Consider the following 57,671-nt stretch of genomic DNA (forward strand, 5'->3'; position numbering starts at 1 on the left):
GGTCGCCGGCAAGGAGGCCGAGCTGACGTTCACGATCAGCCGGGGCGGCAAGCCCGTCAAGGACCTGCAGCCGTACCTGGGCGCCTTCGGGCACCTGGTCTCGCTGCGCAGCGGGGACCTCGCCTACCTGCACACCCATCCGGCGCAGGAAGCGACGGCGGGGATGAAGGGCGGACCGGGGATCACGTTCGCCACCACCTTCCCGACCGCCAGTACGTACAGCCTGTTCCTGGACTTCCAGCACGCGGGCAAGGTCCACACCGCCGAGTTCACCGTCAAGGTGAGCTCCACCGGGACCGCGATCGTCCCGCCGACCGCCCTACCGACCGCAACTGCCGCGCCCCAGACCCCTGGGCACGCCGAAACGCCCCACGGCCACTGAGAGGAGGCACTTCATCATGACCAGCACCGAGCCCGGTCAGTCCGTCGAACTCATCATCGGTGGTATGACGTGCGCCTCGTGCGCCGCCCGGGTGGAGAAGAAGCTGAACCGGATGGACGGTGTCACCGCGACCGTCAACTACGCCACCGAGAAGGCGAAGGTGACGTACGCGGACGGCATCTCCACCGACGACCTGGTCGCGACCGTCGAGAAGACCGGCTACACCGCCTCGCTCCCGACGCCCGCCGTCGAGACCGAGGACGATGCACCGGACGAGCTGAAACCCCTGCGGGAGCGGCTGATCGCGAGCATCGTGCTCGCGGTGCCGGTGATCGCGTTCGGGATGATCCCGGCGCTGCAGTTCGAGTCGTGGCAGTGGGCGTCGCTGACGCTGGCGTTCCCGGTGGTGACGTGGGCGGCCTGGCCGTTCCATAAGGCCGCCTGGACCAACCTGCGGCACGGCGCCGCCACGATGGACACGCTGATCTCGCTGGGCGTGGTGAGCGCGTTCTTCTGGTCGCTGTACGCACTGTTCTTCGGTTCCGCGGGTGAGCCCGGCATGAAGATGCCGTTCACCCTGATCCCGTCCCGCGGCAGTGGTGCGGAGGAGATCTACCTCGAGGTCGCGGCCGGCGTCACCACGTTCATCCTGGCCGGCCGGTACTTCGAGGCGCGGGCGAAGCGCCGCTCGGGGGCCGCGTTGCGGGCCCTGCTCGAACTCGGCGCGAAGGACGTCGCCGTACTGCGGAACGGAACGGAAACCCGCATTCCGGCCGACCAGCTCGTCGTGGGTGACGAGTTCGTCGTCCGGCCGGGCGAGAAGATCGCGACCGACGGCGTGGTCGTCACGGGCAGCAGCGCGGTCGACGCGTCGATGCTGACCGGCGAGTCCGTGCCGGTCGAGGTGGCTCCTGGTGACGCGGTCGTTGGCGCGACCGTCAATGCCGGCGGCCGGCTGGTGGTGCGGGCGACGCGGGTCGGTGCGGACACGCAGCTGGCGCAGATGGCGCGGCTCGTCGAGGACGCCCAGAACGGGAAGGCCGCCGTACAACGCCTGGCCGACAAGGTGTCCGGGATCTTCGTGCCGATCGTGATCGGGCTGGCGCTGGCGACGCTCGGTTTCTGGCTGGGCAACGGTTCGCCGCTCGAGGTCGCGTTCACGGCCGCGGTCGCCGTACTGATCATCGCCTGCCCCTGTGCGTTGGGTCTGGCCACGCCGACCGCGTTGATGGTCGGGACCGGTCGCGGCGCGCAGTTGGGCATCCTGATCAAGGGGCCGGAGGTGCTCGAGTCCACGCGGCGGGTCGACACCGTCGTACTCGACAAGACAGGCACCGTCACCACGGGCCGGATGGAGTTGGTCGACGTACTGCTCGCTCCTGATCAGGACCGGGCCGAGGTACTGCGGTTGGCCGGGGCGCTCGAGCACTCGAGCGAGCACCCGATCGCGCAGGCCGTCGCCCGGGCCGCGGCTGCCGAAGGACAGCTGCCGGAGGTCGAGGACTTCGGGAACGTCGAGGGCCTCGGCGTGCAGGGGATCGTCGACGGGCACGCCGTACTCGTCGGACGGACGCGGCTGCTGGAGGAGTGGAGCCAGTACCTGCCTTCGGAACTGGCACACGCGAAGGAACATGCCGAGGCCGAGGGCAGTACGGCGGTTGCGGTCGGCTGGGACGGGCAGGCACGAGCTGTGCTGGTCGTCGCGGACACCGTGAAGCCCACGTCCGTGGAGGCGATCGCTCAACTCAAGTCGTTGGGTCTGCGGCCGGTGCTGCTGACTGGCGACAACGAAGCGGTGGCGACGAAGGTGGCCGGTGAGGTCGGTATCGACGAGGTGATCGCCGAGGTCCTGCCGGCCGGCAAGGTCGACGCGGTGAAGAAGCTGCAGGACGAGGGTCGTGTGGTCGCGATGGTCGGCGACGGCGTCAACGACGCGGCAGCTCTCGCTCAGGCCGACCTCGGGCTGAGCATGGGCACCGGCACCGACGTGGCGATCGAGGCGAGTGACCTGACGCTGGTGCGTGGTGATCTGCGCGCGGCCGCGGACGCCATCCGGCTCTCCCGGAGCACGCTCCGTACGATCAAGGGCAACCTGTTCTGGGCCTTCGCGTACAACGTGGCCGCCCTCCCGCTGGCCGCCGCAGGCCTACTGAACCCGATGCTCGCCGGAGCCGCGATGGCCTTCAGCTCGGTGTTCGTGGTGTCGAACAGCCTGCGACTGCGACGGTTCCGCCCGCTGAGCTGATCCAAAGAACGAGAGTTGACTTCTCAGCGACGGGGCTGACAGGCGGCTGCCAGCAGCTCACCCACGAGGTCGAAATCGTCTGTGGCGAAAGAGTTTCCAGCCACGGCCGCCAATCGGTCCAGCGACCAAGGGCGTTTCCGCTGGAACCAGAGATCGACATGCTGGAGGGCATCGGCTGCGAGTTGAGGGCCGGCGCCCTCCAGTTGATTCAGCACAGCACGCCGACAGACAGGATCCAGAGTCAGCCGGCAGATGTCCCACAGGTCGGTTCCGGCCTTGGCGCTGCCACGATTCATGATGGATTGCAGCTTCATCGTCACCAACGGGCCTGGTTCGGCGATTGTGGTTGCTACGCGCACCAGTTCCCGGCGCTCCGAGCCCAACACCGAGATGGTCACGTCCGTCGCCGAGTCCGCTGCCCAGGCATGCGAGCCAACGTGCAAGCGATCACCGGCATCGTCGCTGGGCCTGTCCAGCTCGTACTGATTCACCTCCAGCACATCGACACGGACCTCACCGAATCGCGTCGGCAAGGTGACAGCAGCCGGCTCGGCAGGACTGGTCTCCTCGCTCTTGCGGAGAATCTCCAATTGGCCGGCCTGGCCCTCTGCTCGTCGATCCACAATGTCGAGGTCCAGCGTTGCTCGATGTGCACTGCTGAGTCGTGCCAAGACGGCAAGGCCGCCGACAACGATCGGCCTGCTGCCAGTCAGTTTCCCCACGGCGGTCACAGCATCCACGACCGCAGCCATCGTTTCGCCGACCAGTACGACACTGTTACCAGACACGGGGCCAGTCCCTCGGGGTCCAGTCGCCGAGGATCTCCTGTCCCCGACCGACGTCCTGGGCCAAGTCCAGAGCCACGAACAGCGGATGCGTTGTCGGCCACTCGAAATAGTTGTCCGGCGGTTCGGTGCGAGACGTGCACGCCGCGGGCACCGGCGCAACCGCAACCGTGCAGCGCGCCAGATCGGCCGAGGGCGCCGTTCCCAGCAGCCTTCGCGCCCGATGGACGGTCGTTGCGTCCGGGACATAGAAGTCGAGTGGCTGGTCCGCCCGGACAGCAACCGGGGCGCCCAGAGCAGAAGCCGCCGCGGTGCCGCGCAGCGCCCAGCCCGGGCCGTCGCCGACCTGGTCGAGTCCCAATCCGAGAGGTGCCACCAGTGGACCTTGGCCAGGAGACGGCGGCTCGAGGAGATACTCGATATCGGCAGACCAGCGGTCCGCCAAAGCCCAGAACAAGCGCTGCCCAGAAACGGCGTCCCCCTCGATGTATCGACTTTCCCGAAAGGCGCTCAACACCTCCGACACGGTGCTCACCGACCTGTTCAGTTCGCGCGACAGCGTCCGGACGGCCGGCTTCCGCTCTGGATCCATGAGCAAGGCGGCGGCCAGTTCGCGTCCCGCCTTTCCGTTCAATGGATCACGTCTGCCGGCACGCCGTTCTCGAGGATCAACGTCTGCCTCGATGATCAGACCAGGAGCATGCAGACTAAGTCGCCCCCGGAGGTCCAGATATCCGACGTTCGCCCGCGCCAACTCCGTCCGCGCCGTCCGCGTCACCTGATCCGCCACTACAAAGACGATCGAGGACGTTCCCGTCTGCATGCTCTGCTTGAGCAACCTCTGACCGTCGACCACGAAACGGTGGGCGACCTGGTCATTGACGAAGGCAGCCCGCTTGATCTGCAGGCTGACAGCGGCTCCGTCCGGCTCAATGACCAGATCCACGCCCCGATCAGGTTCGCCGTGCACCATCTCGGGCGGCATGACGTCGACGTCGACATGCGCGAAGGCGTCTCGAACGACCATCTCGAGTTCGTCCATGAATCGAGATTAACCGAGTGTTCGGTGTTCGGCAAACGGCGAACACCGAACACTCTCACCTAACCCAAGCGGTCGCGTCGCTCGGGAGCCGGTCGCCGTCGAGTGGAGTGCTGGCGATCAGTAGTTCCTCGTGTGGCGGCAGGTCTACCGGGGCGGCCCTCAGGTTGGTGATGCAGGTTAGCGTTTCACGGCGGAACGTGAGTACGTCGGCGGGCGCGGCCAGCCACGTCAGCGTTCCGTCGCCGAGCAGACGGCGGCGGAGCTTCAGGCCGGTGCGGTACAAGGACAGCATTGAGTTCTGGTCGTCGTACTGGGACTCGACGGTGAGGTTCTTCCAGTCGCGGGGTTGTGGGAGCCACGGCGTACCGGTGCCGAAGCCGAACGGGGGCTCCTTGCCCGACCACGGTAGGGGCACGCGGCAACCATCTCGTCCGCGGTCGGCGCCCTTCGAGCGGGTGAAGATCGGGTCCTGGAGGAGTTCGTCGGGCAGATCCTCCACCTCGGGCAGGCCGAGTTCTTCGCCCTGGTACACGTAGAGGCCGCCGGGAAGGGCCATGGCGAGCAGGGCCGCGGCGCGGGCGCGGCGTTCGCCCAGGACCAGGTCGGTCTGCATGCCGTGCTTGCGGTCCTGGTGCGAGAAGGACGTGTCCGGTCGGCCGTACTTCGTGACCGGGCGGGTCACGTCGTGGTTCGACAGTACCCAGGTCGGCGGTGCGCCGATCGGGACGTGGGTGGCGAGCGTGAGGTCGATCGACGCCTTCAGTTCCGCGGCTTCCCACGGGCGGGACAGGAAGTCGAAGTTGAACGCGGTCTGCATCTCGTCCGGCCTCAGGTACAGCGCGAACCGCTCCTGGTCCGGCATCCACATCTCACCGACGAAGAACCGGTCGGCGTACGCGTCGGAGATCCGCCGCCACCCGCGGTACACCTCGTGCACCTCGTCGTGATCGGTGTACGACTCCTCGACGCTGTCCAGGTCCTTGAACAGTACGGCGGCGCTGTCGATCCGGATGCCGTCGACGCCGCGATCCAGCCAGAACCGGAGGATGTCGTGGAACTCCTCGACGACCTCCGGATTACGCCAGTTGAAGTCGGGCTGCTCGGGGGCGAACAGGTGCAGGTACCACTCGCCGTCCTCGACCTGGGACCAGGCGGGGCCGTTGAAGATCGACTGCCACTCGTTGGGCGGTGCGTCACCGCGGCCCGGGCGGAACAGGAACCGTTCCCGCTCGGGTGATCCCGGGCCTGCCCGCAGCGCCTGGACGAACCAGTCCTGTTGGTCGGACCCATGATTCGGCACGATGTCGATGATCGTGCGGATGTTCAGGGCGTGCGCCTCCGCGATGTACGCCTCCGCCTCCGCGAGGGTGCCGAACGCCGGGTCGATCGCGCGGTAGTCGGCGACGTCGTACCCGCCGTCGGCCATCGGCGACGGGTACCACGGGTTCAGCCAGATCGCGTCGATGCCGAGCTCCGCCAGGTACGGCAGCTTCGCGCGCAGCCCGGCCAGGTCACCGATGCCGTCGTCGTTGCCGTCCGCGAAGCTCCGCAGATACACCTGGTAGATCGCGGCTCCGCGCCACCATTCGTCAGCCATCGAATCTCCTTACCCTTTCAGGCTTCCGGCCGTGAGGCCCGCCATGATGCTGCGCTGGAACACGAAGAACACGAGAATGGTCGGCAGGCTGGCGATCACCAGCGAGGCGATCAGGACGTTCTGCGGCATCTGCGCGGACAGCGACGCGATGCCGACGCTGATCGACATCTTGTCCGTCTCCGGCAATACCAGCAGCGGCCAGACGAAGTCCTTCCAGACCGTGACCACGGACAGGATCGACACCACGCCGATGATCGGCCGCGACACCGGCAGCACGATCGACCAGAGGATCCGGACCGGCGAGGCGCCGTCGATCTCCGCGGCTTCGAGCAGCTCGCGCGGGATCGAGTCGAAGAACCGCTTCAGCAGGAACACGAAGAAACCGTTCGCTGCCGCCGGCAACCAGATCGCCCACGGGGTGTTCAGCAGGTCCAGGTGCAGGATCGGCAGGTCCTTCGCCACCAGGTACGTCGGCAGCAGCAGGACCATCGGCGGGATCATCAACGTCGCCAGCATCGCCCCGAGGACGAGCTTCCCGAGAACGGGCCGCAGCTTCGACAGCGCGTACGCCGCCGACACGTCGACCGCCAGCGTGAACAGCCAGGCGCCACCGGCGTACAGCGCGGTGTTCTTGAGGAACACGCCCAGCTGGAGCTGGTCCCAGGCCTCCTTGTAGACGCGGAAGTCGGCCGACTTCGGGAAGAAGCTCGGCGGGATCTGCGCCAGCTCGTCGGGCGACTTCAGTGCGCCGCTCACCATCCAGTAGAACGGGAACACGAACGCGCCGGTGAAGCCGACGACCGTCAGCGTCAGGATCGTCCAGTAGAGGATCCGGCCGTGCCGCGTGCGGAGCGCGAGGGGTGACACCAGGGTTCTCATCGCTCGGCCTCCTCGCGGGACACGCGCAGGTAGATCGTGGAGAAGACCAGCAGGACGATCATCAGCATCAGACCGAGTGCGGAGCCGCCGCCGAAGTCACCGAAGTTGAACGCGTACTGGTACATCAGGTACGCGACGGTGACGGTCGCGTTCTCCGGGCCGCCGCCGGTCAGCAGGTACGGCTCGATGAAGACCTGCATGGTGGCGACGACCTGCAGCAGCAGCATCACCAGCAGGATCAGCTTGGTCTGCGGGATCGTCACGTGCCGGACCCGCTTGAACAGGCCGGCTCCGTCGAGCTCCGCCGATTCGTACAGTTCGCCGGGGATGCTCTGCAGCGCGGCGAGGTAGATCAGGGTGCCGGTGCCGAGATTCATCCAGGTCGACACGATCACCAGGCTGACAAGCGCCGTACTCGTGGAGTCCAGCCAGCTCAGCGGCGGCAGATGGACGGCGTCGAGTGCCTGGTTGAAGAGGCCTGCTCCGGGGTCGTAGAACCATTTGAACAGCAGTACGGCGACTGCGGGCGGGAGCATCACGGGCAGGTAGACGACGAAGCGCAGGTACGCCTTCGCGTGCTTGAGTTCGTTGAGCACCACAGCCAGGACGAACGGTACGGCGTACCCGATCACGAGGGCGAGGCCGCTGAACGCGGCGGTGTTCAGCCACGCGGAGCGGAACGCCGGGTCCGCGATCACCGTGCGGAAGTTGTCGAAGCCGACCCACTCCCCCGGGTCGACGAAGTTGTTCTGCTGGAAGCTCAGCACGATCTCCCGGACCATCGGATACCAGGAGAAGAAGGCGAAACAGATCAGGGCGGCACACAAGAACCCGTACGCGGTGAGATTACGTCCAACCGCCCTCCGCAGGGCACCCGTGGTGTGGTGAAGAGGGAGCTCGTCGCCTCCAGGTGGTCGTCGGGAGCCCATCGCACCACCCGCCGTCCCCGCGGAACGGGGACGGCGGGTGCTCGTTGTGCTGACCATCAGGTGTTCTTCGCGAGGATCTTGTTGGCCTTCGACTCGGCGTCCGAGAGGAGCTTGTCGATGTCGGCGTCCTTGCGGGTCAGGACCGCGGACATCGCCACGTCGAGGACGGCGTACAGCTCCTGTGCCTTCGGGGGTTCGAGTTTGTTGGTGATGTCGCCCTGCGCGGCGACGTACGGCGTGAAGTTGTCGATCGGGACCGTCGCATACTGCTTGCGCAACGCGTTGATCTCATTGCCCGGGGCACTGTTCCCGTAGAGGTCCGGGATCGGCAGACCCACCGGCCGGCCCTGCTCCTTCGACCGCGCGTAGTTGAACTGCCCCTGGCCGGGCGTCAGCTCGTGGAACTCGAGCCACAGCAGACCGGCCTTGATCTTCTCCGGCGACGCCTTCGGGTTGAACATGTACCCGTCGCCGCCGCTCAGCGACGAGTTCCCGGTCGACTCCGGTACGGCGGTGACGCCGTAGTCCTCGAACTTGCCCTTGAAGTCATTGTTCACCGACTGCACGACGTCCGGCGCACCGATCATCATGCCGAGCTTGCCCCCGCCCATCATGCGCATCAGGTCCTCCCACTGCAGCAACTGCTTGCTGCCCATGGAGTTGTCGTCCCAGCGCATCTTCTTCAGGTTCTCCAGGACCGCCTTGCCCTCGTCGCTCTTGAAGGCGGCGGTCTTCCCGTCGTCGCTGACCATCGACCCGCCGCGGGCGTACAGCTCCGCGGCGAAGTGCCAGCCGCCGGTGTTGCCGGCCGAGTACTCACCGAAGCCGACGTACCCCGGGCCGAGCGCGGCGATCTTCTTCGCGGCCGCACGGACCTCTTCCCAGGTCTTCGGCGGGTTGGCCGGGTCGAGACCGGCCTGGCTGAACAGCTTCCGGTTGTAGACCAGGCCCATGTTGTAGTTGTTCCGCGGCAGGCCGTACGTCTTGTCGCCGTCCTTGAAGACGCTCATCACGTCCTTGCGCAGGTCGTTCAGCGGCTTCACGCTGCCGACGTACTGGCTGATGTCCGCGGCCTGCTTCTTCTCGATGATCTTCCGGACGTCGGTGTAGTAGACGTAGAAGACGTCCTCCTGCGTCCCGCCGGCCAGCTTCGCCTGGAAGGTGTCCGGGTTGATGCAGGGGAACGCGTCCTTCCCCTCGACCGTGATGTTCGGGTGCGCCTTCTGGAACGCCGCGACATCGGCCTCCCAGGCCTCGCGTTCCTTCGGGTTGCTCTTCGGCGGCTCGCAGCCGACGGTGATCGTGACCGGACCATCCGCTGCCGGTTTCTTGTCGTCCGATCCGCAGGACGCGGCCACCAGCCCGAGCCCCATCACCAGCAGCAGGCTGAGCCCGCGGCGCGTTGTGGTCATCTCCACCCTCTCCCTTGACTCGTGCCGACACCGTAGGGAACTGGACGCGCGAACGCAATACTTCGATCTCAGCTTGCAAAAACGTGACTTCACATGGGAGATTGCCAGCCGCAGGGCAAACGACAGCAGCCGCCGACCCCGGTGGGTCAGCGGCTGCCTCGTGGCCGGGTCTAGATGCGGGCTCGCGCGGTGGAGGCGCGGACGACGAGCTCGGGCTCGAAGAGGAGTTCGTCGGCGGGGACGGCGGCGCGTTCGATCAGCGCGACCAGCATGTCGACGGCGGCGCGGCCCATCGCGTCGATCGGCTGCCGGACGGTGGTCAGCGGCGGGTCGGTGCAGTTCATCATCGCGGAGTCGTCGTACCCGATCACCGAGACCTCGTCGGGGACGCTCAGGCCGGCCCGGCGAACGGCGCGGATGGCGCCGAGGGCCAGGATGTCGCTGGCGCAGACGATGCCGGTGACACCGGAGTTCACCAGTTTGGTCGCGGCCGCGTGCCCGCCCTCGAGCGAGAACATCGTGTGCTCGACCAGCTTCGGATCCGCTTCCTCCGCGGCCAGGAACGCCTCCAGTTTCCGCCGCGACGGGATGTGGTCGCGCGGGCCGAGAACCATCCCGATCCGCCGGTGGCCAAGGGCGCGCAGGTGCCCGATGGCCATCTCCGCGGCCACGTAGTCGTCCGACGAGACCTGCGGGAAGCCGAGGTGGTCGACGGCCGCGTTGACCAGGACGGTCGGCAGCTTGCGCTCCTGGATCAGCTCGTAGTGCTGATGCGGCGCGTCCGCCTGCGCGTAGAACCCGCCGGCGAACACGACCCCCGACACCTGCTGCTGCAGGAGCAGGTCCACGTAGTCGGCCTCGGACACACCGCCGACCGTCCGGGTGCAGAGCAACGACGTGAAACCTTGCTGCGCGAGGGCTCCGCCGACGACCTCGGCGAACGCCGGGAAGATCGGGTTCTGCAACTCGGGCAGGACCAGCCCGACCAGCCGGGCCCGGTCACCTCGGAGCTGCGTGGGCCGCTCGTACCCGAGCACGTCGAGCGCGGTCAGGACGGCTTCCCGGGTCGCTTCGGACACACCGGGCTTCCCGTTCAGGACCCGGCTCACGGTGGCTTCACTGACGCCGACCTTCTTGGCCACCTCTGCAAGTCGTCGTGTCATGACGCAAACTCTACGCCTATTCACGCAAGAATTTGCAAGCACTTGCGTACCTCGCTGAACGCTCAGGATTCCTGACACACTGGGAGCCGTGCCTCGATTCGTCGCCACCCGCCCGGACACCGGTCTGCTGTCGCTCCCGTGGGACGTCCCGCTGGAGGACTGGCCCGAGGACCAACTGGTCGCGCTGCCGCGCGGTATCTCGCGCCACGTGGTCCGCTTCGTCCGGGTCAACGGCAGTGTGTACGCGATCAAGGAGGTCCTCGAGCACCTGGCGATGCACGAGTACCGCCTGCTCCGCGACCTCGAACGGCTGGAGGCGCCGTCCGTCGAGCCCGTCGGCGTGATCACCGACCGGGTCGACCGCGACGGTGAGCCGATCGACTCGATCCTGATCACCCGGCACCTGCAGTTCTCGCTGCCGTACCGCGCGCTGTTCTCCAGCACCCTGCGCCCCGACACCGTGAACCGGCTGATCGACGCCCTGGTCGCGCTGATCGTGCGGCTGCACCTGCTCGGCTTTTTCTGGGGCGACTGCTCGCTGTCCAACACCCTGTTCCGTCGCGACGCCGGCGCGTTCGCGGCGTACCTGGTGGACGCCGAGACCGGTGAGCTGCACCAGGACATCTCCGACGGGCAGCGCGCGCACGACCTCTACACCGCGGAGATCAACCTGTTCGGCGAGCTCCTCGACCTGCAGGAAGGCGGTCTGCTCGACGAGTCGATCGACCCGCAGGAGACGGTCGAGTCGATCCAGAAGCGGTACGAGGCGCTGTGGGCCGAGCTCACCGCGCCCGAGGAGTTCGCGAACGACGAGATGCACCGGCTGGACTCGCGGATCCGGCGGCTGAACGAACTCGGCTTCGACGTCGCCGAGATCGACATCATCACCGACTGGGACGGCAGCCAGGTCCGCATCCAGCCGAAGGTCGTGGACGCCGGCCACCACTCGCGGCGGCTGCTCCGGCTCACCGGCCTGGACGTGGAAGAGAACCAGGCCCGCCGGCTGCTGAACGACCTGGACTCGTACGCCGCCTCGACCGACCAGCAGAACGAGGACGAGGAGATCGTCGCCCACCAGTGGCTGACCGAGGTCTTCGAGCCGGTCGTCCGGTCCGTCCCGCGCGACCTGCGCAGGAAGCTCGAGCCCGCCGAGGTGTTCCACGAGGTACTCGAGCACCGCTGGTTCCTGTCCGAACAGGCCGGCCACGAGGTCGACACGATGGAGGCGGCCCGCTCGTACGTGAACGACGTACTCTCCGCGAAGCCGGACGAGAAACTGGCACTCCCGACACCGACGCTTCCCGAACCTGACTAGGCCCTGCAACGTTCCGGGCTCCACCGGCGTGAGTTGGGTGGGAGGTGGCGGATGGAGACGCCGGAGTTCGACGAGTGGGTGGGGCAGCGGGGGGCCGCGCTGTTGCGGTTCGCCTACCTGCTCACCCGCGACCACACGCGCGCCGAGGAGGCCGTGCAGGACGCGCTGATCGCCGCGTACTCACGGTGGACCCGGATCTGCCGTGGCCAGGATCCGGAGGCATACATCCGGCGCTCGATCGTGAACGCCGACATCTCCCGCTGGCGCCGGTTCCTTCGGCGCGAGACACCGACGGCCGAGCCGGTGCAGACATCGTCCCGTCCGGATCACGCCGACGCGCAGGCCGAGCACGACGCCGTCTGGGCGCTGTGCGCGACCTTGCCGACCAAGCAGCGCGCGGCCGTCGTGCTGCGGTACTACGAGGACCTCCCGGATGCCGAGATCGCGGAGATCCTCGGCTGCTCACCGGCCACGGTCCGCTCGCAGATCCATCGTGCGCTGGCATCGCTGCGCACCACCATCGGAACCGAGGAGGTCAAGGGCTGATGGACGCATCCGAGAAGCTGATCGCGGACACTCTGTCGAGGCACGCGGCCGACGCACCTGCCGACGACCACCTCCTGTCCGTGGTCCACGCGCGCCTGCGTCGTCGCCGTACCGGTCGCTCGATCGGTGCTGTCGTGGTCGCCGCGGCGGTCGTCGCCACGGCCGTCACCGCGTCGCAGAACCTCAGCACCGAACTGCACACCGACCCGCCGGCTGCTCTGGACCCGGCTCCGGGGTGGCATTGGGAGTCCTTCAAAACGGTCCAGGTACAGGTGCCTTCGAGCTGGACCCAGTACGTGTCCGGCTCGGCGCCGTGTCCCTCCTCTCTCGGCAGCCCGGTGATCGGGCGGTTCAACGACTGGCTCGGCGGCCGGCGGCTGCCGTGTGCGGCGGCGGTGCTACCGCTGTCGGAGCGGCAGGACTACCTGTGGTTCAACGACGTCCAGGCCCCGGGGATCAAGCGGTACGACGGTGGCTGGACGGAGGAGACGCGCCTGGTCGGAGGCGTGAAGCTGAGCGTCCTCACCCGAGACGACGCGCTCCGCGAACGCATCCTCGACTCGGCCCGCCCGATCACCGGCACCGACTTCTACGGCTGCACCCCACGCGACCCAGGCGACCAACCCGGCAAACTAGGCGAAGACGCGGTGACTTCGGTCAACGTGTGCGAGTACTACAAGCACTCCCTGGTTGCCGGTTCGGCCATGACAGCGGACCAGGTCACCACGTTCACGAGCCAACTGCGCAGGGTAGGTCCCGGATTGCAGATCCCGGCAACCTCTTGCGTGAACCCGGCGGCTCTCCGCACCTTCGTCATCACCGTGCACACCCGCACCACGTCCTGGCCACTCCGCCTCTTCGTCTGCGGCACGAGCTCGGCGTACGACCTGTTCCGTCAGGGCCCACACCGCCAGGCCCAGCCCAGCGACCTCGCCATCCCACCATCAGGCGTCACACCGTCACCGCGCTGAGTAGACCCGGACGTAGTCGACGTCGAACGAGTTGGGGAACCGGGTCGTGGCGTCCGGTGGGCCGCCGCGGTCGGCGTTGGCCCAGGTGCCGCTGTTGAGGACGACGTACATCGGCTTGTCGGGGACCTGGGCGCCGGTGATGCTCGAGGTGGGTTTGCCGTCGACGGTGAAGGTGATGCGGCCGGGCGACCACAGCACGCCGTACGTGTGCCAGCCGGTCGTGGGATCGAGCCCGGTCGCCCAATGGCTGTCCCAGCGAACATCCGGCCAGGTGCCAGATGCCAGCCCGCTGTGCATGCTCTCGATGCTCCCGAACCACTCGGCGACATCGATCTCCGGCGGCCAGCTGCGGTCCTGCGGAATCAGCCAGAACGCGGGCCACAACCCCTTGCCAGCTGGGAACTTCGCGCAGATCTCCCAGTACCCGTAGGTCTGGGAGAACTTGTCGTGCGAGGAGATGAAACCCTCGGTGTACTGGTACGTCCCGGCCGGATCCGTACCCACCACCGGCTTGTTGTCGGTCACCAGCCGCAACTTCCCACCGGACAGTACGACGTTCTCGTCGACGGCGTAGCTTCCGTACGACGTGTTGTGGTAGTGCCCGCCCGCGCGTCCGGGGAAGTCCATCACCGTGCTCCAGGACCGCTGGTCCAACGATCGCCCGCCGAACTCGTCGTGCCAACTCAACCGCATCCCAGCAGGAAGCTGCTGCGCGGAGGTACAGGTGGGACTCGTCGCTTGGGCGGGGGTGCTGGTAAGAGTTGCCGCGAGCAACAACAGGGTGCCACCGAGGATTCGTAGTCTCATCATTTGATCCCTGACGTCGAGAAGCCGCTGACGAAGCGGCGCTGCATGAAGAGGAAGAGGATCAGGACGGGGAGGACGTACATCACGGCGCCGGCGGCGACGAGGTTGTTCAGCGGCAGACCCTTGTCGTTGACGTACCCGGTCGCCATCGCGACGGCCAGGGTCGTGCTGTCCTGGCTGAGGAACATGGCGGGACCGACGAAGTCGCCCCAGGCGTGTGTGAAGGAGAGGATCACGCTGGCCGCGATCACCGGCCAGGACTGCGGCAGGAAGATCCGCCAGAAGATCCCGACGTACCCGCAGCCGTCGATGATCGCGGCCTCCTCCATCTCCCGCGGGATGCCCGCGAAGAACTGCCGGAACAGGAAGATCAGGAACGCGCTGCCGCCCAGCCCCCAGGCGACCCACGGCCAGTAGGTGTTGACCATGTGCAGCTTCGCGAAGATCAGGTACGTCGGAACCAGCGTCACGATCCCCGGCAGCATCATCGTCGCGAGCAGCACGACGAACAGCTGCTTCTTCCCGGGCGCCGTCAGCCGGGCGAACCCGAATCCGACCCATGCCGAGCTCAGCGTGGTCAGCGTCGTACTGATGAACGCGATGGTCAGCGAGTTCTGCGCGGCGCCGAGGAAGTTCACCTGGCTGATCGCGTCGGTGTAGTTCGCCAGGCGGGGCGCCTGCGGCCACCAGCTCGGCGGGAACGACGCCATCTCGGCCGGCGACTTCAGCGAGGTCGACACCAGCCACAGGATCGGGCTGAGCATCGTCAGGACGACGGCCAGCAGCACGATGTAGAGCGCCCACCGGTAGGTCCGCGTCATTTCGACCCCTCCGGCTCGACGGTGTAGAAGACGGTCCGGGCGCTCACCTTGATGATCAGCAGGGTGACGAGCAGGATCACCGCGAACAGCAGCCACAACATCGCCGACGCGTAGCCGAAGCGGGAGGCGCTGAAGTACTGCGCGAACACGTGGATCATGTACAGGTAGTTGCCCTGAGGCACCGCCCCGGCGCCGCTCAGCGAGCCCGACGACAACAGCAACGGCGCGAACGACTGCAGCGATCCGATCATGCCGGTGATCACCTGGAACAGGATCACCGGCGACAGCAGCGGGATGGTGATCCTGGTGAACGACTGCCAGTACGACGCCCCGTCGACCTGCGCCGCCTCGAGCAGCTCCCGTGGGATGTCCTGCAACCCCGCCAGCGAGATGATCATCGATCCTCCGCAGGCCCACAGCACCAAGGCGTACAGCACGTAGCGGGCGTTCGGATCCACGAGCCAGGTGATCGGGTTCGCGCCGAGGGTGCTCAGGATGCCGTTCGCCGCACCGGCGTCGCGGTCGAAGATCAACCGGAACGTCAGCGCCGCCCCGACCGGCGGGACCACGGCCGGCAGATAGATCAACGCCCGGAACAACCCTCTGGCCCGGATCGGCTGGTTCACCATCACCGCCAGCAACAGCCCGGCGAGGATCGACAACGGCACGGTGACGAGCGCGAACATGCCGGTCTTGGCGAGCGAGCTCAGGGTCAGCGGGTCGTGGAAGATGTCGATGTAGTTCTGGAAGCCGACGAAGTGCGTCCTGGGCGACAGGCCGTCGGAGTCGGTCAGGCTGAGCCAGAACGCGTACCCGAGCGGGAACACGGTCAGGCCGATGAACCCGAGGACCCACGGCGCGACGAACAGGTAGAAGGTGCGCGCCTTGCGCAGCGTCGGCGGCTTTTTCTTCCGGCCCGGGCGTTCCACCGCGGCCTCCGCGACGGTGGAACGCCGTACGTCGGTCAGTGCGGAGCTCACCGCAACCGCTTCTTTCCGTCCGCGAGCTGCGCGTTGATCTGCGAGTTCAGCGTGTCGGCGAACTGGCCGGCCGTCATCGTGCCCTTGATGGCCTTCGGCAACTCACGGGTGATGATCGCGTTGATCGCGTCCTGCCGGACGTACGGCGTGAACGACGTCACCGAGAAGTGCTGCTGCTCCGCCATCTGCACCTCGTAGGCCTGCTTCTGGTACGGCAGCTTCTGCGGCATCAGCTTCTGCAGCGACTTGAGCGGTGGAATGCCCCAGCCGCCGGTCGCCCGGGCCTTCGCGGGGTCACCGGCGAGGAACCACTCCATCACCGCCCAGGCGGCGTCCTTGTTCTTGCTCGCTTTGGGCATCCATAGGCCGGTCGCGCCGAAGCACGGGCTGACCCGCCGGCTCGTGTCGAACTGCGGCGCCGGCGCGAAGCCCGCGACCTTGGCGGACTTGGGGTCGCCGGCGAACAGGCCGCCGAGCCAGTAGCCGCTGAGCGTGGTCGCCATCCGGCCGGCCTGGAACGTCGGTCCGTCCCAGCCGTTCGGGTCGGGGTTGAGCACCGTCGGCCCGATCCCCGCCTTCGCGTAGTCCAGATACCAGGTGAGCGCACGCTGCGCCTCCGAGCTGCTGAAGTCGACCGAGGCCAGGTCGTCGGACGTCAGCTTCCCGCCGGCCAGATCGGTCAGCCAGGTCAGCTGCGTGAACAGGCCTAGCCCGTTCGGGTTGAGGCCGTAGACGCTGACCTTGGCGCCTTGCCGCTTCACCAGCCGCTTGCCCTCGTCGAGCAGGGCGTCGAGCAACAGCGGCGTCGTCGCACTCGGATGGGTCACCTTCGACGCGTCGTACAGCGCGCTGTTGAACCAGAGCGTGCAGTCCTGCGAGTAGTCCTTCGCGAACCCGTACCGCGGACCGCTGCCCTGCTTCTCACCGTCGTACCGCCAGAGGTCGTTGACGGGGTCGATGTCGTCGGCCTTGATCAGCGTGCTCTTCGCGAAGTACGGGTCCAGGTTCTCCGCGACCTGCCGGGCCACCAGGTACGGCGTGTCCGTCGCGCCCATGCCCCGGACCACGTCCGGCGGGTTGCCGCTGGCAAGCATCGCGGTCAGTTTGGTCAGGTCGTACTCGACGGTCTTCACGGTCACGCCGAGCGCCTGGGACGCCGCCTTGGCCTCCTTCGGGCCGAACTCGCCCGACTGCGACATGACAGTCACAGTGCCTTTGACGGCCGAGCCGCTGCCAGGAGCGGCGGCCGGGGTGTTCGTGGAGGACGCGGGTGAGCAGCCCACCGCCAGCGCACCGCCGGCGGCCGCGCCGCCGAGCGCCAGGAACCGGCGGCGGGAGAGCCCTGCGTTCGTTGTGGTCATGGCCAGCCTCTCAATCGGATGTCTCTGGGTCGAACAGCCGGCAGACCGGGCCGGAGGAGGGGCCGGCCCGGTCCGCCAGGGCTTCGCTGTCGTCTTCGGGTCGGTAGCCCAGCTGGTGGCGGGCGGAGGTGATGTCCCAGTAGTTGCGGGTGTTCGCGGACACGCCGAAGTGCACGCCGTACCGCTCACGCGCTTGCAGGGCGGAGAGGATCAGCCGGCCCGCGTCGTCGTCGGACAGCCACTGCCCGAGGTAGCGGCGTTCGGACGGCGGCCAACCGGTCAGCCCGAGACGCAGGCAGGTGACCGACGCACCGGTGCGCTCGGCATGCGTCCGGCCGAGCGCCTCCAGGACGACCTTGCCCAGCCCGTACGGGCAGCAGGGGCGCGGGTCGAGCCGTGGATCGACACGCCGGTACTGCGGCCGGTTGTACTCACCCAACGCATGCAGCGAACTGGCCAGCACCAGCTTCGGTACGGCGTGCGCGGCGGCCGCCTCGAGTACTACCTGAGTCGTCCACACGTTGGCGGCGTACACGCTGTCCCAGGTCTGCCAGGGGCTGCTGTTCCCCGCCAGGTGCAGGACCGCGTCCGCTCCGGCCAGCGCGTCACGGGCCTCCTCGGGATCACCCAGGTCGGCCTGCACCAGCCCGGCGGTGCGCTGCGCCGGGACCGCGCTGTCGATCAGCCGCACGCGGTAGTGCTTGCGCAGCCACGGCAGCACCACCGTGGCGACGCGCCCCAGTCCGCCGGTCACCACCACCAGCGGCGCGTTGCTCAGCTCAGCGTCCATGTCGTTCATCCGGTCGCCGGGCCCGGGGCGATCCCCGAGCTGTGGCAGGAATTGTTCGAGCACTTCGCCGTTTGTGTCAAGAGTGTGAACGCAGTTTGTCAGTTTTGTTGACGGCGGTTCGGAGTTCGTCAATACTTTTCGTCGTGGCTGCCAAGGACACCGGATCTCTGCGAGCGCTGCGGCGCACCAACTCCGAACGGATGCTGTCCGCGCTGATGGAGCACGGAGCACTGCACCGGGCGGAGCTGGCGCGGATCTGCGGCGTGTCCCGGACGACGGTGTCGACGATCGTGGCCGACCTGATCACCGGCGGCGTGGTGATCGAAGTGGTCGGCGAGCAGGTCGCCCGGGCCGGGATCGACGCATCCGAGGTCGACGGCCGGGCCCGCGGCTTCCTGCGGGCCAACCCCTCGGCCGGTGCGGCCGCCGGCCTCGACTTCACGCTCGAGCGCGTCTGGTGCCACCTGACCGACCTCTCCGGCGGGACGCTGGCCAGCGACGGGGTTCGCGTGGGCCGCGACACCCCGTGGCAGGAGCGGCTCGCGGCCGGGCTCGCGCTGCTCGATGACCTCCTGGAGCAGACCGGTCGCGGCCGCGACAACGTGGTCGGTGTCGCGATCGGCGTACCTGGTCCGATCGACCTGCAGACCGGTGTGGTCGGCCCGTCGCTCCCGGGGCAGGCCTGGGCCGGGGTGAACGTCGCGGCGGAGTTCGGGCGGCGTATCGACGTACCGGTGCTGGTGGAGAACAACACCCGGCTGGAGGCGGTGGCCGAGTTCACGTGGGGCGCGGGGCGGGACGTCCGCGACGTGCTGTATCTCGGGTTGTCGACCGGGATTGGGTCCGGGCTGCTTGTCGACGGCAACCTTCACCACGGCGGCGCGCGTGGTGGCGGCGGAGAGATCGGCCACCTGTCCGCCGACTCGAACGGTGCGCCCTGTCCGTGCGGGAACCGCGGCTGCCTGGTGCAGTACGCGTCGCTCCAGGCCGTCCTCGCCGCTCTCGCGCCAGTGCTCGGTGCGGACGCCGGCCTCGACGAATTGCTGGCAGCCGCCGCCGACGGTCAGCCGGACACCCTGCGGGTGCTGCGAGAAGCCGGTGAGCTGACCGGGCGCGTGCTCGCGAACATCTGCAACCTGCTGAACCCGGAGCGGATCATCGTCGGCGGCGAACTCGCGCGCGCGGGCGACCTGATCCTGGACCCGATCCGCGCCACCCTGCGCCGTACGGCGATGTCACTGACCCGCGACGTCGACGTCGTCGCGGCCGAGCTCGACCTCGGCGCCCGCGCCGGCGCGTCCGGCGCCGCCGCCCTGGTCCTCCGCCAGACCGACCAACTGGTCGCCGCGCTCCTGTCCACTCCCGACCGGCAACCGAATGAGGCAGTGTGAAGATCGTCGGATACGAGACGTTCCTGGTGGCGCCGCGGTGGCAGTTCCTGCGGATCGACACCGACGAAGGGATCAGCGGCTGGGGTGAGCCGATCGTCGAGGGACGGGCCGAGGCCGTCCAAGGTGCGGTCGCGGCCCTGATGGAGTACCTCGTCGGCGCGGATCCGTTGCGGATCGAGGAGCACTGGCAGGTGATGGCGAAAGGCGGCTTCTACCGCGGCGGTCCGGTGCTGTCGAGTGCGCTGGCCGGGATCGACCAGGCGCTCTGGGACATCAAGGGGCGCTACCACGAGATCCCGGTGCACGAGCTGCTCGGCGGGCCGGTCCGGGAGCGGGTGCGCGTCTACACCTGGGTCCACGGGCGCGACAACACGCAGCTCGTCGACGAGGCCCAGGCCAAGGTGGAGAAGGGCTTCACGGCACTCAAGCTCAACCTGTCGGAGGCGCTGCCGCCGATCCCGTCGGCCGCTCAGCTCCGGGCTTCGGTGAGTCGCGTCGAAGCATTGCGCGACGCACTCGGCGACGGGGTGGACATCGCGCTCGATTTCCACGGCCGGTTCAGTACGGCGGCCACGCGGCAGATCCTGCCGTTGCTCGAGCCGCTGCTGCCGATGTTCGTCGAGGAGCCGGTGCTGCCCGAGTTCGCCCGCGACCTGCGCCGGATCACCGAATCGACCAGCATCCCTATCGCGACCGGCGAACGGCTGTTCTCCCGGTGGGACTTCCGGGACGTGCTGACCACCGGCATCGCGGTCGCGCAGCCGGACATCTCGCACGCCGGCGGCATCTCCGAAGTACGCCGGATCGCCGCGATGGCCGAGGCGTACGACGTCAGCGTCGCGCCGCACTGCCCGCTCGGGCCGATCACGCTCGCCGCGAGCCTGCAACTCGACTTCGCGATCCCGAACTTCCTGATCCAGGAGCAGAGCCTCGGCATCGAGTACGGCGGCGGCAACGCACTGCTCGACTACCTGGTGGATCCGGGCGTGTTCGCCTTCACCGACGGGCATGTGCAACGCCCGACCGGTCCCGGCCTGGGCATCCAGGTCGACGAGGACGTCGTACGGGCCGCGGCCGCGGAGCCGCACCGCTGGCGATCGCCCGTGCTGCGGCACGACGACGGTTCGTTCGCGGAATGGTGAGCGCGCCGACCCCGCCGATGGGGTGGAACAGCTGGGACTGCTTCGGTACGACGGTCACCGAAGCCGAGGTACTGGCGAACGCGCAGGTGATGCACGACCAGTTGCTGCCGTTCGGGTGGGACACCGTGGTCGTGGACATCGCCTGGTACGACCCGACCGCCCGATCCCACGGCTACAACGAGAACGCGCCGATCGTCCTGGACGACTACGGCCGCCAACTGCCGGCGCCGCTGCGGTTCCCCTCCTCCGCGAGCGGCGCCGGCTTCAAGCCGTTGGCCGCGAACGTGCACGAACTCGGGCTGAAGTTCGGGCTGCACATCATGCGCGGCATCCCGCGGCGGGCCGTCGAGCTCGACCTGCCGGTGTACGGGACGGAGTGGACGGCGCGGGAGATCGCGGACCCCGATCACGTCTGCGCGTGGAACCCGGACAATCTCGGGCTGAACCACGACCATCCCGGCGCGCAGGCTTACTACGACGCGCAGGTCGCACAGTTCGCCGAGTGGGGCGTGGACTTCGTGAAGGCGGACGACATGCTCGCGCCGTACCACGATCGCGAAATCGCGGCGTACCGGCAGGCGATCGTACGGAGCGGGCGGGACATCGTGCTGTCCTTGTCACCCGGCACGCACCTGTCGACGCATCACGTCCAGCATCTGCGGGCGAACGCGCAGCTGTGGCGGATCTCCGACGATCTGTGGGATCGGTGGGAGGACGTGCATGCGCAGTTCGCGCGACTGGCGCGGTGGGCGCCGTTCCAGCAGGCCGGCGGCTGGGCGGACGCGGACATGCTGCCACTCGGCCACATCGGCATCCGCGCCGAACGCGGCGACGACCGCGACAGCCGCCTCACCGTCGACGAGCAGAAGACGCTGCTCACGCTGTGGGTGATGGGCCGCTCGCCGCTGATGATGGGCGGCGACCTCCCGACCACGTCCCCGGAAACCCTGGCCCTGCTGAAGAATCCGGCACTCGCCGAGCTCCTCACCACTTCGTACGACGGCCGCGAAATCATCCGCGAACCACTCGACGACGGCGAACTGATCGTCTGGACCGCCCAAGGCGACAGCTGCTCCTACGCAGCGCTGTTCTGGACCGGCGCCGCACCCCGAGTGGTCCAGCTCCCTGCCGATCTCCCCACACCGACCCACGACCTGTGGACCGGGACACAGACAACCGTGCGCGAGCACACCATCCCCGCGCACGGCGTCTGCTGGCTCAAGCTCAGTTACTTGTAGACAACCCACAGCTCGTAGTCGTCGCCCGGGAACGCTGACCCGTCGACGCACTTGTACTTGGTCCACTTGGTGCCGGCGGCACCCGCGGCGTGGCAGTCCGACTGCCAGAAGAAGTCACCGACGTACTCCCAGTTGTCGGCAGCAACAACCGTCGCCGGCACCTCAACGGCCTGAGCCGCCGGCACCGCAACTGCACCCGCCGCAATCGCCCCACCGGCCAGAACGCTGTACAAAACCCTACGAATATTCATCATCCATACCCTCCGTGGTCGAACCGAACACTCCGAGAGTGCCGGTAGAACCACGACGCCACACCTCGTTTCGGGCCATCCCGAAAGGGCCGGAGGACTACTGGACGGGGGCCAGAAGCAACTATCTGGAAATCGACAGATCCCTCAGTTCCCGACCTAGCGGGGTGGCATGCGGAGGGCGCCGTCGAGGCGGATTACTTCGCCGTTGAGGAGTTGGTTGTCGAGGATGTGGCGGACCAGGGCGGCGTACTCGGAGGGTTTGCCGAGGCGGGAGGGGTGGGGGACCTGCTGTTCGAGGACGGTGCGGGTTTCCTCGGGGAGGCCGGCGAGCATGGGGGTTTCCATGGTGCCGGGGGCGATCGTGACAACTCGGATGCCCTTGTCGGCGAGGTCACGGGCGGCGGTCAGCGTGAGGGCGACGATGCCGCCCTTGCTGGAGGCGTACGCCGCCTGGCCGACCTGACCGTCGTAGGCCGCGATCGACGCGGTCATCACCACGACGCCGCGATCGCCGTCCGCGCTCGGTTCGGAGGCGATCATCCGCTCGGCGGCCAGCCGGAGCACATTGAAGGTGCCGATCAGGTTGATCTCGATCACCTGCCGGAACGTTGCCAGCGGCAACGGACCCTTCCGGCCGACGACCCGGCCGGGCGTCGCGACACCAGCGCAGTTCACGACGACGCGCAACGTGCCCAATCCGGAGGCCGCGTCCAGCGCCGCGGTCACGGCGGTCTCGTCAGTCACATCGGTCGGCGCAAACACGACACGGTCACCCAGCTCATCCGCGACGGCCTTCCCCGCGGACGACGGCAGGTCGACGATCACCACCCCGAGCCCGTCCGCCGCAAGGCGCCGTACGGTCGCCTCTCCGAGCCCGGAACCACCACCGGTGACCAGGGCGACGTCGGACGGGCTGAACTCCATCAAATGCTCCTCAACACGTCGCGGCTGATCACGAGCCGCTGGATCTGGTTCGTACCTTCGAAGATCTGGGTCACCTTGGCCTCGCGCATGTACCGCTCGGCCGGGAACTCCCGGGTGTAACCGTACCCACCGAGCACTTGGACGGCGTCGGTGGTGACCTTCATCGCCGCGTCCGTGCAGACCAGCTTCGCGATCGCGGCCTCCCGGACGAACGTCCGGCCCAGGTCGCGGCGGCGCGCGGCGTGCAGGTACGTCGCACGCCCGGATTCGACCGCGGCGGCCATGTCGGCGAGCAGGAACTGGATGCCCTGGAAGTCGGCGATCGACTGCCCGAACTGCTGCCGCTCTTTCGCGTACGCCGTGGCGAGGTCGAGCGCCGCCTGGGCCAGGCCGACCGCACAGGCCGCGATCCCGAGCCGGCCGGAGTCGAGCGCGGACAACGCGATCCGCATGCCTTCGCCCTCGGCGCCGATCAGGTTGCCGACCGGGATCCGTACGTCGTCGTAGTTGACGAGCGTGGTCGTCGACCCGGTGAGGCCCATCTTCCGCTCGGGCGCGCCGAAGCTCAGGCCGTCCAGCCCGGCCGGCACGTGGAACGCGGAGATGCCGTGCTTCGGGTCGTCCGAGGTCCGGGCGAAGGTGGTGAAGAAGTCGGCGTGCGGACCGTGGCTGATCCACGCCTTGGTTCCGTTCAGCACGTAGAAGTCACCGGAGCGGACAGCGCGCGTCGTCATCGAGCTGATGTCGGAGCCGGCCTGCGGCTCGGACAGCGCGTACGCACCGAGCATCTCCCCGCCGACCATGTCCGGCAGCAGCCGCTCACGCTGCTCCTCGGTCCCGAACGTCGCCATGGCGTAGCTGGTCATGGTGTGCACCGAGACGCCGACGCCGACCGACATCCAGGCGGCGGCGATCTCCTCGAGCATCTGCAGGTACACCTCGTACGGCTGGTCGGCGCCGCCGTACTGCTCCGGATAAGGCAGGCCGAGCAGGCCCGCCTTTCCCAGGGTCCGGAACGCGTCCCGCGGGAACGTCTCGCTCTCCTCCGCCTGCGCGGCGTGCGGCGCGAGCTCGTGCTCGCACAGGTCGCGGACCAGGGCGAGCAGGTCAATGGATTCGTCAGTGGGCAGGAGTCGGTCGACAGCCATCAGGAGCCCCTCTCAACAACTGCCGAAATGATACTCCAGACGATACTGACGCACATAACTCAGTATCGTTCTATGCTGTCTCGATATGACAACAGTCGTTCCGGGGCGGCGGACCCGCCGGCAGTCCGAGCTGCTCGACCGGCTCCTGTCCCTGTTCCTCGAGCAGGGGTTCAGCCGGTTCACCCTGGACGACCTCGCGGCGGAGCTGCGCTGCAGCAAAACCACCCTGTACGCGCTGGCGCCGAGCAAGGAGCAGCTCGCCGTCGAGGTGGTGAAGCACTACTTCAAGAACGCCACCGCGCAGGTGGAGTCCGCGGTCGCGCGGCAGACCCGGCACGACCGGCGGATCGCGGCGTACCTGAACGCGGTCGCCGACGCCCTGCGGCCGGCCAGCCGGACCTTCCTCGACGACGTGGCGACGTTCGCGCCGGCCCGGTCCGTGTACGAGCGGAACACCCGGATCGCCGCCGAGCGCGTCCGGCAGCTGATCGAGGACGGGATCAACCACAAGACCTTCCGCCAGGTCGACATCGCGTTCGCGGCCGAGATGATCGCGCACACCATGCAGGCGATCCAGCGCGGTGACATCGCCCGCCGGACCGGATTGAACGACGCCGAGGCGTACCGCGAACTGGCCTCGTTCGTCCTGCACTCCCTGCGCCTGGACTGAACCATCCGGCCCTCTAAAGTTAGGCACCGTCCTCTTGCTGCCATACCGCGCATCAGAGCCGAACGCCCCGGAAGGCTGATGGATATGAAAACTCTCCGACGAACTGCGGCCATGGTGGCGGCCGCCGCTCTCGCTCTGACCGCCGCTGTGCCGGCCGGGGCTGATCCGGTGAAGCCGCCCCGGCTGTCCGCCAAGGCGATCACCAACACGCTGAACGACCAGATCCACACCCCGGGTACGGCGTGGATGACGCAGCCGGACGGCACCGTGCTGGTGTCGTACGATCCCACGGTCACCGGCACGAAGCTGAGCAAGCTGACCGGCCTGACCAAGCAGCTCGGGTCGAACGTCAAGCTCGAGAAGCTGCCCGGCAAGCTGCAGAAGTACATCAGCGGCGGCATGGCGACGTACGGCGGCGACTACAAGTGCAGCGTCGGCTTCAACGTGCAGCGGCGCGGCAAGTACTACTTCCTCACGGCCGGTCACTGCGGTGTCGACGCGGCCCGCTGGTACCAGGACCCGGCCCACAAGGTCTTCACCGGCGCGGTGCACCACGCCAGCTACCCGTGGAACGACTACGCCCTGGTCGTGTACCGCACCGACATCCCGCTGAAGGTGCCGGGCGGCAGCGTGTACCTCTACAACGGGCGCTCGCAGGACATCACCCGCGCGATGAACCCGGGCCTCAACCAGCTGGTCTACCGCTCCGGCGCGACCAGCGGACTGCACAGCGGCCGCGTGACCGGGCTGAACTCGGTCGTCAACTACGGCGACGGCCGGGTGGCCGGGCTGATCCGCACCAGCGTGTGCGCGGAGCCGGGCGACTCGGGCGGTCCGCTGTTCTACCGGCAGTGGGCGTTCGGTCTGACGTCGGGTGGTTCGGGCGACTGCACCTCGGGCGGCGTGACCTACTTCCAGCCGGTCGTGGAAGCCCTCAACGCGTACGGGGTCTCCGTCTACTAAGCGCAGGTTTCCCCTACTCTCCGAACTTGTTTGAATACTCAGGGAGAGAGTGGGTAGGACTCGTCACGGTTGAAGTCAAGGACGCCCCGCCCCGAAGGCGTCCTCATCGTGAGGAGGCTGAAACCGTGAACATGTCCCCATTCCGTCGTACCACCGCACTCCTGGCCGCGGCCGGGCTTGCCGCCGCCGGACTTCTGGCAACGCAGGCCTCGGCCGCACCGGTCAATCCGTCCACCCTGTCCGCCGCCGCGATCACGTCCTCCCTGGCCGAGAACGCGACGATCCCGGGTACGGCGTGGCAGACCGATCCGGACGGCCGGATCATCGTGTCGTACGACGAAACCGTCACCGGCGCGAAGCTGTCGAAGCTGACCGGTGTGACCAAGCAGTACGGCGACCGGATCAAGCTCGAGAAGATGTCCGGGAAGCTGACGAAGTTCATCGCCGGCGGCGACGCCATCTACAGCGGGCAGTACCGCTGCTCGCTGGGCTTCAACGTGCGCAGCGGCAGCACGTACTACTTCCTGACCGCTGGTCACTGCACCAACATCGGCTCCAGTTGGTACGCGAACTCGGCCAAAACCACATTGCTCGGCACCCGCTACGGGACGAGTTTCCCGGGCAACGACTACGGGATCGTCAAGTACAGCACGTCGTACACGAACCACCCCGGGACCGTGGATCTCTACAACGGCTCGTCCCAGGACATCACGTCCGCCGGCAACGCCTCGGTGGGGCAGGCGGTCAAGCGCAGCGGTAGCACGACCGGTGTGCACAGCGGCTCGGTCACCGCGACGAACGCCACGGTGAACTACGCCGAAGGCACTGTCACCGGCCTGATCCGCACCAACGTCTGCGCGGAGGGCGGCGACTCCGGCGGCGCGCTGTTCGCCGGCTCGGTGGCCCTCGGCCTCACCTCCGGCGGCTCCGGCAACTGCTCCTCCGGCGGCACCACCTACTTCCAGCCCGTCACCGAAGTACTCTCCCGCTACGGCGTGAGCGTCTACTGATCCAAAAACACTGCGCCCCGGACCACCCGGTCCGGGGCGCAGTGCTGTGATGCGGACGCCCACCACTCACCAACCTCGTCCGGGAGCCGTCGGCGTCCGACTGCTGAGCGTGAATTCGCTGAACCGCGCGTGCTTGGTGAGTGCCACACGTCCGGCACGATCCTCCGCGGTCAGTTGCGTCGTTCGTTGTCGCGGTCCTCGATCAGCAGGGCGGACAGGCTGGCGACGGCGGGCGCCAAGTCAGGCTCCACGTCCGGCAAGCCGTGCTCGGTCGGTGGAGTCACCTCGCCCGAGTTCAGGAGCTGTTGCAGAGACCCAGGGTCCTCAGGCACCGCGATCAACCCTTCCACCCACCACCTGCATCAAGCGCGGCGGCGGGAGATTTCGTAGAGGGTTACGCCGGCGGCGATGCCGGCGTTCAGGGATTCGGTGGCGCTGGTCATGGGGATCGAGACGATCAGGTCGCAGTTCTCGCGGACCAGGCGGGCCAGGCCCTTACCTTCGGAGCCGATCACCAGGACGATCGGCTCGGTGGCGGCCTCGAAGGACGGGAGGTCCACGGCGCCGTCCATGTCGAGGCCGATGACCAGCAGACCGGCGTCCTTGTAGGACTTGAGGGCCCGGTTGAGGTTGCCCGCGCGGGCGACCGGGATCCGGGCCGCGGCGCCGGCCGAGGTCTTCCAGGCCGACGCCGACATCGACGCCGTACGGCGTTCCGGGACGACGACTCCGTGCGCCCCGAAGGCCGCGGCGGACCGGGTGATCGCGCCGAGGTTGCGGGGATCGGTCACGCCGTCGAGCGCGACGATCAGCGGCACCTCGCCGGCGGCGTGGGCCCGGTCGAGCAGGTCGTCCGGGTGCGCATACTCGTACGGCGGGATCTGCAGGGCGACGCCCTGGTGCGAACCGCCCGACGTGACTCGGTCGAGCTCGGTGCGCGACACCTCCAGCACCGAGACACCGGTCTCGACCGCGACCAGCAGCGCCTCGCGCAGCCGGGCGTCCCGTTCGGTGCCCTCGGCAACGTGCAGCGCCGCGGCCGGTACGCCGGCCCGCAGCGCCTCGACCACCGGGTTCCGCCCGTACACCCACTCGACCGTGGAGTCGTTGTCCTTGCGCGCCGGGCGCCGGGTGCGCTGCTCGCGCTCCTTGGCCCGCTCGGCCGCCTTCGCCCGCTTGTGCGCCGGGTGCTTGACCCGGTCCACGGCCTTCGGCGTCGGCCCCTTGCCCTCGAGTCCGCGGCGAACCCGGCCGCCGGACCCGGCCGTCGGGTTCCCCCGCTTCTTCCGGATGGCGCCCTTACGCTGGCTGCTGCCTGGCACGTCAGTTTCCTTCTGTAGATGCGAGGGACCAGCGAGGCCCCTGCGGGGTGTCCTCGACGACGACGCCGAGCGCCTTCAGCCGGTCGCGGACGTCGTCCGCGGCGGCGAAATCCTTGCGAGCGCGGGCGGCCTGCCGCTGCTCGAGCAGTGCCTGCACCAGGCCGTCGACCACCTCGGTGAGCTCGTCGCTGCCGCCGGTCCGCGACACCCACGGCTCGGCCAGCGGGTCCAGCCCGAGCACGCCGAGCATCCCGCGCACCGACGCCAGCACCTCGCGCAGCGCCTCCGAGTCGCCGTCGGCGACCAGCTTGTTGCCGTCGCGCACGGTGTTGTGCAGTACGGCGATCGCGGCCGGCGTACCGAGGTCGTCGTCCATCGCGGCCACGAAGTCCCCCGGCAGCTCGGCGTCCGGCTCGACGCCACCGGTCACCTCGACCGCCCGGGTCACGAAACCCTCGATCCGCTGGAAGCTCTTCGCCGCCTCGTCGAGCGCCTCGAACGAGAACTCGACGACCGAGCGGTAGTGCGACTGCACCAGGTAGTACCGCAGCTCGATCGGGCGCACCCGCTCGACCACGTTCCGCACGACGGCGCTGTTGCCCATCGACTTCGACATCTTCTCGCCGGCCGTGGTGACGAGCGCGTTGTGCATCCAGAACCGGGCGAACTTCTGCCCGACCGCGGTCGACTGGGCCAGCTCGTTCTCGTGGTGCGGGAACCGCAGGTCCAGGCCGCCGCCGTGGATGTCGAACTCGTCGCCGAGGTACTTGCCGGCCATCGCCGAGCACTCGATGTGCCAGCCCGGGCGGCCGCGACCCCACGGGGCCGGCCAGGAGGCGCTCCGCGGCGTGGCGTCGGTCCAGCCCTTCCAGAGCGCGAAGTCACGCGGGTCCCGCTTGCCGCGCGGGTCCGCGTCCCCGGCGGCCTCCATGTCGTCGATCCGCTGGTGCGACAGCGCGCCGTACGCCGGCCAGGACTTCACGTCGAAGTAGACGTCACCGGACCCGTCCGGAGCGACGTACGCGTGCCCGCGCTCGATCAGGTCGGCGATCATCTCGAGCATCTCCGGGATGTGCCCGGTGGCCCGCGGCTCGTACGTCGGCGGGCGGCAGCCGAGCACGTCGTACGCCCAGTGCAGCTCGCGCTCGAACTCGTACGCGTGCGCCCACCACGGGATGCCGCGCTCGGCCGACTTCGTGAGGATCTTGTCCTCGATATCGGTCACGTTCGCGATTACGGTCACCTCGAAGCCGGACCGCTCCAGCCAGCGCCGCAGGACGTCGAAGACCACTTCCTTGTAGATGTGCCCGACATGCGGGGCACCCTGCACCGTCAGCCCACAGTGGTAGATCCCGACCTTGCCCGGATGGACCGGCTCGAAATCACGCACTGCTGCTGTTGCGGTGTCGTACAAGCGAAGTGTCACCGGTCAAGGGTAACGGGAGGTGACGCCGGTAAATAATCACCGAACAAACGACTGTAAGGGTTGGTTCTTGCCGGATCCGGGTATGACCATCGCCGAGCGCTCTGTCCGCCCCTCATCGCTCTGGAGGAAACCGTGAAGTCCGCCCTTTTCACGGGTGCCGCCGTCACCCTCGGCCTGATCTTGGCCACGGTCGGCTCCGCCCAAGCAAGCCCGGTGCCGGAAAGCAGCACCGCGTCCCACCAGCCCACCGCCCAGGCCCGTCAGCACGGTATCGACCGCGCCGGCGACGCCTACATGGGCTGGACGCAGAACACCACGACCACCGCGGCTCCGGCCGTGATGGCGCCCACCGCCTCCGTCGAAGGTATCGACGTGTCGAGTCACCAGGGGAACGTCAACTGGGCCTCGTACTGGAGTGCCGGCAAGCGGTTCGCCTACGTGAAGGCGACCGAGGGCAACTACTACACGAACCCGTACTTCGCCCAGCAGTACAACGGGTCCTACAACGTCGGGATGATCCGCGGCGCCTACCACTTCGCCACCCCGAACGACTCCAGCGGCGCCAACCAGGCCAACTACTTCCTGGCCCACGGCGGCGGCTGGTCCCGCGACGGCAAGACGCTGCCGGGTGCGCTCGACATCGAGTACAACCCGTACGGCGCCACCTGCTACGGGCTGAGCGCGTCCGCGATGGTGAGCTGGATCCGCGACTTCGCCAACACCTACAAGGCCGCGACCGGCCGGGACGTCCCGATCTACACGAACCTGGACTGGTGGAGCCGCTGCACCGGGAACAGCACCGCGTTCAACTCCACGAACCCGCTGTGGGTGGCGAAGTACGCCTCCTCGCCGGGCACCCTGCCCGGCGGCTGGCCGTTCCACACCATCTGGCAGTACAGCTCCTCGCCGATCGACCAGGACCGCTTCAACGGCGACATGTCCCGGCTGCAGGCACTGGCGAACGGATAAATCCGTTGCCGGGGTCGCATAGTCTCGATCGGTGAGCTATTCACTGCCGATCGAGACTGACCGCCTGACCCTTCGACGCTACGTCGAGACCGACTACGACGACCTGCTGAAGCTGCAGTCGAACCCTGACGTCACACGTTTTCTGCTGTACGACGTGCGCACGCCGGAGCAGGTCAAGGAGGCTCTCACCGGCCGGCTGGCCGATGTCCCGATGGACCGTGACGGTCAAGCGCTCACCGTCGCGGTGGTCCTGCGGGACACCGGTCAGCACCTGGGTGAGGTGACGCTGTTCATGAACAACGTCGAGCAGCGCACCGGCGAGATCGGGTACGTCTTCCACCCGGAGTCGCACGGCCACGGGTACGCCGCCGAGGCGTCGGTCGAACTGCTCCGCCTCGGGTTCGAGGAGCTCGGCCTGCACCGGATCATCGCGCGGCTGGACGCTCGCAACACCGGCTCGGTGAAGCTGCTGGAGCGGCTCGGCCTGCGGCAGGAAGCGCACTTCGTGCAGAACGAGTACCTGAAGGGCGAGTGGACCGACGAACTGGTTTTCGCCCTGCTCTACAGCGAATGGGACAAACGTTCGTAAGTTTTTTCCACGGCGCGCCGTCTTGATGACAGCAACTGCCGCCGGGTCTACGGTCGTTACATGACTTCCGCCCGTTCCGTCACCGCCCTCATCCTCGGGGTGGTTGTGCTCAGCGCCGGCAGCTTGCCGAGCGAAGCCGTGAAGGTCGCACCGGCACGGCAGATCGCCTATCGCACGTGGACGTCGAACGCCGACTTCCTGGCCGGCCAGCAGTTCGGCACCACGATCGCCGACGGCGCCCTGACGTTCGGTACGGCGACCGGCACCACGTCGTACGTCGACCCGTTCGGCGACGGCACCGCCAAGTCCTACGACCAGACCAGCTGGGTCTCGCCGCATGTCAGCACCGGCTTCGGGCTGACCGAACTGGTGGCTTCCTGGAACGCGACCACCCCACCGGGCACCTGGGTCGAGGTGTCGATGGCCGGTACGACGAACCTCGGCACGGCCACCAAGTGGTACGTGCTCGGCCGTTGGTCCGGTGGCGACGACACCGCCGCCGGCGACATCCACCGGACCTCGGTGCCCAGCCAGGGCGACGCCAACGGATCCGTTGCCGTCGACACCTTCCAGTCCGCCAGCGGTCAGTGGCTCGACCGCTGGCAGCTCAAGGTCACCCTGTACCGGCTGAGCGGGACGACGCAGTCCCCCGTGGTCCGGTCCGTCGGCGCGATGGCCTCCCGGCTGCCGTCCGACAAGAAGGTTGCCGTCAGCCCTCTCGGCGGCGCGGAGGGCGTCGTCCTCGACGTACCGACGTACTCGCAGGAGACGCACATCGGCCACTACCCGCAGTGGGACGGCGGTGGCGAGGCCTGGTGCTCGGCGACGTCCACCGCGATGGTGCTCGACTACTACGGCGCAGGCCCGACCGCGGCCGAGACCGCGTGGGTCGACCCGTCCGACGCGGACCCACAGGTCGACCACTCGGCCCGGTCTGTCTTCGACTACGCGTACGACGGTGCGGGCAACTGGCCGTTCAACACGGCGTACGCCGGGTCGCGTGGCGTAGACGCCTTCGTCACGCGGCTGCGGTCGCTGACCGAGGCGGAGCAGTTCATCAAGGCGGGGATCCCGCTGATCGCGTCGCTGTCGTTCAAGAAGGGCGATCTGCCCGGTGCGGGCTACGGGACCAACGGGCACCTGATGGTGATCGTCGGGTTCGACCAGGCCGGCAACGTGGTCGTCAACGATCCTGCATCCCACCTGATCGCCAGCAACGACCAGGTACGGACGACGTACGACAGGGCCGCGTTCGAGAACGCCTGGGTGCCGCACTCCGGTGGACTGGTGTACGTCGTGCACCCGGAGGGCCTGCCGTTGCCAGCGCCTTCTGACCCACAGCACAACTGGTAGAGAGACGACAGGGCCCGCCACGCCGGGGCGGCGTGGCGGGCCCTGTTCTTTGCGCTGCTCAGCGGGCGAAGAGTGCGCCCGTCAGGTTGGTGGTGAGGTTGCGGAGCGAGTCCGGCAGGTACTGCAGGTGCCAGCCGTTCGGGCCGCGGTACCAGGTGAAGCCTTCGTCTTCCTGGTCCGGCGTGGAATCGGTCGCGACCAGTGCGTCGATCCAGCGCTCCGAGCCGCCGAGGACCACGGCGTACGGCAGAGCGCGGGAGCAGAGCTCGGCGTGCTGGTCGTTCGGCAGCTCGCTGACGTCCATCTCCAGCAGCTCACCGCGGATCGCGGCGACCTGACCGAGCACACGGCCGGCGGCCGGAGCCTTGGCCGGCATGTAGCGGCCGACCACGAGCAGGCCGACACCGACCGCAGTGATCGCGAGGCCGAGCAGACCCCACGTCGACAGCAGGGCCAGCAGGACGGTCGCGATGACACCGACGACGGTGGTCGCGATGCCGATCGTTGCCCACAGCGACCGCGTGCGGTCCGGACGCTCGGTGAACCAGCCTCGCTTGACGACACCGTCGTACAGGGCGTCCTGGACCTGGGCGAGGTTCGCCCGGACCTGCTTGCCGAGCTCGGAGACCAGCACCGAGTCGGCGTCGCCGAAGATCGCGCGGATCAGCACGTTCTCGTACCGCTGCAGCTCCTCGGCGGGAGCGTTCGAGACCCGGCGCAGCTCCCAGTCGGGCCGCGCGAACTCGGTGCTGTGCTCGAGCTCGACGATCTGGAGGTGACCGCGGACGGCCAGGTCGATGATCGTCGCGGTCACGTCGACCGGGTCGATCCGCTCGTCGATCAGCGTGCCGACCTCACCGGGGCGCAGGTCGGACGGCGGCGTGAAGTCGATCCGGGTGTCGGTACCGAGGCTGAACAGCGACGCCGGTACGACGCGCCGCGGGTCGACCTGGTCCCGGCCGCGCAGCCGGTACAGCGCGAACAGCGCGATCGCGCCGAGCAGCAGCACCGCGAGCGCGGTGATCAGCTGGGCCGCGTCGGTGGAGAAGGCGCGCTTGAAGGTGTGCCGGTACTCGATGATCGAGTTGTCCGCGATCTGGCCCTTCGGGAAGCCGACGGCCATCTTGACCGTGTTGCCCGGTGGCAGCGCGGTCTGCTGGAAGGTCGGGCCGGAGGTCTCGCCGATCTGCGCGAGCGTGCACGGGATGTTGCTGTCGATCGGGCCGGCGAAGCAGGCGACGTGCGAGACCTCGGGGACGCTGAAGACGATGTTCGCGGTCTGGATCGGGAGGTTGATCCCGGTCAGCGGCGCGAACCGCACCTCGGTACCGTCCAGGGTCTTCGCCACCGCGCCCTTCACGGTGTACGTGACGTCGAGTTGCGTCGTAGCGCCGCTGACGTCCGGTACGGCGATCGACGTGACGTCGCCCTCGACCTTCACGTCGGCCTTCTTGTCCTGGCCGCCGGCCTTGACCTGCAGGTCGCCGATCTCCTGGACGTGGTCGATGTCGTCCGGCAGGTGGTCGCGCGTGACGATGAACCGGGTGAAGGTCCCGTTCACGTTGCTGAGCTTCCAGGTCTCGGCGACCCGGAGCAGGCCGTCACGTTCGACGCGGACCTGACTGTCGTAGTTGGTCACCACCGGGTCGGCGGCGGAGCTGGTTGCGTCCGCGCCGGCCGCACCGGCTGGGACAGTGGAGAGGCCGAGCAGGCCGAGGGCACACAGGGATAGCCCGAGGAGACGTAGACGCATCGCCCAATCACACCGTAAAGAGAGGGTCAGGTTGACACGGGGCACGATAGCGTCTGGGGAGTGTCAGGCAACCAATGGGGACCGGGACCCGGACAATTCGGCCCGCCACCGCAGCAGGGTTACCAGGGTGGTCCTCCTCCGCCGCAGTACGCCGTACCTCCGCAGTACTACGCTCCTCCACCGCAGCCCGGCCCGCAGTTCGGGTGGGGCCCCGTGCCACCTCAGCCGCCACGGAAGAGGTCTGGTGGTACGGCGTTCTTGGTCGTCGCCGTGCTCGCGGTGGTCGCGGCCGGTGGCGTGTTCCTTGCGGTGAAGCTCACACAGGGCGGCGACGGACCTACCACGGCTGCACCGGTCGCCACGAGGTCAGCGACCTCTGAGCCGACTACGGCTCCGAGCAGCGTCCCGCCTCCTCCTCCGAAAACGACTGCTGCTCCGCCGCCCCCGCGGACGACCACGACCACCACCACGACGACGAAGGTCACCCCGCCGAAGCCGGTGCAGACCGTGAACCCGGCGACGTTCAACGCGACCCACCGGCTGTACAAGACCGGCGTGATGCGGACCGTGAACTGCAAGCAGGCCAAGACCGGTCCCGGCAACGGCTCACAGGCGCTCGCGTACTTCAAGGCGATCAAGACCTGCCTGGACCGGGCCTGGCCGAAGCAGGTCGCCGCGTCCGGCGGCCGGTTCCGGTCACCCGGGCTGGTCGTCTGGGGCGGTTCGGTGAACACACCGTGCGGTGGCGGCGTCGGGCGTGCGTTCTACTGCCCGACCACGCACACCATTTATATGGAGTCGCCGTCGATCGTCTCGTTCTCCAGACAGAACCCGACGTTCGGCCGGATGGTCGGCACGTTCACCATGGCCCACGAGTACGCGCACGCGGTGCAGTGGATGACCGGGCTCGGTGAGGCCTACACGAAGCTCCGGTACGACGCCTCTGCCGCTGGGGCCCTCCAGCTGAGCCGCCGGCTCGAGCTGCAGGCCTCCTGTCTCGGCAACGTGTTCCTGGGCGCCAACCGCACCAGCTACGGCATCACCGGGTACGCGTACCAGATGTGGCTGTACGACGTGAACAACAGCGGCGACCGTCCGCCGTACCCGCGGGACCACGGCAGCACCACCAACCACGGCGCCTGGAGTCGCGCGGCCTTCCAGAGCCGTAATCCTGCCAGCTGCAACACCTGGTCGGTGTCACCTGCCCGGGTAAGTTGAGCCCGGGCTCCGGTAGCGTCCAGGGTGTGTCAGGCAACCAATGGGGTCCTCCGCCCGGGCAGCAGTACCCGCCGCAGCAGCCACCTCCGCCCTGGCAACAGGGACCGGGCTACGGCGGCCAGCAACCTCCCGGACGCCCGCCTGGACCACCGCAGGGCCCACCCACCGGACCGCCCTCGGGACCGCCTTCAGGTCCGCCTGGTGGTCCGCCGTTTCAGGGGCCTCCTTTTCAGGGGCCTCCGGGGCCGGGGCAGCCTTTCCACGGGCACTCGTTCCAGGGCCAGCCGATGCCGGGTCCTGGGCAGCCGCAGTTCGGGTGGGGCGCTCCACCTGGTGGACCGAAGCCGCCGAAGAAGGGCCGTGGCGGCCTCATCGCCGTCCTGGTCCTGGTCGGCGTACTGCTGGTCGGCGTCACCGCGCTGAAGATCGTCTCGGCGGCGCTCAAGGGTGACGGCGACCCGTCGTACGCGAGTCCGACGACCACCACGTCGTACAGCCCGACGCCCGAGCCGAGCGAAGAGCCGTCCCCCAGTCCGACCAGCAGCGCGCCGACGGTCCAGCCGACCACCACCCGGCCGACGACGCAGGCGCCGCGGCCGACCGCGAGCCGGACGACCACGACCGCCAAGCCGACGACCAAGCCTGGCCCGACCGACACCGACCTGGTGGTGCGGAACCGGCTGTACAAGGCCGGTGCCATGGCGTCGGTGAACTGCAAGGAGTCCAAGGCGCGGCAGAGCACAGTGGCCGGCGCGCGAGCGAACTACAAGAACCTGCTCGGCTGCCTGAACCGGGCCTGGGCACCGCTCGTGACCAAGGCCGGCGGGCGGTTCCGCGGGCCGAACGTGCGGGTCTTCAGCGGTTCGGTCTCGACGCCGTGCGGGACCAACAGCGACTCCGGCCCGCCGTTCTTCTGCGGCACCAACGACACCATCTACATGAACCTCACCGAGGACATCGGCAACTACAACCGCTACCCGCAGGCCTACCAGAAGGTGTGGGCGCGGATGTGGATGCTGCACCAGTTCGCGCACGAGTACGGGCACCACATCCAGAACAACATGGGCATCCTGCAGGCGTACTCCCGGATCCGGTACGAGCGGGAGACCTACGCGCAGGAACTGCAGGACAGCCGACGGCTGGAGCTGCAGGCCTCTTGCTTCTCGGACATCTTCATCGGCGCGAACCGGCGCAGCTACCCGATCACCGGGCAGTCGCTGTTCCAGTGGCGCTGGCTGATCGGGCACGTGACCGACAACGCGAACGACCACGGCGACGCGAACAACCACCAGTACTGGGCCACGCGCGGGTACAACGCCCGCAACCCGAGCGTCTGCAACACCTTCGCCGCGTCCGCCGCCAAGGTGCAGTGAGGGCCGTCACTGATCTACTTCGAAACGACTGGCCGGGGTAGCTAGCCTGGTGGGTCCGTATCGCGCAAAGTATGTCGCGGAGGATATGTAGGGGGAGGCGGCTTCGGCGCCCCACCAACGAGCTGCAGAGCTATACCCAGCAAGGTCGTGAGGAGCATCGATGTCGGACAACAGGAACCAGCCCCCGGGGAGCGACCCGGCTGACGATCAGCCGGACCGCCCGCAGGAGCCCGTTCCCGGCCAGCCGCCCGCTGGCCAAGGACCCGGTCGTGGTGGTTGGTTCGGATCCCGGGACAACGAGGCCGGGCCTGGTGGTCGCGGTCCCGGGGAGCAGACCCCTGGGGAGGGCCAGCCGGCCACCTGGTGGACGGGCGACTCCGACGCCAAGCGGGAGTTCAGCAACCCGGCCCCGTCCGAGCAGCCCCCCAGCACCTGGTTCGACGGCGGCTGGGACCCCAACCGCCGAGAACACCCCGACCAGCCCGCCCCCGGCCAGCCCCAACCCCGCCGCCCACAGCAGGGCCCGAACCAGCCCGGCCCGAACCAGCCCGGCCCCAACCAGCCCGGCCCGGCCCAGCGCGGTCCGTCCCAGCCTGGCCCGGCACAGTCGGGCCCGAACCAGCCCAACCCCAACCAGCCCGGCCCGGGGCAGTCGCGCCCCAACCAGCCCAACCCGAGCCAGCCTGGCCCGGGGCAGTCGCGCCCTAACCAGCCTGGTCCGTCTGGTGCGAATCAGCCTGGTTCCTGGCAGTCCGCCCCACCGGCATCTCAGCCCGGCGCCACCACGCCTAGCCCGTGGCAGTCGGGTCCCCAGCAGCCCAACCCGCAGCGCCCGCCGCAGTCGGGCCCGCAGGGTCCCCAGCAGCCCGGCCCGCGGCAGCAGGGGTCGCAGGGGCAGAGCCCGCAGTCGGGTGGGAGCCCGTCCCAGCCGAACACTCCCCAGCCCTCGGAGTCTTGGGGCACTCAGTCGTGGCCTCTGCAGACCGGAGCTGCTCAGGGCAGTGGAGATTCACCACAGTCAGCTGGATGGTCGGCAACAGAGCAGTCGGAGTCGAGTGCCTGGCAGGCGTCGCCTTCGCAGCAGCAGCCGCGCCAGCAGCAGGCCGGGCCGCACTCAGAGGGCTCGTACCTCTGGGGCACGCAGGGCCAGCAGCAGAACCAGCAGCAGTCCTCCCCGTGGAGCAACGCGCTCCCACCGCAGCAGCAGGGCGGCGCCCGCCACGCCGCGCCCCAGGGCGGTCAGGGCAACCAAGGCGGTCAGATCGGCCCGATGGGTCAGCCTGTCCAGCAGGCGCCCACCTGGCAGTACCCGCCGATCCCGATCCCGCAGCCCCCGGGTGGCCGCCGGCGCAAGAAGAAAAAGATCTCCCGCGCGCTCCTGATCGGGCTCGTGGTGCTGGCGGTGCTCGTGGTCGGCTCCGGTGTCACGTTGCTGATCCGCGGCCTCGGCGGCGACGAGCCCGAGGCGAAGCAGACCCCGACCACCTCGACGTCGGAGTCGCCGTCCCCGTCGGAGAGCCCGTCCCCGTCCCCGTCCCCGTCGACGCCGCGTGGCCCGACGGTCGACGAGGTCGTGAAGGGCAGCCGGCTCTACACGATCGGCCCGCTCGCCGCGTCGAAGTGCGCGGAGCCGCCGTTCGCACCGGTCACCGTCGCGGCGGCGCAGCAGTACTACAACCGCCTGCTGCCCTGCCTGAACCGCACCTGGTGGCTGGCGATGAAGAAGGCGAACCTGCCGTTCCGCAACCCGAAGGCCGTCGTGTACGTCGGCAAGGTGCCCTCGCCGTGCGGCATGCAGCGCAGCGCGCGGGCGGCGTACTGCACGGCGAACGAGACGATCTACCTGCCGTTCAGCGTCGACAACCGGTACTACAAGAGCAACCCGGTCTACACCCGGGCGATCATGCTGAACACGTTCGCGCACGAGTACGGTCACCACATCCAGAAGCTGAGCGGGATCCTCCCCGCGTCGATGTCCCGGCAGCAGAGCATGACGCCGAACCAGAAGCTGACCGAGAGCCGTCGCCGCGAGCTGCAGGCGACCTGTCTCGGCGCGGTCTACCTCGGCGCCAACGCGACGTACATCCCGATGAACGGGGTGCTGCTGAACAACTGGAAGTTCCTGATCTCGCACTCGGGTGACGACTACGCCCGGCCGCGGGTCCACGACCACGGCAACCGGGTCAGCAACTACCAGTGGTCGATCACCGGCTACAACAACAAGAAGCCGGACTCCTGCAACACCTTCACCGCGGCCGACGTACGGGTCAACTAGCGGGACCGCCGCCCGTCAGCCGAAGAGGCGACGGGCGGTGGTCAGGGTGCCGCCGAACGACGTGACGAAGTTGCTCAGCGATTCCCCGATGTCGGACAGGTGCCAGTTCTCCGGACCGGAGTACCAGCCGATGCCGGCGTCGGGGTCGTCGTCGTCATCGGTGGCGGCGATCTCCAGCGCCCACTTCTCGGTCAGCCCGAGCACAGCGGCGTACGGCAGGCAGCGGGACGCGAACTCGAGCCGGTGGCTCTCCGGCAGGTCGGCCGAGGTCTCGTTGGCCAGGTAGTGCTGCAGCCCGGCCACCCGGCCCAGTACGGCGGCACCGCGCGCCGTGCGGGCCGGTGCGGCCTGTCCGACGAGTGCGAGCACCAGACCGGCCGCCATGACCGCGAAACCGACCAGGGCGAACTTGCTGACGATCGCGAGCACGATGGTCAGTACGACGCCCGCACCGAGCAGCACCACGCCCGCGGTGATCCACCGGTTCCGGACCGCGTCCGGGCGGTTGTTGAACCAGCCCTGCGTGACGACGTCGGAGTACAGCTGCTCTCGGACCAGGTTGAGCCGCGGCCGCAGTGACGGGCCGAGCGCGGAGACGAGTACCGAGTCGCCGTCGGCGAACACCGCGTCCAGCAGAGCCTTCTCGTACGCCAGCAGCTCCGGACCACCCGGGTGCAGCCGCTGCAGCTCCCAGTCCAGCCTGCCGAACTGCGACTCGCGCGGCTGCTCGACGATCGTCAGGTAGTTGCGCACGGCAAGGTCCAGCAAGGTCGCGGTGATGTCGACGACGTCGGCCGTCTCGTCGACCACGGTGCCGACCTGGCCGGGCCGGATGCCGTCCGGAGCGGCGAACTGCGGGCCGTCGGAGCCGTCGAGCACCGGACGCTCCGGCGCCCCGTCACCGACCTTCGCGGCGTCCCGGCCGCGGAAGAACCACAGGCCGACAGCACCGAGGAGTCCGAGCCCGAACACGAGGACTGCCAGCCCGACGGTGGTCTTGTCGACAGTGAACGCCCTCCCGAGCGTCCAGCGGGTGGAGAACTGCGCGTTCGCCTGCACCGTCGCCTGGTCGCTCAGCCCGGTCAGGAACGTCACCCGGCCACCGGCTGGTACGCCGTTCTGCTCGATCTGCAGCGCGGCCGACTCGGCCAGCTGGGACGACGTACACGGAAGGCTCGAGCCGGTGCGGCCGGCGAAGCAGGTCACCCAGGTCGCGAACGGGACGCCGACGGTCAGGCTGGCCTTCGGGATCGACGTGGAGAAGCCCTGCACGATCGGCCAGCTGACCTGGCGGCCCTCGGTCGAGTCGGCGACCACGTTGTCCACGGTGTAGCTGTAGACGATCTTCGACTGCCCGGACACGTTCAGGGTCAGCTTGCGGCCGTCGTCGGTGCTGTCGTTCTGGAAGCCCTGGGCGGGCTGTCCGTTCACCGTCGCGGACACGTCCTTGAGCTCGTACGTCCGGTCCCGCTCGGCGTCCGACCGGACCCGGGTGGCCAGCGTGCGGCTGAACGTCGTACCGCCGGCGGTCAGGTCGACCGTCTCCTTGACCTGCAGCTCACCGTCCTTGGTGAGCGTCGCGTCCGCGGAGTACGCGGTGATCTGGTCGGTTGCCATCGGGGCCACCGCCTCGGCGGCCATAGTGCTCAGGGCAACGAACAGCGGGGCGGTCAGGGACATCAGCAGGGCAGCCGGGAGGAGGCGGCGCTTCGGTGACATGGGTCGAGGGTAGTCTCGTGCCGGTTCTTGCAGCGAACTCGCCACAGCCAGATACGACCCGCGTGACCCGACCACATGGAGGCCAGACCTGTGAGCAGCCCGTACGGGTACGGCGGCCCACCGCAGGGCGCACCGCAGGGCCGGCCACTCGGCCCGCCGCCTGGTGTGCTGCCGCCACCGCAGGCCGCGCCATGGCCGCCGCAGCAGGGCCAGTACCCACAGGGGCCGGCGCAAGGTACGCCGTACCCGGGCCAGCAGTACCCAGGTCAGCAGTACCAGGGTCAGCAGTTCCAGGGTCAGTTCCAGCCGTACTACGGCGGCCCGGGCCAGTTCAACGGGTTCCAGCCGCCGCGGAAGCGGGGCGGCGCACTGCGCCTGGTCCTGGTGAGTTTCATCTTCCTCACCTTCATCGGCGTGTCGGTGGCCGTAGTGGCCGCGCTGCTGGGCTCCGACAGCAGCAGCACGGACACGACCGCTGAGCCCAAGGTGACCGGTCCGTCGATCGTGCCGACGCCGACGACGAGCCCGGAGAAGGGCACGGCCGAGGACTTCCTGCTGAACGCCGACGTCTACCGCACCGGTCCGCTGCCGGAGCAGAACTGCCCGGCGGCGAACCTCGGTACCGGCAGCCTGGCGTCGCAGAAGGTCTACTACCAGAAGCTCTTCAAGTGTCTGAACGACGCGTGGCGGCCGATCTTCAAGGAGCTCGGTGAGGAGAAGCCGGACCCGGGTCTGGTGGTGTTCGACCAGCCGGTCCAGACGCCGTGCGGCAACTTCGCGCCGCTCTCGGGGCGGGTCCTGGCGTTCTACTGCTACGGCAACCAGGTGATGTACACCGACGTGAAGCAGATGAACCGTGCCTTCGGTCCGCAGCAGGACCTCGCGTACCTGATGACGATCGCGCACGAGTACGGCCACCACGTCCAGGGCGTCACCGGGCTGTTCTATGCCCGTGCTGTCTACGTGCAGGACCACCCGGAGAAGAAGCTGGAGAGCTCGCGGCGTAACGAGTTGCAGGCGTCCTGCTTCGCGGGTGTGTTCAGCAAGGCCGTGGCGAAGTCGTACCCGCTGACCAGCCGTCTGGACGAGTTCAAGGAGCAGTCCAGCAACAGCTTCGGTGAGTCGGCCGACACGCCGGAGGACGAGCGGACGCACGGTCTGGCGACCAGCCAGGGGTTCTGGATCCAGAACGGCTTCAACGTCGGCGAGAACAAGGCCTGTGACACCTTCGCCGTGTCGGCGGACCTGGTGAAGTGACGGCCCGCCTGATCGGGGGCCGCTACCTGTTGGGGGAACCGCTCGGCTCGGGCGGTATGGGCTCGGTCTGGCGTGCCCACGACCAGCAGCTGGACCGGATGGTCGCGCTGAAGCGTGCGCATCCCGGTGTGGACGACCCGGACGGGCGACGGCTGCGCCGGGAGGCGCGGACCGGTGCCCGGCTGCACGACCCGCACGTGGTGACGATCTTCGACGTGGTGACGGACGGGGACGAGCACTGGCTGGTGCTGGAGTACCTGCCCTCGCGTGGCCTGGACGAACTGGGCAAGCTGCCACCCGACCAGGTCGCGCGGATCGGCGTACAGATCGCGTCCGCACTACAAGCCGTACACGCGGCGGGCATCATCCACCGCGATCTCAAGCCGGCCAACATCCTGGTCACCGCGGACGGTACGGCGAAACTCGCGGACTTCGGCATCTCGCGGCGGCTGTGGGCCGAGGCGACGCTGACGGACAGCTCGACGATCGGTACGCCGGCCCAACTCGCACCGGAAGTAGCCAACGGCAACGAACCGACGGCCGCATCCGATGTGTTCTCGTTGGGCGCAGTGCTCTACACGGCGCTGGAGGGCCACTCGCCGTTCGGCGACGACCCGAACCCGCTGGCGGTGCTGCGGCGCGCCGCACGCGGTGAACTCGAGCCGCTGCGACGCGGTGGCGAACTGACGCCGTTGATCACGCGGATGCTCGCGGTGGAACCAGGTGACCGCCCGTCGGTCGCCGAGGTCGTGACCGAGCTCGGCGGTACGGCGGCCGCGCCCGTGAGCAGGCGACGCAAGCGATGGGTGATCCCGGCAGCGGCTGCCGGCGTAGCGGCGGTCGCCGTCCTGGGTGTGCTGATCGGGCGGGCGGTGTCGGGACCGTCCGAGCCGTCCGCGGCGCCCACGACTGCTGTCGCCGGTCCGGTGGGTGATCCGTTGACGGTGGATCCCTGTGCGTTGATCGACGAGACGACGCTGAGCAAGTTCGGGGACGCGACGCTGGAACCGGCGTACGGGAACTTCGATCGGTGTGACGTGGTGGTGAACGGCACCGGCACCCAGCAGGTCGACGTCCGCGCGGAGTTCGACCAGGCGGACAACGAACTGCCTCAGGGCGCCGTGGAGAAGTTCACCGGCAATCTGGCCGAGGTCGTCCGCGCCCGCGCCGAGGACGGCGACTGCGCGCGCGTACTCGTGCTCTCGGACGGAACACACGTGGTGGTCGAAGCCCGGCACACCGACGGGTCCGGGATGGATGTCTGCGCGATGGCGGAAGCCGTGACGCAGAAAGCGATCGGCGTACTGAAGGCCGGTCCGATCCCCCGGCGCCCGCAGCCGTTGCCGGCCGCGTCGCTGGCGCATCTCGACGCCTGCACGTTGCTGGACAACAAGGCGCTCGAGCTCATCCCGGCGGTGGACGCGACGAACCCGGACACCTCGTTCGGCGGCTGGTCGTGCGGTTGGGAGAGTACGACGAGCGATCTGTCGGTGGATGTGCGGTTCGACCGGGACCAGCCGCTGGACGCGTCGGACGGGCGTCCGGTGACCATGTCCGGCCGGTCCGCGTTCATCTCGAGCGAGGACGACGGCCCGGGGACCTGTGCGGCGGTGATCGTGTTCCGGAAGTACGCCGATACGGTCGAGCTGGTGACGGTGATCGCCAGAGGTCCCGGTACGCAGACCTCACTGTGCGGACTGGCCACGAAGCTCGGTCAATCCGTCGCTGCGAAGCTGCCGAAGGCCTGAGATGGAACGGCTCCCTCCGAACCACACGAGCCTGGCAGGCGGCGTCCCTGCCGCGCAGCCGGGCACCATCTTCGTGCTGAGCGTCGCGGGCGGTGTCAGCGTCGACGCCGGACCACACCGGACGATCCTGTTCGGACGAAACCGTCCCGAGGTGCATGTCTGCATCGGCGAGGACGACCCGCGCGTCAGCCGGAGACACGGCTCGATCAGCCACCGCGGCGGCCAGTGGTACGTCGCAGTGACCGGTCGACTGCCCGTGCGGTTTCCACGTCAGCGAGCGCTGTTCGCCGGCGAGGACCCGATACCTCTCGCAGCCGGTTACACACCGCTCTTCGTACAGGGCTCCAGTGGACGTGAGCACCTCCTGGAGGTGTACGTCGTTGGCGACAGCGGCACTCGCCCCGTACCGCGGCCGCGTGAGGCAACGCACCCGCCGCGTGTCTGGCGGCTCTCTCCGGCTGAGAAGCTGGCGTTGATCGTGGTCGGCCAGCGGTACCTGCTGCACGACCTGCACCCGCTGCCGCTGTCCTGGCGGCAGGCCGCGGACCAGTTGGCCGAGCTCCAGCCGACGGAGGGCTGGACTGCCAAGCGGGTCGAGCACCTGGTCTCCAACGTCCGCAGCCGGCTGTCGCGGGACGGCGTACCCGGGCTGACTCGGGAGGAGGTCGGCGAGCCGGTCGGCAACGTGCTCAACGACAACCTGTTCCGGGAGCTGCTGCTGTCCACCACACTGGTCCCGGCGGACGTCGACGTACTGGAGGACTGAGTTCGGGAGGGGTCCCCGGCGACCGGACTTACCGTCCGGGACATGACCAAACCGCCCCGCATCATGACTCGCGACAACTCCATCAACGTTCCGGTGTAACAAGCGGTTGATGGCTACACCCACGTGTTTGCTTCGGGTTATCCAAGCCGTAACTAGGCGGCGTATTATCCGCCCGTGACATTGCGACGCGGGGACCTGGCGACGGCCTCGCGGACGTTGGTGGACGTGCTCGAAGAGACGGCCGCCGTCTACGCCGACGAACCCGCGCTCGACGACGGCAGCGTCAGCCTCAGCTATCGCGAACTGCTGGTGCAGACCACCAAGTTCGCCGGCCGCTTGACGGCGGCCGGGATCGGACCCGGCGACCGCGTCGGGATCCGGATCTCGTCGGGGCACAACGACCTGTACGTAGCGATTCTCGGCACCCTGCAAGCGGGAGCGGCATACGTCCCGGTCGATGCCGACGACCCGGAGGAGCGCGCCGAACTCGTCTTCGGCGAGGCCGCCGTCGCGGCCACGGTCGGTGACGAACTCGAGCTCACGATCACCCGCCCGCAGCAGGCGCCGATGACCGACAACGACGCGGCCAACGGCGCCTTCGACTACCCGTACTCGGCCCGCATGGACGCGACGAGTACGACGGAGTCCCCACGCGACGGCACCGGACCGGAGCCGGCCGACGACGCGTGGATCATCTTCACCTCGGGCTCGACCGGCGTACCGAAGGGTGTCGCCGTCACGCACCGATCGGCGGCGGCGTTCGTCGACGCCGAGGCCCGCCTGTTCCTCCCACGCGAGCCGATCGGGCCCGACGACCGCGTCCTGGCCGGCCTGTCCGTCGCGTTCGACGCGTCCTGCGAGGAGATGTGGCTGGCCTGGCGGCACGGCGCCTGCCTCGTCCCGGCACCGAGAAGCCTGGTCCGCACCGGTATGGACCTCGGCCCGTGGTTGGTTGCCCAGGGCATCACTATCGTCTCGACCGTGCCGACGCTGGCCGCGCTCTGGCCGCCGGACGCCCTCGACCAGGTCCGGCTGCTGATCTTCGGCGGCGAGGCCTGCCCGCCGGAGCTGGCCGAGCGCCTCGCGATCGAGGGCCGGGAGGTCTGGAACACCTACGGCCCGACCGAGGCCACCGTGGTGGCGTGCGCCGCCCAGCTCACCGGCGAAGGCCCGGTGCGGATCGGTCTTCCCTTGGACGGCTGGGATCTCGCCGTTGTAGATGCCGCAGGCAACGAGGTGGCCGACGGCGAGATCGGTGAGCTGATCATCGGCGGCGTCGGCCTGGCCCGGTACCTCGACCCGGCCAAGGACGCCGAGAAGTTCGCCCCGATGCCGACCCTCGGCTGGGACCGCGCGTACCGCAGCGGCGACCTGGTGCGGTCCGACCCGTTGGGCCTGCTGTTCCAGGGCCGCGCCGACGAGCAGGTGAAGCTCGGCGGCCGCCGGATCGAGCTCGGCGAGGTCGACGCCGCACTGCAGGCGCTCCCGGGTGTCTCCGGCGCCGCGGCCGCCGTCCGCAACAGCGCCGCGGGCAATCAGCTCCTCGTCGGGTACGTCGTACCGGACGAGGCCATCGCCTTCGACAACGCGAAGGCCACCGAGCGTCTGCGTGAAGCACTACCCGCGGCGCTCGTACCACTGCTGGCGGTCGTCGACACGCTGCCGACCCGGACCTCCGGCAAGGTCGACCGCAACGCGCTCCCCTGGCCGCTGCCGGGGATGGACAGTGACGGCCCGGCCGCCGAGCTGGACGGGACCGCGGGCTGGCTGGCCGAACGCTGGACGAAGATCCTCGGCGCCAAGGTCACCGGGCCCGACAACGACTTCTTCCTGCACGGCGGCGGCAGCCTCGCCGCGGCCCAGTTGGTGTCCGCGCTCCGCGAGCGGTTCCCGGACGTCACGGTCGGCGACATCTACGAGTACCCGCGGCTCGGCGCGCTCGCCGAACGCCTAGACGACTTCCGGCCCGCAACGCTGGAGCCGGTCGAGCTCCGGGAGATCCGGCCGACCCCGAAGAGCACGCAGCTCCTGCAGACCGCGCTGACCCTGATCCTGCAGACCGTCGTCGGCGTCCGGTGGCTGGTCTACGTGTTCACGCTGAACAACCTTCTCGCCGCGCTGATCGACCCGCTCCCGTGGGCGCGGACCGTGTCGTGGTGGTGGATCCTGGCCGGCTGGCTGATCCTGATCAGCCCGGCGGGCCGGATGGGGATCGCGGTCGTCGGCGCCCGGATCCTGCTGCGCGGCCTGAAACCAGGCACGTACCCACGCGGCGGCAACGTCCACGTCCGGCTCTGGGCAGCGGAGAACCTTGCCGACGCGGCCGGCGCCGCCAACCTGGCAGGCGCGCCCTGGATCGCCTACTACGCTCGCGCGCTCGGGGCGAAGGTCGGCCGCGGCGTCGACCTGCACACGCTGCCGCCGGTGACCGGCATGCTGACCATGGGCCGCGGCGCCTCTATCGAACCCGAGGTCGACCTGGCCGGCTACTGGATCGACGGCGACCAGTTGCACGTCGGACAGATCTCCGTCGGCCCCGACGCGGTCGTCGGCTCACGCAGCACCCTGCTTCCGGGCGCGGAGATCGGCCGCAGCGCCGAGATCATGGCCGGCTCGGCAGTCTCCGGCCGCGTCCCTGAGAACGAGCGCTGGTCCGGCTCCCCCGCGGCGAGGATCGGCCGCGCGCGGCACCCGTGGCCGGACCACCGGCCCGCACGCGCTCCGTGGTGGGTCGCGGCGTACGGCGCCCAGTCCGCGCTGATGTCCCTGATCCCGGTCGCCGGGGCCGCCGCGGCGTTCGTCGTCCTCGGGTACGCGGTGCGCGGCACGCAGACGCTGCCGGACGCGGCGTTGCACGCGCTGGCGGCGATCCCGCTGATGACGCTGGTCGGGTTCGCCACCATCGCGGTCCTCACGCTGATCGGCGTACGGCTCCTCGGCATCGGGATCAAGCCCGGTCACTACCCGGTCCGGAGCCGGATCGGGTGGCAGGTCTGGGCGACCGAGCGGCTCCTCGACTCCGCGCGCACCTTGCTCTTCCCGCTGTACGCGAGCCTGCTGACGCCGTGGTGGCTGCGCGCTCTGGGCGCGAAGATCGGCCGCGACGTCGAGGCGTCGACGGTCCTGCTGCTGCCGAAGATGACGACGGTCGGCGAGGGCGCGTTCCTGGCCGACGACACGATGATCGCCTCCTACGAGCTCGGCGGCGGCTGGCTGCACGTGGCCGGCGCGAAGGTCGGCAAGCGCGCGTTCCTGGGCAACTCCGGTATGACGGCCCCGGGGCGGAGCGTCCCGAAGAACGGCCTGGTCGCGGTGCTGTCCGCGGCGCCGAAGAAGTCCAAGGCCGGTACGTCGTGGCTCGGTTCGCCGCCCGTGAAGCTCCGCCGGCAGGCCGTCTCGGGTGATCAGAGCCGCACGTTCAACCCGCCGTACAAACTCAAGGTCGCCCGCGCTCTGGTCGAGCTGTGCCGGTTCGTCCCGATGATGTGCACGGTGCTGATCGCCCTTGGCGTGCTGTTCGCGCTGCAGGCGCTCGACCTCTGGCTGGGTCCGCTGTGGACGATGCTGCTGTCGGGCGCGGTCATCCTCGCCGCCGGCGCGGTCGCGGGCGGGATGGCGACGGTCGCCAAATGGGTCATCGTGGGCCGGACGAGAGCCGTCGAGTATCCGCTGTGGAGCTCGTTCGTCTGGCGCAACGAGGTCGTCGACAGCTTCGTCGAACTGGTCGCCGCGCCCTGGTTCGCGAACGCTGCCGCCGGTACGCCGGTGCTCACGCTCTGGCTGCGGTCACTCGGAGCGAAGATCGGCAAGGGCGTCTGGTGCGAGACGTACTGGTTGCCGGAGGCGGATCTGGTCACCCTGGGCGACGGTGCCACGGTGAATCGCGGTTGCGTGCTGCAAACGCACCTATTTCATGATCGAGTTCTCTCCATGAACACAGTCACCTTCGGGGCCGGGGCAACTCTCGGCCCACACGGCATCGTCCTCCCGGCGGCCGCGGTAGGAGCAGGAGCTACCATCGGGCCGGTGTCTCTCGTGATGCGTGGTGAAGGTGTTCCGGCCGGTACGCGCTGGGCGGGGAACCCGATCGCTCCGTGGCAGGGCTGATGGTTGACCCGTATGTGCCCAGTCACGGAAGCACCGACTACAAGGTCGAGTCGTACGAACTCGACCTGGACTACCGGGTCAGCAGCAACCGGCTGACCGGCAAGGCGACGATCACGGCGTTCGCCACCCAGGCGCTCTCCCGGCTCAGCCTCGACCTGTCCGGGCTCCGGGTGTCGAAGGTGACGGTGAACGGCCGCCGGCCGCAGCGGTACGTCCATCGCGGCGGCAAGCTGCACATCACTCCGGCGACGACGATCCCGGACGGCGCCGAGTTCTCGGTCGACGTCCAGTACAACGGGAACCCGAAACCCGAGGACAGCCCGTGGGGCGAGCTCGGCTGGGAAGAGCTCACTGAGGGCGTCATCGTCGCCAGCCAGCCGAGCGGTGCGGCCACGTGGTTTCCGTGCAACGACCACCCCGGTGACAAGGCGCACTACCGGATCTCGATCACCACGGACTCGCCGTACCAGGTCGTCGCGAACGGGCGGCTGGTGTCGCGCCGGGTGAAGGCGAGCCGTACGACGTGGGTGTTCGATCAGGCCGCGCCGATGGCGACGTACCTCGCGACCGTGCAGATCGGGCGGTACGACGAGGTGGACCTGGCGGCCTCGCCCGTGACGATCAGGGGCGTGTTGCCGGCCGGGCGGAGCCGCGAGTTCCGGCACGACTTCGGGCGCCAGCAGGACATGATGAAACTGTTCTGCCGGCAGTTCGGGCCGTACCCGTTCGGCGGGTACACGGTCGTGGTCACCGACGACCCGCTGGAGATCCCGCTCGAGGCGCAGGGCATCTCGGTGTTCGGCAGCAACCACGTCGACGGCCGGAACGGGTCGGAGCGGCTGGTCGCGCACGAGCTGGCGCATCAGTGGTTCGGGAACAGCCTGACGCCGGCGAACTGGCAGCACATCTGGCTCAACGAGGGCTTCGCCTGCTACGCCGAGTGGTTGTGGTCGGACGAGTCCCGCGGGCTCACCGCCGACCAGCAGGCGGCGAAGGCGCACACGCGGTTGAAGGGCCTCCCACAGGACCTGCTGCTGTCCGACCCCGGCCCGGACCTGATGTTCGACGACCGCCTCTACAAACGCGGTGCGATCACCTTGCACGTACTGCGCAGGCACCTCGGCGACGACGCGTTCTTCGAACTCCTTCGTACCTGGACCAAGACCCACCGGCACGGTTCGGTCACGACGGCCGACTTCATCGCGCTGGCCACCACCTTCAGCCCGGACGAAGAGGCCCTACGCCACCTGTTCGCCGCCTGGCTGGACTCCTACGAGCTCCCACCTCTGCCCCGGAAACGCTAGCCGGCGCGTGCTACCTCGGCGGCGACTTTCACGAAGCGTTCGGTGAGCGGGGTTCTGGTGGCCCAGGCGGTGCCGGTCCACCAGGTGGCCGCGCGACCCGGGAGCGGGACCAGGCGGACCTCGGGCGGCGCGATCCGTTCGGCGGTCTGCGGTACGACGGCGGGCCCGGCACCGGCAGCGGTCAGGGCGAGGACGGTCTGCAGGTCGCCGGCTTCCTGGACTATGTGCGGGTGGCAACCAAGTTCGGCGTACAGGGTGTTGATCTGGGCGGTCAGGCCCGGTCCACGATCCGGCGTCAGGCGGATCAGCGGGCGCGCGTCGATCCAGCCGATCAGGTCCCGCGGCAACTGCTGGTCGGCCGGTACGGCGAGGGTGAGCCGATCACGTCGTAACCGCAGGTGCTCGAGGCCGGGCGGCACCGGCAACCGGACGAATCCGATCTGCAAGCTCCCGGCCAGCAGCCGCTCGCACTGCACCGCCGACGACATGTCCTCGAGCGAGATGGTTACTCCCGGCCACCGGCTCCGGAACAGCGCCACCGCCCGCGGAGCCAGCTCGATCCCCGACAGCCCGAACCCGATCGCGAGCGAACCCTCGGCCCCGGACGCCACCTGAACAGCCCGTCGCTCGAAGGCCTCGGAGCGGTCCAGCAACTCCAGAGCGTCAGGAAGCAGCAGCTCTCCAGCCGGGGTCAGCCGCGCGCCGTGCCGGCCCCGGACGAACAGCACCGAGCCGACTCGGCGCTCCAGCACCTGGATCTGCTTGGTCAGGGCCGGCTGACTGGTCGACAACTCAGCGGCCGCGGCGCTGAAGTTCCGCAACCTGGCCACCGTGACGAACGCCCGCAGCAGACGGAGATCCATAACCCCAGGATATGGAATCGCCCCGAATCGCTATTGGACGTCATAGGTGCCTCGGCGTTTCGATGGGCGTATGACGACCTTCCGCGCCGCCGTGGTCCAGTTCGAACCGGCCCCTGACCAGCCCGCCGCCAATCTCGCGACCGTCGACCGGCTCGCCCGGCAGGCGGTCGGCGACGGCGCCCGGCTGATCGTGTTCCCGGAGATGTGTCTGCTTGGCTATTGGCACCTCCGGCGGCACACCGCGGCTCGGCTGCGCGAGCTCGCCGAGCCCGCCGACGGACCGCTGGTCAGCCAGGTCGTTGCTCTCGCCAAGGAACTCGAGGCCGGGATCGGGGTCGGATTCCTCGAGGAGGCCGACGGCAAGTTGTTCAACGCGTACGCCGTCTGCCTGCCCGACGGGACCGTTCACGTGCACCGGAAGCTGCACGCGTTCGAGCACGAGGAGATCGCGAGCGGATCGACGTACACGGTGTTCGAGACGCCGTGGGGGTTCCGGGCCGGGGTGCTGATCTGCTGGGACAACAACCTGGTGGAGAACGTCCGGATCACCGCGTTGCTCGGCGCAACGGTCCTGATCGCGCCGCACCAGACCGGCGGGACGAACTCACGCAGCCCGCACGGGATGAAGCCGATCCCGCTCGAGGTGTGGACGAGCGGCGACCGCGCGACGATCGAGGAGGCCTTCAACGGGCCGAGTGGGCGAGGCTGGTTGATGCGATGGTTGCCGGCGCGGGCGCACGACAACGGGATGTTCGTCCTGTTCAGCAACGGCGTCGGCCGCGACGACGACGAACTCCGGACCGGGAACGCGATGATCCTCGACCCGTACGGCCGCATCGTCGCGGAGACGCCCGCACCTGCCGAGGCCATCGTCGTTGCCGACCTGGACCTGGAACTGGTGCCCCTCGCAACCGGCCGCCGCTGGCTCCGCGGCCGCCGCCCCGAGCTCTACACGCCCCTCACCCAACCCATCGGCAACGAACTAGACCCCCGAGCAGCCCGCTTCTCCCCCGACCCAGTGCCGTCTTTGAGCCCCCACCAACCAGAAATCGGCCCGCAAAACGGTTGATGCGTGCTCAAAGACGAGGCGGATGGTTGGTGGGTGCACAAAGAGGGTGGGGTGGGTCAGTAGATGAGGGCGGTGGCGATGGCGGCGATTCCTTCGGCGCGGCCGGGGAAGCCTAGACCGTCGGTCGTTGCCGCACTCACCGAAACCTCGGCGTCGCAGGCAGCGGACAGCACCTTCTCCGCTTCCTCGCGGCGGGCACCGATCCGCGGGCGGTTGCAGACGATCTGCACCGTGACGTTCCCGATCTCGAACCCGGCCGCCCGCACCCGGCGCGCGGCCTCCGCCACCAGCGCGACCCCGGTCGCACCGGCCCACTCGGGCTCGGCGGTCCCGAAGTTCGATCCCAGGTCACCCAGCTTCGCGGCGGTGAGCAACGCCGTACAGATCGCGTGCGCGGCCGCGTCGCCGTCCGAATGACCTGACAGCCCGGCGGGCTCGTCCGGCCAGTGCAGACCGGCCAGCCACATCGGGCGGCCTTCCTCCAACGGGTGTACGTCGATGCCGTTGCCGACCCGTGGAACCTTCACGCCATCCTCCGCTCCGCCAGCAGCGCCTCGGCGAGCAGCAGGTCCTGCGGCCGGGTCACCTTGAACGCGTCCGGCGAGCCCTCGACCGTCCGCACGGTCACCCCGATCCGCTCACACATCATCGCGTCGTCGGTCACGCCCGCGTCGGCACCGGCCGCATGCGCGCGCCGCAGCACATCAGGAGCGAACCCTTGCGGCGTCTGGACGGCGACCAGCGTCGACCGATCGGGCGTGTCGACCACGTCACCGGTCGGCCCGACCCGCTTGATCGTGTCCGTCACCGGAACCACCGGTACGACGGCCTCGGCGCCGGCTCGCACCGCCGCCACCACCCGCTCGATCGCGTCGGCCGGGACGAACGCCCGCGCCGCGTCGTGGACCAGGATGCAGTCGATCCCGTCGACCGGCACCACGTCCAGCGCCGCCCGCACCGAGGCGGGCCGCTCCGCGCCGCCGGCCACCACGATCAGCTGGGCGTCCCCGACGTACGGCGTGAGCTCCTTGCCGACCGTCTCCTCGGAGCCGGGCGGTACGGCGACCACGAAACAGACGAGGTCGGCGGCGGTCGCTGCCTTCAGCCCACGCACCGCGTGGACCAGCAGCGAGTCGCCACCGACCTCTCGAAACGCCTTCGGGGTCTCACCACCCAGTCGCAGCCCTAGCCCGGCCGCGGGAATCACGACCGCGCTACTCATGCTGAGCTACTTCAGGAGGCGAGAACCTCGTCGAGGATGGCCTCGGCCTTGTCCTCGTTGGTGTGCTCGGCCAGGGCCAGCTCGGAGACCAGGATCTGGCGAGCCTTCGCCAGCATCCGCTTCTCACCGGCGGACAGACCACGGTCACGCTCACGGCGCCACAGGTCGCGGACGACCTCTGCCACCTTCAGCACGTCACCGGAGTGCAGTTTCTCCAGGTTCGCCTTGTAACGTCGCGACCAGTTGGTCGGCTCCTCCGTGTGCGGCGCCCGCAGCACGTCGAAGACGCGCTCCAGACCGGCCTGATCCACGACGTCACGCACGCCGACGAGATCGAGATTGCACGCGGGGACCCGGACGACCAGGTCGTTCTGAGCGACGATCCTCAAGACCAGATAGGTCTTGTCCTCACCTTTGATCTGACGGGTCTCGATGTCCTCGATGACGGCCGCTCCGTGATTGGGGTAAACAACCGTCTCGCCGACTGTGAAAGTCATGTGTGAAGTGCCCCTTTCCGAGATCTATCCTACCACGCGGTCGGTGGTCCGGTTCGGGTGTTTGCGCTGGTCAGGGCCCACTTCCCGCCTTGACAAACGCTCTCTCACATGCCTCGTGCGCGCGCGCACCGTTGCTCTCGACATCACCGCGGCACCCCCGCGGCGGGGTCCCGGCGTCCGCCTCGCCGACCCCGAGGGCTACGCTGTGGGGCGCCGGAGGCCGCTGCCTCGCGGTCACGAAACAGCTTGCACGAGAGGGATTCCAGTGCCGATCACGTTGTCCTCGCGGTTCGCCCGGCGTACCGCGCTGGCGGGTGCCGCCGCCACTCTCAGTATCGCGCTGGCGGCGTGCAGCGCGAGCTTCTCCGCGCCGACCCTGCAGCCGTACCAGGCCGCCGAGGGCACCAATGTCGAGTCCGGCCAGGTGAAGGTCCGCAACATGCTGGTGCTGGCCGATGCCGAGGGCAAGGGCGAACTGCACAGCGTGATCGTCAACGACGGCGACACCCCCGAGACCCTGGTCAGCATCCAGCAGGCCGCGCCCGGGACGGCGGACGGCCAGGCCGGCTCCGACCAGCCGGGCGAGGTCAAGTTCACCGGCCTCACGGAGCCGCTGGAGCTGGAGCCGCACACCGCGCTGGTCCTGCCGGGCACCGGCACCGAGGCCCCGGCCGCTGAGACCACCCCGAGCGCCACGCCGACGGCCACCGAGACTCCTTCGGCGCCGACCCCTGGTGCCGAGGAGGCCGGCCCGGCGATCATCGTGACCGGTGCGAAGCCGGGCCAGATGGTCAACGTGACCATCACCTTCGGCAGCGCGGCGCCGGTCTCCGCCTACGTCCCGGTCCTCACCGACGACCACTACTCCCCGTCCCCGGCCGCCGCCGAGTAGTTCTCTCAGAACGACAGAACGGGCCGCCCCGGCGCGGGACGGCCCGTTCTGCTTGGTACGGCGAGCCTGTGGCCGAGGCTCGCCGTACCAGGTCTTAGCCCTTGCTCGCCGCGGCCGCCTTCGAGAGGCCCGGGAGCACCTTGTCGAGCACCCACGGGACGCTCAGCACGCTGACCGCGCTCATACCGGAGATCACCTGCTGGTCCTGCAGCGCGTACGCGCCGCCGCTCTTGACCGCCTTCAGCGACGAGTAGACCGGGTCGGCCAGGAACTTCTGCGTCCCGATCCCGTCGACGTACGCGATCAGCACGTCCGCGTCGACGTCCGCGACCTTCTCCTTGCTGACCGTCAGCGAGAACTCCTTCTTCGTGTTGGTCTTCTCCAGCGCCTCCACTCCCGGCGCGTTCTTGAAGCCCATCTCGTTCAGGATCTGCACCCGCGGGTCACCCGGCATGTAGATGTAGTTCTCCGGGCCGAACGAGCCGACCGTGATGGTCTTGTCCTTGAACTCCGGGTGCTCGGCCGCGACCTGCTTGATCTTGTCCTGGATCCCGGTGATCAGCTTCTCCGCGTCGGCCTTCTTGCCGAGCGCCTCGCCGACCAGCAGCGTCTGGTCCTGCCAGGTGGTCTGCCACGGCGCCCCCGGGTACGCGACGGTCGGCGCGATCCCGCTCAGGGTCTTGTACGTCGCCTCGTCGAAGCCCTCGTACGGGGCCAGGATGACGTCCGGCTTCAGCGCCGCGATCTTCTCGAACGGGTACTTGTCGCCGGTGTCCAGCAACGTCGTCTTCGACTTGTCGAATTTGTCCGCGTCCCACGCGGTGGTGCCGTCGGCGGTCGGCCCGTAGGTGACCTTCGGCATCCCGACCGGGGTCTCGCCGAGCGCGTAGACCACGTCCTGGGCGTTCCAGCCGAGCGTGACGATCCGCTCCGGCTTCTTGGTGATCGTCGTGTCGCCGAACGTGTTCTTCAGCGTGACCGGGAACCCGGAGCCGGCCGTACCGGCCGAACTCTCGGCCTGCTTGTCGCCGTCACTGCCGCAGGCGGCCAGCGTGGTCGTGGCGAGCAGTACGGCGGTCACCGCACTGACGACCTTGGTACGGGACCAGGACATACGTGACTCTCCTTAGATTTGCCTCAACTAAGGAGAGCCTAAGCTAACCCCGCTGGCCATCGCGACCCGCGGGGGTGTGACTCAGGACTCGAACTTGTAGCCGAGCCCACGCACCGTGACGAGATGTGCGGGATTCGACGGGTCCTTCTCGAGCTTCGAGCGCAGCCGCTTCACGTGCACGTCCAGGGTCTTCGTGTCGCCCACGTAGTCGGCGCCCCAGATCCGGTCGATCAGCTGACCGCGGGTCAGCACCCGGCCGGTGTTCCGCAGCAGCATCTCGAGCAGCTCGAACTCCTTCAGCGGGAGCCGGATCTCGGTCCCGGACACCGTCACCACGTGCCGCTCGACGTCCATCCGGACCGGGCCGGCCTCGAGGGTGTCCGGCAGCAGCTCGACGTCCTGACCGCGACGCAGTACGGCGCGGACGCGGGCCAGCAGCTCCCGCGGGCTGTACGGCTTGGTCACGTAGTCGTCCGCGCCGAGCTCGAGCCCGACGACCTTGTCGACCTCGGTGTCCTTGGCGCTGACGATGATCACCGGGACGTTGCCCCGGCTGCGGAGCGCCCGGCAGACCTCCGTGCCGGACAGACCCGGCAGCATCAGGTCGAGCAGGACGATGTCCGCACCGGCGCGGTCGTACTCGTCCAGCGCGTCCGGTCCGGTCTCCGCGACGGCGACCTCGAACCCTTCCTTGCGCAGCACGTAGGACAGCGCGTCGCTGTAGCTCTCTTCGTCTTCGACGACCAGCACTCGGGTCACGAAGCTGTCTCCTTTGTCTTCTGCCCCGACGGGGTAGGCGTCAGGGAAATGGCCGGCTCCTCCTGGCTGGCGGAGTCGGTCTGGCCCGGTGCGGGTTCGAGCCGCAACGGGAGTCTCACGGTGAAGGTGGAACCTTGGCCCTCGACACTCCAGACCCGTACGTCGCCGCCGTGGATCGAGGCGATGTGCTTGACGATCGAGAGGCCGAGGCCGGTGCCGCCGGTCTCCCGGCTGCGGGCCCGGTCGACTCGGTAGAAGCGCTCGAAGACGCGTTCCAGGTCGCTGCTCGGGATGCCCACGCCCTGGTCGGACACCGTGACCTCGACCAGGTCCCCGATCGGGTGCGCGGCGACCGCGACCCGGGTGCCGTCCGGGCTGTAGTTGATGGCGTTCTCGACCAGGTTGCCGATCGCCATCGCCAACTGGTCCTCGCTGCCCAGTACCTCGAGCTCGGGCTCGGTCTTCACCACGATCTTGATGTCGCGGTCCTCGGCGTCGATCCGGCAGCGGTCCACCGCGGTCTCGATGACCCCGTTGATGTCGACGGGGCCCGGGTTCTCCAGCGGGTCGTCGCCCTGCAGCCGGGACAGCTCGATGATCTCCTTGACCAGCCGGCTCAGCCGGGACGCCTCGACCCGCATCCGGTCCGAGAACCGCTGCACCACCTCCGGGTCGTCGGAGGCCTCCGAGACCGCGTCGGCGAGCAGGATCAGCGCGCCGACCGGGGTCTTCAGCTCGTGGCTGATGTTGACGGTGAAGTCCCGCCGGATCGCGTCCAGACGGCGCTCGCGGGTGCGGTCCTCGACCAGCACCAGCACGAGCTGGCTGCCCAGCGGCGCCACCCGGGCGCTGACGTACTGCGTGGCGCCCAGCCGGCCCCGGACGATCTCCAGGTCCTGCTGGCGGATCTCCCCGTCGCGGCGGACCTGCCGGACCATGGTCAGGATGTCGTCCACCACCAGCCGCTCACCGCGGACGATGCCCAGCACATGCGCCGGGGCGCTGGCCTGCAGCACCTGGTCCTCGGGGCCCATCACGACCGCGCTCGAACGCAGTACGGACAGCACGGTGGCGACGCCTGACGGTACAGCCGGCTCCGGGGACTCCGGGATCTTGCGCTGCGCCCGCTCGGAAAGCATCATCGCGCCGAGCGAAAGCAGGGCCAGGGCCGCGCCGATGACGCCGCCCAGCACCGCAGCCAGCGTGGGGTCCACGGCAACGATGCTACGCGGGCAACCAGCAGGGAAAGACCGAATGATCACCGGATGACCGGGACACGACCTAACTGTTCATCGGTCGTTCACCACTCGTCGC

52 protein-coding genes (1 of these 52 only partly in view) are annotated in these 57,671 nt (G+C 68.8%); 24 read left to right on the forward strand and 28 right to left on the reverse strand.

The window, feature by feature from the left end; all coding sequences use genetic code 11:
• Both E0H92_RS41150 and E0H92_RS41155 read left to right on the forward strand, forming a co-directional pair.
• Positions 1-382, forward strand: the 3' portion of a protein-coding gene (locus E0H92_RS41150; protein ID WP_131500135.1) for a hypothetical protein. The gene continues 626 nt to the left of window position 1, outside the view; the window shows 382 of its 1,008 coding nt (coding positions 627-1,008); its start codon lies beyond the left edge, outside the window; it ends in the stop codon at positions 380-382.
• A gap of 16 nt (positions 383-398) precedes the next feature.
• Positions 399-2,627, forward strand: coding sequence for a heavy metal translocating P-type ATPase (locus tag E0H92_RS41155; RefSeq protein WP_131500136.1), 2,229 nt, complete (start codon positions 399-401; stop codon positions 2,625-2,627).
• Positions 2,628-2,650: 23 nt separating this feature from the next.
• Here E0H92_RS41155 and E0H92_RS41160 read toward each other — a convergent pair whose 3' ends face one another.
• From E0H92_RS41160 to E0H92_RS41190, 7 genes are all read right to left on the reverse strand, one after another.
• Positions 2,651-3,415 carry a prevent-host-death protein gene (locus tag E0H92_RS41160; RefSeq protein WP_238173819.1) on the reverse strand — a complete coding sequence of 255 codons (765 nt, stop codon included), beginning with the start codon at positions 3,413-3,415 and terminating at the stop codon, positions 2,651-2,653.
• Entirely contained in the window at positions 3,405-4,454 is a 1,050-nt protein-coding gene (locus E0H92_RS41165; protein ID WP_131500137.1) for a transcriptional regulator, read from the reverse strand. The genes E0H92_RS41160 and E0H92_RS41165 overlap by 11 nt, the downstream gene beginning before the upstream one ends.
• A 55-nt stretch (positions 4,455-4,509) precedes the next feature.
• Positions 4,510-6,051 carry a glycoside hydrolase family 13 protein gene (locus E0H92_RS41170; protein WP_131500138.1) on the reverse strand — a complete coding sequence of 514 codons (1,542 nt, stop codon included), beginning with the start codon at positions 6,049-6,051 and terminating at the stop codon, positions 4,510-4,512.
• A gap of 9 nt (positions 6,052-6,060) precedes the next feature.
• Positions 6,061-6,930, reverse strand: a complete 870-nt coding sequence (locus E0H92_RS41175; RefSeq protein ID WP_131500139.1) for a carbohydrate ABC transporter permease — start codon at positions 6,928-6,930, stop codon at positions 6,061-6,063.
• Positions 6,927-7,712 carry a carbohydrate ABC transporter permease gene (locus E0H92_RS41180; protein ID WP_238173820.1) on the reverse strand — a complete coding sequence of 262 codons (786 nt, stop codon included), beginning with the start codon at positions 7,710-7,712 and terminating at the stop codon, positions 6,927-6,929. Before E0H92_RS41180 ends, E0H92_RS41175 begins: the two co-directional genes overlap by 4 nt.
• 203 nt (positions 7,713-7,915) lie before the next feature.
• Positions 7,916-9,271, reverse strand: coding sequence for an ABC transporter substrate-binding protein (locus tag E0H92_RS41185; protein ID WP_131500141.1), 1,356 nt, complete (start codon positions 9,269-9,271; stop codon positions 7,916-7,918).
• A gap of 170 nt (positions 9,272-9,441) precedes the next feature.
• Positions 9,442-10,434 (reverse strand): LacI family DNA-binding transcriptional regulator, encoded by a 993-nt coding sequence (locus tag E0H92_RS41190; protein WP_131460559.1) that lies wholly within the window; start codon positions 10,432-10,434, stop codon positions 9,442-9,444.
• Between the two features lie 67 nt (positions 10,435-10,501).
• Here E0H92_RS41190 and E0H92_RS41195 point away from each other — a divergent pair, with 67 nt between their 5' ends.
• Genes E0H92_RS41195 through E0H92_RS41205 form a run of 3 tightly spaced genes read left to right on the forward strand, consistent with a single transcriptional unit; the run spans position 10,502 to position 13,266 of the window.
• A complete protein-coding gene (locus tag E0H92_RS41195) occupies positions 10,502-11,749 on the forward strand; it encodes a DUF4032 domain-containing protein (protein WP_420323475.1) in 1,248 nt (415 codons plus the stop codon).
• 51 nt (positions 11,750-11,800) lie between these two features.
• A complete protein-coding gene (locus E0H92_RS41200) occupies positions 11,801-12,295 on the forward strand; it encodes a SigE family RNA polymerase sigma factor (protein WP_131460561.1) in 495 nt (164 codons plus the stop codon).
• Positions 12,295-13,266 carry a hypothetical protein gene (locus tag E0H92_RS41205; protein ID WP_131500142.1) on the forward strand — a complete coding sequence of 324 codons (972 nt, stop codon included), beginning with the start codon at positions 12,295-12,297 and terminating at the stop codon, positions 13,264-13,266. Before E0H92_RS41200 ends, E0H92_RS41205 begins: the two co-directional genes overlap by 1 nt.
• On the opposite strand, the gene E0H92_RS41210 is transcribed toward E0H92_RS41205, so the two are convergent.
• The 5 genes from E0H92_RS41210 to E0H92_RS41230 all read right to left on the reverse strand — a co-directional run bounded on the left by E0H92_RS41210 (position 13,255) and on the right by E0H92_RS41230 (position 18,088).
• Entirely contained in the window at positions 13,255-13,959 is a 705-nt protein-coding gene (locus E0H92_RS41210; RefSeq protein ID WP_165550263.1) for a glycoside hydrolase family 16 protein, read from the reverse strand. The genes E0H92_RS41205 and E0H92_RS41210 overlap by 12 nt on opposite strands.
• A 113-nt stretch (positions 13,960-14,072) precedes the next feature.
• Positions 14,073-14,894 carry a carbohydrate ABC transporter permease gene (locus E0H92_RS41215; RefSeq protein WP_131294062.1) on the reverse strand — a complete coding sequence of 274 codons (822 nt, stop codon included), beginning with the start codon at positions 14,892-14,894 and terminating at the stop codon, positions 14,073-14,075.
• Positions 14,891-15,874, reverse strand: coding sequence for a carbohydrate ABC transporter permease (locus E0H92_RS41220; protein WP_131500144.1), 984 nt, complete (start codon positions 15,872-15,874; stop codon positions 14,891-14,893). Before E0H92_RS41220 ends, E0H92_RS41215 begins: the two co-directional genes overlap by 4 nt.
• On the reverse strand, positions 15,871-17,235 hold the full coding sequence (locus tag E0H92_RS41225; RefSeq protein ID WP_131460567.1) for an ABC transporter substrate-binding protein: 1,365 nt from the start codon (positions 17,233-17,235) through the stop codon (positions 15,871-15,873). The genes E0H92_RS41220 and E0H92_RS41225 overlap by 4 nt, the downstream gene beginning before the upstream one ends.
• Before the next feature lie 10 nt (positions 17,236-17,245).
• On the reverse strand, positions 17,246-18,088 hold the full coding sequence (locus E0H92_RS41230; protein WP_131500145.1) for an NAD-dependent epimerase/dehydratase family protein: 843 nt from the start codon (positions 18,086-18,088) through the stop codon (positions 17,246-17,248).
• 80 nt (positions 18,089-18,168) lie between these two features.
• Between E0H92_RS41230 and E0H92_RS41235 the strand changes: the two genes are divergently transcribed.
• From E0H92_RS41235 to E0H92_RS41245, 3 genes are read left to right on the forward strand one after another with little or no spacing between them, the layout of a single operon-like run.
• The gene (locus E0H92_RS41235) at positions 18,169-19,416 is read left to right on the forward strand and encodes an ROK family transcriptional regulator (protein ID WP_131460569.1); all 1,248 of its coding nucleotides are present in this window, start codon (positions 18,169-18,171) and stop codon (positions 19,414-19,416) included.
• The gene (gene dgoD / locus E0H92_RS41240) at positions 19,413-20,558 is read left to right on the forward strand and encodes a galactonate dehydratase (RefSeq protein ID WP_131500146.1); all 1,146 of its coding nucleotides are present in this window, start codon (positions 19,413-19,415) and stop codon (positions 20,556-20,558) included. Before E0H92_RS41235 ends, dgoD begins: the two co-directional genes overlap by 4 nt.
• Positions 20,552-21,796 (forward strand): glycoside hydrolase family 27 protein, encoded by a 1,245-nt coding sequence (locus E0H92_RS41245; protein WP_202874099.1) that lies wholly within the window; start codon positions 20,552-20,554, stop codon positions 21,794-21,796. Before dgoD ends, E0H92_RS41245 begins: the two co-directional genes overlap by 7 nt.
• Here the strand turns inward: E0H92_RS41245 and E0H92_RS41250 are convergent.
• From E0H92_RS41250 to E0H92_RS41260, 3 genes are all read right to left on the reverse strand, one after another.
• The gene (locus tag E0H92_RS41250) at positions 21,787-22,050 is read right to left on the reverse strand and encodes a hypothetical protein (protein ID WP_165550264.1); all 264 of its coding nucleotides are present in this window, start codon (positions 22,048-22,050) and stop codon (positions 21,787-21,789) included. The genes E0H92_RS41245 and E0H92_RS41250 overlap by 10 nt on opposite strands.
• 153 nt (positions 22,051-22,203) lie before the next feature.
• Positions 22,204-22,971 (reverse strand): 3-hydroxyacyl-CoA dehydrogenase, encoded by a 768-nt coding sequence (locus E0H92_RS41255; protein WP_131500148.1) that lies wholly within the window; start codon positions 22,969-22,971, stop codon positions 22,204-22,206.
• Positions 22,971-24,119, reverse strand: coding sequence for an acyl-CoA dehydrogenase family protein (locus E0H92_RS41260; protein WP_131500149.1), 1,149 nt, complete (start codon positions 24,117-24,119; stop codon positions 22,971-22,973). Before E0H92_RS41260 ends, E0H92_RS41255 begins: the two co-directional genes overlap by 1 nt.
• A gap of 85 nt (positions 24,120-24,204) precedes the next feature.
• On the opposite strand from E0H92_RS41260, the gene E0H92_RS41265 reads away from it, so the two are divergent.
• The 3 genes from E0H92_RS41265 to E0H92_RS41275 all read left to right on the forward strand — a co-directional run bounded on the left by E0H92_RS41265 (position 24,205) and on the right by E0H92_RS41275 (position 26,762).
• On the forward strand, positions 24,205-24,789 hold the full coding sequence (locus tag E0H92_RS41265; protein WP_131460575.1) for a TetR/AcrR family transcriptional regulator: 585 nt from the start codon (positions 24,205-24,207) through the stop codon (positions 24,787-24,789).
• Positions 24,790-24,873: 84 nt separating this feature from the next.
• Entirely contained in the window at positions 24,874-25,752 is an 879-nt protein-coding gene (locus E0H92_RS41270; protein ID WP_131460576.1) for a S1 family peptidase, read from the forward strand.
• A 131-nt stretch (positions 25,753-25,883) separates the two neighbouring features.
• Entirely contained in the window at positions 25,884-26,762 is an 879-nt protein-coding gene (locus tag E0H92_RS41275; protein ID WP_131460969.1) for a S1 family peptidase, read from the forward strand.
• Positions 26,763-26,932: 170 nt separating this feature from the next.
• Here E0H92_RS41275 and E0H92_RS44545 read toward each other — a convergent pair whose 3' ends face one another.
• From E0H92_RS44545 to cysS, 3 genes are read right to left on the reverse strand one after another with little or no spacing between them, the layout of a single operon-like run.
• Positions 26,933-27,094 carry a hypothetical protein gene (locus E0H92_RS44545; protein WP_165550265.1) on the reverse strand — a complete coding sequence of 54 codons (162 nt, stop codon included), beginning with the start codon at positions 27,092-27,094 and terminating at the stop codon, positions 26,933-26,935.
• A 30-nt stretch (positions 27,095-27,124) separates the two neighbouring features.
• On the reverse strand, positions 27,125-28,084 hold the full coding sequence (rlmB, locus tag E0H92_RS41280; RefSeq protein ID WP_131500151.1) for a 23S rRNA (guanosine(2251)-2'-O)-methyltransferase RlmB: 960 nt from the start codon (positions 28,082-28,084) through the stop codon (positions 27,125-27,127).
• A gap of 1 nt (position 28,085) precedes the next feature.
• The gene (cysS, locus tag E0H92_RS41285; protein WP_131460578.1) at positions 28,086-29,510 is read right to left on the reverse strand and encodes a cysteine--tRNA ligase; all 1,425 of its coding nucleotides are present in this window, start codon (positions 29,508-29,510) and stop codon (positions 28,086-28,088) included.
• A gap of 132 nt (positions 29,511-29,642) precedes the next feature.
• Here cysS and E0H92_RS41290 point away from each other — a divergent pair, with 132 nt between their 5' ends.
• The 3 genes from E0H92_RS41290 to E0H92_RS41300 are packed head-to-tail and all read left to right on the forward strand — an operon-like array spanning position 29,643 to position 32,421.
• Positions 29,643-30,479 (forward strand): lysozyme, encoded by an 837-nt coding sequence (locus E0H92_RS41290; protein WP_131500152.1) that lies wholly within the window; start codon positions 29,643-29,645, stop codon positions 30,477-30,479.
• Positions 30,480-30,510: 31 nt separating this feature from the next.
• Entirely contained in the window at positions 30,511-31,068 is a 558-nt protein-coding gene (locus tag E0H92_RS41295) for a GNAT family N-acetyltransferase (RefSeq protein WP_131500153.1), read from the forward strand.
• 60 nt (positions 31,069-31,128) lie between these two features.
• Entirely contained in the window at positions 31,129-32,421 is a 1,293-nt protein-coding gene (locus E0H92_RS41300) for a peptidase C39 family protein (RefSeq protein WP_131500154.1), read from the forward strand.
• 58 nt (positions 32,422-32,479) lie between these two features.
• Here the strand turns inward: E0H92_RS41300 and E0H92_RS41305 are convergent, their stop codons facing one another.
• Together E0H92_RS41305 and E0H92_RS41310 are read right to left on the reverse strand one after the other, a co-directional pair.
• Positions 32,480-34,174, reverse strand: a complete 1,695-nt coding sequence (locus E0H92_RS41305) for a DUF2207 domain-containing protein (RefSeq protein WP_131500155.1) — start codon at positions 34,172-34,174, stop codon at positions 32,480-32,482.
• A 221-nt stretch (positions 34,175-34,395) separates the two neighbouring features.
• The gene (locus tag E0H92_RS41310; protein WP_131500156.1) at positions 34,396-34,701 is read right to left on the reverse strand and encodes a hypothetical protein; all 306 of its coding nucleotides are present in this window, start codon (positions 34,699-34,701) and stop codon (positions 34,396-34,398) included.
• On the opposite strand from E0H92_RS41310, the gene E0H92_RS41315 reads away from it, so the two are divergent.
• From E0H92_RS41315 to E0H92_RS45620, 3 genes are all read left to right on the forward strand, one after another.
• Positions 34,682-35,392, forward strand: coding sequence for a neutral zinc metallopeptidase (locus E0H92_RS41315; RefSeq protein ID WP_131460584.1), 711 nt, complete (start codon positions 34,682-34,684; stop codon positions 35,390-35,392). The genes E0H92_RS41310 and E0H92_RS41315 overlap by 20 nt on opposite strands.
• A gap of 287 nt (positions 35,393-35,679) precedes the next feature.
• Positions 35,680-36,765, forward strand: coding sequence for a neutral zinc metallopeptidase (locus tag E0H92_RS41325; protein WP_131460585.1), 1,086 nt, complete (start codon positions 35,680-35,682; stop codon positions 36,763-36,765).
• A 160-nt stretch (positions 36,766-36,925) separates the two neighbouring features.
• Complete coding sequence (locus E0H92_RS45620; RefSeq protein WP_131500157.1) at positions 36,926-39,040, forward strand: neutral zinc metallopeptidase; 2,115 nt, start codon at positions 36,926-36,928, stop codon at positions 39,038-39,040.
• A 15-nt stretch (positions 39,041-39,055) separates the two neighbouring features.
• Here the strand turns inward: E0H92_RS45620 and E0H92_RS41335 are convergent, their stop codons facing one another.
• The gene (locus E0H92_RS41335; protein WP_131460587.1) at positions 39,056-40,759 is read right to left on the reverse strand and encodes a DUF2207 domain-containing protein; all 1,704 of its coding nucleotides are present in this window, start codon (positions 40,757-40,759) and stop codon (positions 39,056-39,058) included.
• Positions 40,760-40,849: 90 nt separating this feature from the next.
• Between E0H92_RS41335 and E0H92_RS41340 the strand changes: the two genes are divergently transcribed.
• The 5 genes from E0H92_RS41340 to E0H92_RS41360 all read left to right on the forward strand — a co-directional run bounded on the left by E0H92_RS41340 (position 40,850) and on the right by E0H92_RS41360 (position 49,941).
• Entirely contained in the window at positions 40,850-42,016 is a 1,167-nt protein-coding gene (locus tag E0H92_RS41340) for a neutral zinc metallopeptidase (RefSeq protein ID WP_238173821.1), read from the forward strand.
• The gene (locus E0H92_RS41345) at positions 42,013-43,764 is read left to right on the forward strand and encodes a serine/threonine-protein kinase (RefSeq protein ID WP_131500159.1); all 1,752 of its coding nucleotides are present in this window, start codon (positions 42,013-42,015) and stop codon (positions 43,762-43,764) included. Before E0H92_RS41340 ends, E0H92_RS41345 begins: the two co-directional genes overlap by 4 nt.
• Position 43,765: 1 nt before the next feature.
• Positions 43,766-44,530 (forward strand): FHA domain-containing protein, encoded by a 765-nt coding sequence (locus E0H92_RS41350; RefSeq protein ID WP_131500160.1) that lies wholly within the window; start codon positions 43,766-43,768, stop codon positions 44,528-44,530.
• A gap of 174 nt (positions 44,531-44,704) precedes the next feature.
• The gene (locus E0H92_RS41355) at positions 44,705-48,637 is read left to right on the forward strand and encodes a Pls/PosA family non-ribosomal peptide synthetase (protein ID WP_131500161.1); all 3,933 of its coding nucleotides are present in this window, start codon (positions 44,705-44,707) and stop codon (positions 48,635-48,637) included.
• Positions 48,637-49,941, forward strand: coding sequence for a M1 family metallopeptidase (locus tag E0H92_RS41360; RefSeq protein ID WP_131500162.1), 1,305 nt, complete (start codon positions 48,637-48,639; stop codon positions 49,939-49,941). Before E0H92_RS41355 ends, E0H92_RS41360 begins: the two co-directional genes overlap by 1 nt.
• On the opposite strand, the gene E0H92_RS41365 is transcribed toward E0H92_RS41360, so the two are convergent.
• Positions 49,938-50,804, reverse strand: coding sequence for a LysR family transcriptional regulator (locus E0H92_RS41365; RefSeq protein WP_131460593.1), 867 nt, complete (start codon positions 50,802-50,804; stop codon positions 49,938-49,940). The genes E0H92_RS41360 and E0H92_RS41365 overlap by 4 nt on opposite strands.
• A gap of 70 nt (positions 50,805-50,874) precedes the next feature.
• On the opposite strand from E0H92_RS41365, the gene E0H92_RS41370 reads away from it, so the two are divergent.
• Entirely contained in the window at positions 50,875-51,873 is a 999-nt protein-coding gene (locus E0H92_RS41370) for a nitrilase family protein (RefSeq protein ID WP_131500163.1), read from the forward strand.
• A gap of 56 nt (positions 51,874-51,929) precedes the next feature.
• On the opposite strand, the gene ispF is transcribed toward E0H92_RS41370, so the two are convergent.
• Genes ispF through E0H92_RS41385 form a run of 3 tightly spaced genes read right to left on the reverse strand, consistent with a single transcriptional unit; the run spans position 51,930 to position 53,592 of the window.
• A complete protein-coding gene (gene ispF, locus E0H92_RS41375; RefSeq protein ID WP_131500164.1) occupies positions 51,930-52,400 on the reverse strand; it encodes a 2-C-methyl-D-erythritol 2,4-cyclodiphosphate synthase in 471 nt (156 codons plus the stop codon).
• Positions 52,397-53,095 carry a 2-C-methyl-D-erythritol 4-phosphate cytidylyltransferase gene (gene ispD / locus E0H92_RS41380; protein ID WP_131460596.1) on the reverse strand — a complete coding sequence of 233 codons (699 nt, stop codon included), beginning with the start codon at positions 53,093-53,095 and terminating at the stop codon, positions 52,397-52,399. Before ispD ends, ispF begins: the two co-directional genes overlap by 4 nt.
• Positions 53,096-53,106: 11 nt before the next feature.
• Positions 53,107-53,592: a CarD family transcriptional regulator gene (locus E0H92_RS41385; protein ID WP_130446326.1), complete on the reverse strand. Its 486-nt coding sequence runs from the start codon at positions 53,590-53,592 to the stop codon at positions 53,107-53,109.
• 265 nt (positions 53,593-53,857) lie between these two features.
• On the opposite strand from E0H92_RS41385, the gene E0H92_RS41390 reads away from it, so the two are divergent.
• Positions 53,858-54,484, forward strand: a complete 627-nt coding sequence (locus tag E0H92_RS41390) for a hypothetical protein (protein WP_131460597.1) — start codon at positions 53,858-53,860, stop codon at positions 54,482-54,484.
• Positions 54,485-54,578: 94 nt separating this feature from the next.
• On the opposite strand, the gene E0H92_RS41395 is transcribed toward E0H92_RS41390, so the two are convergent.
• The 3 genes from E0H92_RS41395 to E0H92_RS41405 form a co-directional block, all read right to left on the reverse strand.
• Entirely contained in the window at positions 54,579-55,598 is a 1,020-nt protein-coding gene (locus E0H92_RS41395) for an iron-siderophore ABC transporter substrate-binding protein (protein ID WP_131460598.1), read from the reverse strand.
• Between the two features lie 81 nt (positions 55,599-55,679).
• Positions 55,680-56,357 (reverse strand): response regulator transcription factor, encoded by a 678-nt coding sequence (locus E0H92_RS41400; protein WP_130383318.1) that lies wholly within the window; start codon positions 56,355-56,357, stop codon positions 55,680-55,682.
• A complete protein-coding gene (locus tag E0H92_RS41405; protein ID WP_131460599.1) occupies positions 56,354-57,571 on the reverse strand; it encodes a sensor histidine kinase in 1,218 nt (405 codons plus the stop codon). Before E0H92_RS41405 ends, E0H92_RS41400 begins: the two co-directional genes overlap by 4 nt.
• Positions 57,572-57,671 lie beyond the last annotated feature (100 nt).

Origin of the sequence: Kribbella speibonae (assembly GCF_004331375.1) — a bacterium.
GTDB classification, from domain to species: domain Bacteria; phylum Actinomycetota; class Actinomycetes; order Propionibacteriales; family Kribbellaceae; genus Kribbella; species Kribbella sindirgiensis.

Coding starts and splice junctions, on each gene's coding strand:
- E0H92_RS41155 (WP_131500136.1), top strand. CDS start 399: ATGACCAGCACCGAGCCCGGTCAGTCCGTCGAACTCATCATCGGTGGT.
- E0H92_RS41165 (WP_131500137.1), bottom strand. CDS start 4,454: ATGGACGAACTCGAGATGGTCGTTCGAGACGCCTTCGCGCATGTCGAC.
- E0H92_RS41170 (WP_131500138.1), bottom strand. CDS start 6,051: ATGGCTGACGAATGGTGGCGCGGAGCCGCGATCTACCAGGTGTATCTG.
- E0H92_RS41175 (WP_131500139.1), bottom strand. CDS start 6,930: ATGAGAACCCTGGTGTCACCCCTCGCGCTCCGCACGCGGCACGGCCGG.
- E0H92_RS41180 (WP_238173820.1), bottom strand. CDS start 7,712: ATGGTCCGGGAGATCGTGCTGAGCTTCCAGCAGAACAACTTCGTCGAC.
- E0H92_RS41185 (WP_131500141.1), bottom strand. CDS start 9,271: ATGACCACAACGCGCCGCGGGCTCAGCCTGCTGCTGGTGATGGGGCTC.
- E0H92_RS41190 (WP_131460559.1), bottom strand. CDS start 10,434: ATGACACGACGACTTGCAGAGGTGGCCAAGAAGGTCGGCGTCAGTGAA.
- E0H92_RS41200 (WP_131460561.1), top strand. CDS start 11,801: ATGGAGACGCCGGAGTTCGACGAGTGGGTGGGGCAGCGGGGGGCCGCG.
- E0H92_RS41205 (WP_131500142.1), top strand. CDS start 12,295: ATGGACGCATCCGAGAAGCTGATCGCGGACACTCTGTCGAGGCACGCG.
- E0H92_RS41210 (WP_165550263.1), bottom strand. CDS start 13,959: ATGCGGTTGAGTTGGCACGACGAGTTCGGCGGGCGATCGTTGGACCAG.
- E0H92_RS41215 (WP_131294062.1), bottom strand. CDS start 14,894: ATGACGCGGACCTACCGGTGGGCGCTCTACATCGTGCTGCTGGCCGTC.
- E0H92_RS41225 (WP_131460567.1), bottom strand. CDS start 17,235: ATGACCACAACGAACGCAGGGCTCTCCCGCCGCCGGTTCCTGGCGCTC.
- E0H92_RS41245 (WP_202874099.1), top strand. CDS start 20,552: ATGGTGAGCGCGCCGACCCCGCCGATGGGGTGGAACAGCTGGGACTGC.
- E0H92_RS41250 (WP_165550264.1), bottom strand. CDS start 22,050: ATGATGAATATTCGTAGGGTTTTGTACAGCGTTCTGGCCGGTGGGGCG.
- E0H92_RS41255 (WP_131500148.1), bottom strand. CDS start 22,971: ATGGAGTTCAGCCCGTCCGACGTCGCCCTGGTCACCGGTGGTGGTTCC.
- E0H92_RS41260 (WP_131500149.1), bottom strand. CDS start 24,119: ATGGCTGTCGACCGACTCCTGCCCACTGACGAATCCATTGACCTGCTC.
- E0H92_RS41265 (WP_131460575.1), top strand. CDS start 24,205: ATGACAACAGTCGTTCCGGGGCGGCGGACCCGCCGGCAGTCCGAGCTG.
- E0H92_RS41270 (WP_131460576.1), top strand. CDS start 24,874: ATGAAAACTCTCCGACGAACTGCGGCCATGGTGGCGGCCGCCGCTCTC.
- E0H92_RS41275 (WP_131460969.1), top strand. CDS start 25,884: ATGTCCCCATTCCGTCGTACCACCGCACTCCTGGCCGCGGCCGGGCTT.
- E0H92_RS41300 (WP_131500154.1), top strand. CDS start 31,129: ATGACTTCCGCCCGTTCCGTCACCGCCCTCATCCTCGGGGTGGTTGTG.
- E0H92_RS41305 (WP_131500155.1), bottom strand. CDS start 34,174: ATGCGTCTACGTCTCCTCGGGCTATCCCTGTGTGCCCTCGGCCTGCTC.
- E0H92_RS41325 (WP_131460585.1), top strand. CDS start 35,680: ATGCCGGGTCCTGGGCAGCCGCAGTTCGGGTGGGGCGCTCCACCTGGT.
- E0H92_RS45620 (WP_131500157.1), top strand. CDS start 36,926: ATGTCGGACAACAGGAACCAGCCCCCGGGGAGCGACCCGGCTGACGAT.
- E0H92_RS41335 (WP_131460587.1), bottom strand. CDS start 40,759: ATGTCACCGAAGCGCCGCCTCCTCCCGGCTGCCCTGCTGATGTCCCTG.
- E0H92_RS41350 (WP_131500160.1), top strand. CDS start 43,766: ATGGAACGGCTCCCTCCGAACCACACGAGCCTGGCAGGCGGCGTCCCT.
- E0H92_RS41360 (WP_131500162.1), top strand. CDS start 48,637: ATGGTTGACCCGTATGTGCCCAGTCACGGAAGCACCGACTACAAGGTC.
- E0H92_RS41365 (WP_131460593.1), bottom strand. CDS start 50,804: ATGGATCTCCGTCTGCTGCGGGCGTTCGTCACGGTGGCCAGGTTGCGG.
- E0H92_RS41370 (WP_131500163.1), top strand. CDS start 50,875: ATGACGACCTTCCGCGCCGCCGTGGTCCAGTTCGAACCGGCCCCTGAC.
- ispD (WP_131460596.1), bottom strand. CDS start 53,095: ATGAGTAGCGCGGTCGTGATTCCCGCGGCCGGGCTAGGGCTGCGACTG.
- E0H92_RS41385 (WP_130446326.1), bottom strand. CDS start 53,592: ATGACTTTCACAGTCGGCGAGACGGTTGTTTACCCCAATCACGGAGCG.
- E0H92_RS41395 (WP_131460598.1), bottom strand. CDS start 55,598: ATGTCCTGGTCCCGTACCAAGGTCGTCAGTGCGGTGACCGCCGTACTG.